This is a genomic window from Thermodesulfovibrio aggregans, from assembly GCF_001514535.1.
GTDB classification, from domain to species: domain Bacteria; phylum Nitrospirota; class Thermodesulfovibrionia; order Thermodesulfovibrionales; family Thermodesulfovibrionaceae; genus Thermodesulfovibrio; species Thermodesulfovibrio aggregans.
The window spans coordinates 938,859-996,529 of sequence record NZ_BCNO01000001.1 but is presented as its reverse complement, the minus strand read 5'-3'; the positions used below and the strand labels follow the sequence as shown (position 1 = coordinate 996,529).

Below are 57,671 nucleotides of genomic sequence, written 5' to 3'. Positions count from 1 at the left end.
TTATATAAACTCTTCAAATATTGAAACAAATCCTTCTTTTATGCTTCCCGTATATCTAAGTATAGACAAAGATGTGATAGATAGGAAGTATTTAAAAACAAGATGGACACAGGGGAAAATATCACCGGAACAACTTTTTAATTTTATTTCAAAGATTAATTCAAATACCAGAATAATTGGAGTAGATATATGCGGAGAACCTGAACTTGATATGGAAGAATTAAGAAAAAGCGAGACTATTAATCTGTCAATTATTAGAATTTTAAAGTCAGTTGGAATAAAAAAATCTGCATAATTAATTTACTAAAACTGATTTAATCATATATAATACTCAAAATGAAGGTTGCTATTGCTTCTGATCACGCAGGGTTTGAACTAAAACAAATTATATCCCAGATGTTAAAAAATAAGGGATATGAAGTTATTGATATGGGGACAGAGTCCTCATGTTCTGTTGATTATCCTGACTATGCAGAGGCAGTCTCAAAAGCTGTATCTGATGGCTCTGTTGAAAGAGGAATTTTGATTTGCGGCACCGGTATAGGAATGTCAATCGTTGCAAATAAATTTAAAAATGTAAGAGCAGCTCTCTGTAATGATCTTTTTACAGCAAAGATGTCAAGACTTCACAATGATGCTAATATTCTATGCATTGGTGGAAGAGTAGTAGGAAAAGATCTTGCTATTGAGATAGTAAATATCTGGTTCAACACATCTTTTGAAGGTGGAAGACATTTAAGAAGACTTGAAAAAATAAATCTAATAGAAAGGAAGGTTAATGATAAATGAAAACAAAAGCATTAAAAGAAGTTGATCCTGAGATTTATTCATTGATACTTCAAGAGAAAAAAAGAGAGAGCAACAAAATCCTTATGATTGCCTCAGAAAACTATGCAAGCAAAGCAGTTATGGAAGCTCAAGGTTCGCTTTTTACAAATAAATATGCTGAAGGATACCCTGGTAGAAGATACTATGGAGGCTGTGAATATGCTGATGAAGTTGAAAGACTTGCTCAAGAAAGGTGTAAGCAACTTTTTAATGTTGACCATGTAAATGTTCAACCTCACTCAGGCTCGCAGGCAAACATGGCAGTCTATTTTGCTGTATTAAATCCTGGCGATACAATAATGGGAATGAGCCTTCCTCATGGAGGGCATCTTTCTCATGGCTCTCCTGTAAACTTTACAGGTAAGTTTTATAAAACAGTATTTTACGGTGTGAACAAAGATACCGGATACATTGACATGGATGAAGTTCGCAGGCTTGCTCATGAATACAAACCAAAAATAATTATCACAGGTGCAAGTGCTTATCCAAGAACCATTGATTTCAAGCTTTTTGCTGAAATAGCAAAAGAAGTCGGTGCTTACTTAATGGCAGACATTGCCCATATCGCTGGATTGATTGCTGCTGGAATTCACCCCTCTCCTGTTCCTTATGCTGATTTTATCACAACAACAACTCATAAAACTCTCAGAGGCCCGAGAGGCGGAGTTATAATGTGTAAAGCAGAATATGCAAAAGCTATTGATAAATCTGTATTTCCAGGAATTCAAGGTGGACCTCTTGTTCATGTAATTGCTGCCAAAGCTGTTGCTTTCAAAGAAGCACTGACAGAGGAATTTAAAGAGTATCAAAAGAAAGTTGTAAAAAATGCAAAAACTCTTGCTGAATCACTAAAAAGAAGAGGTTTTAAATTAGTCTCTGATGGAACAGACAATCATCTCATGCTTGTTGACCTTACCAATTTTAACATTACTGGTAAAGAAGCTGAAGAAGCTCTTGATAAAGCAGGAATAACGGTAAATAAAAATACAATTCCCTTTGATACAAAACCTCCTACAATCACCTCTGGTATAAGAATAGGAACTCCGTGCGTGACAACAAGAGGAATGGGAGAACAGGAAATGGAAGAAATTGCTGAAATTATTGAAAAAGTTATAAAGAATATATCTAATGAATCAGTTATAAAAGATATGCGAAAAAAGGTTCAATCTCTTTGTAAGAGATTCCCTGTTTATTGATTTCTCAACTCTCTAAAAAATCTCTGTAAAATTTCACGGCATTCTTTCTCAAGAATGCCGTGTTTTATCTCAACCTGATGATTAAGTCTTGGATCTTGAAGAATTCTATAAAGACTTAGAGCTCCACCACCTTTTGAATCATTGCAACCATATACAACTCTTTTTATTCTTGCATTAATTATTGCGCCACAACACATCACACAGGGCTCTTTTGTTATATAAAGAGTCGCATCTGTAAGTCTCCATGCACCAAGAGCATTTGCCGCCTGCCTAATTGCAACTATTTCTGCATGTGCAGTAGGATCATTGGTTGTTTCTTTTATATTGTAAGCTCTTGCAATAATTTCTCCATCAACAACTATAACAGCACCAACAGGGACTTCCCCCAATTCATATGCCTTTTGAGCTTCCTCTAATGCTTCTTTCATGAAATATTCGTCAGAAGCCAGCTGGTCCACTCATTAATTCCCTGCCCTGTCTTACAGGATATCTCAAATATTTTGATTTTAGGATTTAAAAATTGAGCGTCCTTTTTAATCTTTTCAATGTTTACATCAAGTAAATCTTTGAGATCAATTTTATTTATAAGCAAAACAGAGGATTCCTGAAACATGAGAGGATACTTAAGTGGTTTGTCATCACCTTCAGTAATGCTCAAAATCATTACTTTCATATCTTCTCCAACCTTAAACTCTGCAGGACATACAAGATTACCAACATTCTCAATAAAAAGAACATCTAAATCTTTAAGTGGTAGTTCTCGGGCTGCTTCAGCTATCATGTTTGCATCAAGATGGCATGCTCCTTCAGTATTAATTTGAACAACAGGAACACCAAGTCTTTCTATTCTCTCTGCATCATTAGTGCCAGTAATATCACCCTCAATAACTCCAACTTTAACTTTATCCTTTATTGCTGAAATAGTTTTCTCAAGTAAAGAAGTTTTTCCTGCGCCTGGAGAACTCATAAGGTTTATTACATAAACTCCTGCATCTTTAAACATTCTTTTGTTTTCTTCTGCAATTCTGTCATTTGCATCTAGAATTTTTGTTGTTAACTTTACTTTCATCAGCTAACCTCCATTTCAGTTATGTTAAGTTCTTTACCTGAAAGCAAATTTACTGAAAAACTTCCACAATTGGGGCATTCAAAAATAATATAATTTTCATTACTTTCAAACTCTTTTCCGCAGTCCTTACAAACTCCTCTAACTGGAAGTTCCTCAATTATCAACTTTGCATTTTTAGCAATGGTGTCTTTTTTTAAAACATTAAAGGCAAAAAGCAGAGCATCAGTCATTACACCTGTTGCTCTGCCTACTACAACTTTTATTGAATCTATACTTTTGTATCCATTTTTGTGACATTCATTTACTGCGATATTGAGCAATTCATAAGCAATTGATGCTTCGTGCATCAGCTTTCTTGCTCCTTCTCTTTAGAGACCTCCTTTTCGTAAGCTTCTTTTCCTGCTTCTACAGCTTTTGTTATGGCAGTCTTTTTCTCTTCAAGAGTTTCTTTAGCTTTATCAAGGGTAGCAGATATCTTTTCTTTTGCCTCTTTTAAATAAGTTTCAGCCTTTTCTTTTACATCCTCTGCTGTTTCTTTAATTTTTGCTCTTGTTTCTCTACCCGACTGAGGAGCTAAAAGTAAAGCCAGTCCAGCTCCTACAATACCACCAAGTAAAAAGGATAAAAATACTGACTTTGCAGAAAAACCTCTTTCCTCATCCATCTTTATTTACCTCCTTTCTTTAAATTTTCTAAAAAAACATTTGTTGCTACACTTAATGCTGTCTTCAAGGCACTGCTTTTTAATGATACAGAGTTTCTTATTCTATAAACTGAGCTTATAATTTCAGAGACAATTAAGGTTAATTTTTCAACTGTTTCAGATAGTTCTTTAACTTTACGTGTTACTTCGTTTACATCATCAACTGATGCTCTAACACCTTGAATAACCCTTTCTGTTTCAAAAATAGTAGGTTCTAATTTTGATTTTGTTGTATTAATGAATTCTTTGAATGCGTTAATGCCTCTTCTTAGTTCAACTGCAACAACAATTAGAAAAATAAGAGCAGCTATAAGACTTACAGTGGCAAGGAAATATCCAATACTGAGCAAAACTATTAAAGTATCAGTCATTTTTTCCTCCTCTTTTTAAAAAGGATACCATTTTAAACAACATTAAGGCAAATATTTAATCTGTTTTCTGGCATGAAGAATTCTCTGAATTACTGTGATCCAACTCAAAGTTGTAAGAACTATTAGTACAGGATAAATTAAGTTTGTTAAACAACCAAAGGCAAGAAAAATAAGCCTTTCAGGTCTTTCTATTATCCCCACATTACAGGATACTCCTATACCTTCAGCCCTTGCTCTCACATAAGAGATTAAATAGGAAGCAATCATACATAAAATAGTAATAAGCAAAGCAACCTCATGATTAAATCTGAAAAAATACCATGCAATTCCCAGAAAAATGAATCCATCGGCAATTCTGTCAAGAGTGGAATCAAGAAGAGCACCAAATCTTGTTACTCTTCCATTAACCCTTGCAACTATTCCATCAATTAGATCAAAGGCTCCTCCTGCAAGAATAAAAATTCCACCAAGAAAGAGATTAAATGGAATTACAAATCCTGATGATGAGGTGATAAGCATTCCTATGAAAGTAATAATGTTTGGATTAATTGGTAAGGCTCTTGCTAAAGGGGCTAATGGTCTATCTAAAAAATGACTAAATTTCTCACTGAGCAAGTTATCTTTCCCTCTTTCCTTCTATAAACTCCTCCACCATAGTTCTTGCTACTTCATCGGGATACTGAATTCTTGGATGCTTCATAAAATAAGCAGATGCTGATATGAGCAATCCTCCAATCTTTCTGTCAAGCGCTAACTTACAGCATCTTATAGCATCAATTACAACACCAGCACTATTTGGAGAATCCTCTACGGAGAGTCTGAGTTCAAGGTTTATCGGCACATTTCCAAAAATCTCACCTTCAATTCTTAAAAAACATATTTTGTTGTCATTTAACCAAGGAATATAATCAGAAGGCCCAATATGAACATGTTCAGATGTAATTTCATGGGAGATTTGACTTGTTACAGCCTCTGTTTTTGAAATCTTTTTTGATGTAAGTCTATCACGATTAAGCATATTAAGAAAGTCAGTATTGCCGCCCACATTAAGCTGATAAGTATTCGTTATTTTTACTCCTCTGTCCATACAAAGTTTTGTAAGAACTCTATGAACAATTGTGGCACCTATCTGACTTTTAATATCATCTCCTATTATTGGCAAATTTTTGCTTTCAAATTTTTTAATCCATTCATCATCAGAGGCGATAAAAACAGGAACACAATTTATGAAAGCCACTCCTGCATCTAAAGCAGCCTGTGCATAAAAGCGTGTCGCCTGTTCTGAACCAACAGGTAAATAACTGATCATTATCTCAGCACCAGATTCTTTAAGAACCTGAACGACATCTTCAGGCTCTGCATTGGCTGGAATAAATCTTTTGTCTGGAGGGTAATTTTTCATGTGTTCAGCCACACCATCAAGCACTGGTCCCATAGACACTTTTACAGGATAGTCTGGTAAATCTGGATAAAATATTTTGGTACAATTTGGCTTGGCAAAAACAGCTTCTTTGAGAGGCTTATTCACTTTCCTTTCATCTATATCAAAGGCTGCTACAATCTCTATGTCTCCTGGAACATAGCCCCCCAGATTGAAATGCATAAGTCCTGGAACCTGTTGTGTAGTATTGTATTTTTTATAATACTCAATTCCCTGAATAAGAGCACTTGCACAGTTTCCGACTCCTACAATAGCAATCTTTATTTTATCCATTCCATGCTCCTCATTTTATTATCTTAAAAATGTCAATAACAAATTTTTATAAACTAACAAATGCCTTTATGTCAAGCTCAACGCTATTGATTTAATTTACCATAGGATTTTACAATATTTTTTAAACATGAACAATCATGAATTATTAATACATAATTTCTTAAATTACTTGAAACTCCAGAGAGGAGATTCTGTACATACCATAAGAGCTTACAAAAAGGATCTGGAAGAGTTTTTTAATTTCGCCTGCGTACATCCTGCAGAGGTTGAACCTACCACGATTAGAGGTTTTATTTCAGAACAGATACTAAAAGGTAAATCAAAAACAACTGTAGCTAGAAAGCTTTCCACGCTGAGATCTTTTTTTTCTTATCTTTACTCAGAGGGAGTTATAAAAGTTAATCCTGCAAGAGTAATCACCTCAGTTAAAACAAAAAGAATTCTTCCAAAATTTCTTACTATTGATGATGCTTTCAAGCTTATTGATACAGTAAAGGAGGACAAGTTCACAGAGCAAAGAGACAAAGCAATTCTTGAACTTTTCTATAGTAGTGGAATAAGAGTAAGTGAGCTCTGTGGTTTAAATATAGATGACATAGATTTAAAAGAAGGACTAATAAAAGTAAGAGGAAAAGGTAAAAAAGAGAGAATTGTTCCGATAGGGCAAAAAGCAAAGGAAGCATTGAAAAAGTATATGGCAGTAAGGCATATTCGCTTCATTAAAAAAAATTTTGTAGCAGAAGAATCTCCACTTTTCATAAATAACCGCGGTAAAAGAATTTCTGACAGACAGGTACGAAGAATTGTTGAAAAATACGCAAAAGCCATCGGAATTATTGAAAAAATTGGACCACATACATTAAGACACAGTTTTGCAACTCATCTTTTGATGGAAGGTGCTGATTTAAGAGTAATTCAGGAACTTCTCGGACACGCATCTCTTTCAACAACTCAGATTTATACTCATGTTGATATAAAACATTTAATGGATGTGTACGATAAAGCTCATCCACTTTCAAAGGAGGAGGAAAAATAGATGGAACTACATGGAACCACCGTATTATGCGTAAAGAGGGGCGATTCTGTGGTTATGGCATCTGACGGACAGGTTACAATGGGGAATACTGTATTAAAACATAATGCCAAAAAAATAAGAAAACTTTACAATGGTAAAGTTCTTACAGGCTTTGCAGGCTCTACTGCAGATGCTTTTACACTTTTTGAGAGATTTGAAGGAAAGCTTGAAAGTTACAAGGGGAATCTTTTAAGAGCTGCTGTTGAACTTGCAAAGGACTGGAGAACAGACAAAATCTTAAGAAGGCTTGAGGCATTACTTATTGTTGCTGACAGAGAGCATATTTTAATTATTTCCGGAAATGGTGATGTGATTGAACCAGAGGATCCTGTTGCAGCAATTGGTTCTGGAGGTCCCTATGCCTTTGCTGCAGCAAAGGCACTCTACGAAAATACTGAGCTAACAGCAATGGAAATTGCCTCAAAAGCAATGGAAATTGCCTCAAAAATCTGTATTTACACAAATAACCAAATCATTCTGGAGGAGTTAAGCTAATGGAAAATCTTACGCCAAAAAAAATAGTTGAAGAGCTTGATAAATTTATCATTGGTCAGGAGCAGGCAAAAAAAGCAGTTGCCATAGCACTAAGAAACAGGTTTCGGAGACAGATGCTTCCAAAGGAGTTAAGAGATGAAATTTTACCGAAGAATATATTGATGATAGGTCCAACAGGTGTTGGAAAAACAGAGATTGCAAGAAGACTTGCACGACTTGTAAATGCTCCATTTGTAAAGGTAGAAGCATCAAAATTTACAGAAGTAGGATATGTTGGAAGAGATGTTGAGTCAATAATAAGAGACCTTACAGAAGTTGCCATGAATATGGTTAAACAGGAACATACTCAAAGAGTTCAGGAAAAGGCGAAACAGATGGCAGAGGAAAGAATTCTTGATATACTTTTACCTCAACCAAGATATTCAAGGGAGATGAATGAAGCAGCAGAAGAGAAAACAAGATACAAAGAAACAAGGGAAAAACTCAGAAATCAGCTAAGACAGGGATTTCTCAATGATCGTTACATTGAGATTGATTTGAAAGAGAAAATCGTGCCTTTTGGAATTATATCAAATGTAGCCATGGAAGAAATTGAGATAAATCTAAAAGAAATGCTTGGTAGTTTTCTGCCAGAGCGTGTAAAGAGAAAAAAAGTAAAAATCTCAGAAGCATTCCAGATATTTATTCAGGAAGAGGCAAATAAACTTATTGACATGGAAAAGGTTACAAAAGAAGCAATTGAGAGAGTTGAACAAACTGGAATTGTTTTTATTGATGAGATTGATAAAATTGCATCTCGTGGAAGCACCTATGGTCCTGATGTATCTCGTGAAGGAGTTCAGAGAGATCTTCTTCCAATTGTAGAGGGATGTACAGTGACAACCAAATATGGACCTGTAAGAACTGATCATATTCTTTTTATAGCTGCTGGTGCTTTTCATGTATCAAAACCCTCTGACCTTATTCCGGAATTACAGGGAAGATTTCCAATAAGAGTTGAACTCAGTTCTCTTGGCAAGGAAGAATTTGTAAGAATTCTTACAGAACCAGACAATGCTCTTATCAAGCAATACATTGCTCTTTTAGGAACAGAAGATGTTCAGCTTGAGTTTACAAAGGACGGAATTGAAGAGATTGCAGAGATAGCTCAACAGGTAAACGAAAAAACTGAAAACATCGGAGCAAGAAGACTACATACTGTAATGGAAAAGCTTCTTGAAGACATATCTTTTAATGCCTCTGAACTAAAAGGGCAGAAAATCGTGATTGATGCAAAATTTGTAAGAGAAAAACTCAGTGAAATAATCAAAAGTGAAGACCTCAGTAGATATATTCTATAGATTGAAGCTTATAGGTTTAAAGTTAAAAATAATAGCGATAGTGGTTATACTGTGTTCATGCGCTCCTAAAAAATCTCCTGAATTAGAGTATATCCCACAGGGAGCACGGAAAGGAGTTGCCTCATGGTATGGAGCAGAGTTTCATGGTAAACCAACAGCTTCAGGAGAGATATACAACATGTATGACTACACATGTGCACATAGAGAGTATCCATTTGGAACAAAATTGAGAGTTGTAAATCTTCAAAACGGGAAAGATGTAGTGTGTACAGTAAACGACAGGGGTCCATTCATACCCGGAAGAGACCTTGATTTATCATATGCATCAGCTAAAAAAATTGATCTTATAGGACCTGGCACAGCAGAAGTTTTAATGGAACCTGTAGGAAGAGATATGAGTTATGTAAGATATGTAAAGTATACACCTATCGGTGGTCCTTTAACCATACAGGTAGGAGCTTTCCGTGAAATAGAAAATGCCTTGCGACTAAAGCAAGCTCTGAGCTTTAAATATCAGAATGTATATATAAACAAAGCAAGTGTAAAAGGACAAATTTTCTACAGAGTAAGAGTAGGAAAGTTTTCAAACTATGATGATGCATTCAATTTAGCAAAACAGATGGGTCAGGAAGGATATAAAGTAATAATTACTGGTTTTGTAGGAGGTAAAGATGAAATTTGAAGATGTAATAAAGTTTCATGGTCATAGCTGTCCTGGACTTGCAATGGGTTATGTAGTAGCTAAAGCTGCATTGGAAGAACTTGGCATCAAAGACCGAAGTCAAGATGAAGAAATAGTATGCATTGTAGAAAATGACTCCTGCGCAGTTGATGCAATTCAGGTCATGGTGGGATGCACATTTGGTAAAGGAAATTTGATATTCAGGGATTATGGAAAACAGGTTTATACATTCTTTAACAGAAAAACTGGCAGGGCAGTAAGAATTTCGGTTGACTTTGAATCCAAGGAAACAGAAGAGGAAAAAAAACTCTGGCAGAGATTTATGGAGGGGGATAGATCACCGGAAGTTTTAGAGTTCGTAAAAAAAAGAAAGGCAGAAAAAATAAACAAGATACTTAATGCTAAAAAAGAGGAAATTCTCAAAATAACCTATCCTCAGATTAAAACTCCAAAAGAAGCTAGAGTTTTCAAAAGCTTAAGATGTGAAATATGTGGAGAAAAGGTTGCTGAAGTAAGAGCAAGAATTCTTGATGGAAAAATCCTTTGCATTCCATGTTTTGAGGAATCTCTATGAATGAGATAGAGATAGAGCTCACAGGTATTGCCCATCTCGGTGAAGCCATTGGCAAACATGATGGTAAGGTAATATTTGTTCCCTACGGAATACCAGGAGAAACAGTAAAAGTCAGGATAATTAAAGATGAAGGAGACTATTTAAGAGGAGAGATAGTTGATATAGTTAAACCCTCGTTTTTCAGGGAAAATCCACCCTGCAAAATCTTTGGAATATGTGGTGGCTGTAGTTTCCAGCATGTTGCATATAGCTATCAGGTTAAGTTAAAAGAAATCGTTGTGATGGAACAGCTTAAAAGAATAGGAGGATTTGAAAATCCTGAAGACTTTACAAATCTTACCATAAAAGCTGAAAATCCCTATAATTACCGTAACAGAGCTGATTTTTCAATAAATAGACAGAGACTTCTTGGGTTTAGAATGCGGGGCAGTCACAGATTTATCCATGTTGAGTACTGCCATATAATGCATCATAAAATAAATGAACTTCTCAATATCTTACAGGGAAAAACACCGAAGAGAAAGACTCACAATGTTACCATACGATATGGAGTAAACACAGGAAAATGGCTAATCCAACCGGAGATGGAAGTTGAAGAGATTGAAACAGGTCAGAAGTTTTATACGGAAAAGATTCTTGAACGCGAATTTTTGATCTCAGCACCCTCATTCTTTCAGGTTAACACCTATCAGGCAGAAAAACTTATTAAAGCAGTTTTAAATTACATAACAGAGGAAGACAGAGTAGTTATAGATGCCTATGCAGGTGTTGGAACATTTACAGTGTACATAGCAGAAAAAGTAAACAGGGTAATTGCCATTGAAGAGTCTCGCTCTTCATACAAAGATGCTCAGATAAACATTAAAGGCTTTGATAACATATCTTACCTCTGTGAGAAGACTGAGGAAGCTCTACATAAACATAGTATTGATGCAGATGCTATAGTACTTGATCCACCAAGGATTGGATGTACAAAAGAAGTCATAGAAGCTATTGCAGAAAAAAGAATAAGTAAGGTTATCTATGTTTCCTGTGAACCTTCAACGCTTGCAAGAGATTTGAAAATTTTTAGAGAAAAGGGATATAAATTAATAGAAGTTCAACCGGTAGATATGTTTCCGCAGACCTATCACATTGAAAATATAGCTTTAATGAAAATTGAATAAGGGAGGAATCAGCTATGGCATTAAAAATCAATTTAAATGAAGTTAAGATGCAACCACATCCCAAATTTAACGGAGTAAATGTAGGATATGTTGTTACAAAAGACAGACATCCTGAGCTAAGTATTATAATACTTGAGCTTGCCAGAGGAGTAGAAATTCCCTTACATACTCATGAAAAAGAAATAGACAGCATCCTTATAATTGAAGGCGAAGGTGAAATGTACTTAAATAATGAATGGCAACCAGTAAGAAAAGGTGATATCATTGTCATTGGAAGCAAAGAATTACACGGACTAAAGGCGAAAACTGATTTAAAATCATATGTAATACATGCTCCAGCTTTGTGGTAAAGATGCTGGTAAAGAAATCATCAGATATCTATGAGAAACTTTCTGTATTAGCTAATGGAGCTAAATTTGACGTATCCTGTGCTTCAAGTGGAGTAAGTAGAAAAAGCGCTAAAAATCAACTGGGCTCGACTTCAAGATTTGGAATCTGCCACAGCTGGAGTTCAGATGGAAGATGTATCTCTCTTCTAAAGATATTGCTTACAAATTTTTGTATAAACGACTGTGCTTACTGCATAAATCGTAAAAAGAATGACATCAATAGAACACTTCTCATGCCGGATGAATTAGCAAAGATAACCTACGAATTTTACAGAAGAAACTATATTGAAGGACTTTTCTTGAGCTCTGGCATTGTTGGTAGTCCTGAAAAGACGATGGAGATGATGATTAAAACAGTATCCATTCTGAGATTAAAATACCATTTTAATGGCTATATTCATCTAAAAATAATCCCCAATACTTCAGAAGCAACAATAACTGAGGCTATAAAATGGGCAGACAGGGTAAGTATTAATCTTGAGTTACCAAACAGGAAATCTTTAGAATACCTTGCTCCAGATAAAAAAATGGATAACATCCTTAATACAATGGATTTTATTACAAAAACCATTGATAGTCTCCAACAGAATAAAACTCTTTATAACTCAAGAGGTGGACAAAGCACACAACTAATAGTTGGAGCAACACCTGATAGCGATTTTGATATTCTGAAACTCACTTCAGAGTTGTATAAAAAGAATAAATTAAAAAGAGTTTACTACTCTGCCTATATTCCTGTTAATGATGACTCAAGATTACCATCTACAAAACCGCCATTACTTAGAGAACATAGATTATATCAAGCTGATTGGTTGATAAGATTCTATGGTTTTTCAGTTAATGAAATTGTCTCAGAAAAAAAACCTTTCCTTGATGAAACTACTGATCCAAAACTCTCCTGGGCATTAGAAAATTTAGAGTTTTTCCCTGTTGAGATTTATAAAGCTTCTCTTGAGTCATTACTTAGAGTTCCTGGAATAGGTCCAATCAGTGCAAGAAAAATTATACAACTAAGAAGATTTATCAATCTTGACCTGAATTCTTTGAAAAAAATAGGAGTTGTTACAAATCGGGCAAAATACTTTATAACAATAAAAGGAAAATTTTTAGCAGGAAAGGCTTTGTACGATAGACCAGAACAGATGAAAAAACTATTTAATCAACAAAAACTTACTCAATATCAATTATCACTATGAAGGAACTTGAATTAATAGAGAACATAAAAACAACTTTTAAACTTAATCAGATGACGATTTTTTCTTATGACACAGAGGACTATGTTGAAAAGATAAAAAGATTAGACAGTGCTACTTTAAAAACTATTTATCTATTTATCATGAGCGAAGATAAGGATTTATTCTCGGATCTTTCATACTTTTTAGATACTTTTAGAGGCAACAGTTTAGAAAACTACTTTGATCCGATAATCCAGAAAATTCATAACAAAGCTAAAAGAGTAAGGAGAGAAATTCATAGAATGAAAGGGCTTTTAAGATTTAGAGAGATTGAAGGTGGTTACCTCTATGCCCAGTTCTGTCCTGAAAATAACATAATTTTACCTGTTGCAAATCACTTCTCAAATCGTCTTAAAAAGGAGAAGGTTCTAATTCATGACCTGAAAAGAAATATTCTGGTTTTTTGTTATAATGGAAGAGTCTATCCAGCAAAAATAGAGAGCAAAATACCCTCAATAACTCAAAATGAAAAAATTTTCTCAAAATTATGGCTTCAATATTTTGATAAAATATCAATAAAAGAAAGAATGAATCTAAAAGTTCAAAAACAAAAGGTACCATTAAAATACAGAAACTCAGTTATTGAGTTTATTGAATCACGCAATAATAATTAACAAACAGAACTTCTGTAACGCTTTTTTAGTCTTCAATTGAGTTCTGGTAATATCTTCGTAAGTTTTTCAACTTTTAAGTTTTTTAGCTATTTCTGTAAGTCTTTTACCAAATGCTCTACATATATTTGCTTCATTCTCATCAATCTCTCTTTTATTCTCCGCCTCTGCTACATGTCCGGGTCCATAAGGAGAACCTCCACCTTTTGTAAGATATAAATCAGGTATTGAATATGGCACTCCTACAATAACAAATCCAAGATGTAATAAAACACTCATAAATGTTAGAATTGTAGTTTCCTGACCACCATGTAATGTTCCTGTTGAAACAAAAACACCAGCAGGTTTGCCTTCAAAAACTCTTTGCATCCATAAGGGACCAAGTTGGTCAATAACATTCTTAAGCTGAGCAGAGACATTACCAAATCTTGTAGGAGTTCCAAAGGCATATCCATCAACATTTTTAAAATCTTCAAGAGTGACTACAGGGACTTCTTTTTGCATTTCTTTGCCAGCCTGCATATCCTGTCTTGAAGCAATAACCTGTTCTGGAATAAGTTCAGGACATTTTCTTATTACTGGCTCTCCACCTGCTTCTTTAACTCCTTCTGCTATCAATTTTGCCATTTTATAGGTATTGCCAAAGGTGCTGTAATAAACAATCAAAATTTTCATGCTTGCCTCCTGAAATTTTTTATGTCATTTAAATTATACCAAATCACGATATTAATAATTATTATTTGCAATTATGTAATCTTTTGGGATAGGATAATTTAATAATTATGGAAAAAAATCTCATAGCAAATGTCGCTGAAAAAATCGAAACAACCGAGGAAAATCTTGTTATTCACGCAAATCCTTCTCAAATAAAAGAAATTGCAAAAATTCTTATAATGCAAGGAGCAAGATTTGTTCATCTTACAGCCATTGACTTTATCAATCAGAGAAATCAGATTGAACTCAACTACTTCTTTTCACTTATAAAAGATGGAATGAATGTGATTGTAAAAACACCCTTAGAGCAGTCAGAACTCTCAATATCTTCAATTTCTGAAGTAATTCCGGCTGTAATATGGGCTGAAAGAGAGTGTAATGATCTATTCGGAATAAAATTTGAAGGACATCCTGATCCAAGAAGACTTGTTCTTCCTGATAACTGGCCCGAAGGAGTTCATCCATTAAGAAAAAGTTTTTCCTACAATACCAAACCGCCTGAAACAAAACAACCTCCACCTCTTAAAAAACCAGAGGAAGGGAAAACAGTTATCCCAATTGGTCCTTTTTATCCATCTCTTGAAGAGCCTGCATATTTCAGGCTGATTGTAGAAGGAGAAGAGATTGTTGATTTTGACTACAGAGGTTTTTATGTTCACAGAGGGATTGAAAAGCTTGCTGAGAGTGCTCTAAATTATCAACAGATTCCATTTCTTGCAGAAAGAATATGTGGCATCTGCGGATTTGTACATTCCTGTGCATACTGTCAGGCAGTTGAAAAAGCTGCAAATATTGAAATTCCTCTAAGAGCTAAATTCATTCGCAGCATGTTTCTTGAACTTGAAAGGCTTCACAGCCATCTTTTATGGGTTGGGCTTGCAGCTCATATAGTTGGTTTTGATACACTTTTCATGCAGGCGTGGAGAATTCGTGAGCCTGTTATGTATATATGCGAGATTATAACAGGAAATAGAAAAACCTATGGAATAAATATTGTCGGAGGAGTAACCATTGATGTTCAACCCGAGCATTTAAAAGACATAGAAAAAATAATAGGTGAAATAGAAAAAGAGGTAATAGAACTCAGAGAAATTATTCTTGATGATGAAGTAATACAGCTTAGATTTAAAAATGTTGGAATTCTTAAACATGATGATGCTAAAAAATACTTTGTATGTGGACCTGTTGCAAGAGCTTCAGGAATAAATATTGATATGAGAGTTAATTTTCCCTATGCTGCCTATTCTATGCTAAATCTGAGAGTCCCATTAAATAAAACAGGTGATGTATGGGCAAGAACTCTTGTTAGGCTGGATGAAATTTTAGTTTCAATTAATATTCTCAGACAGATTATTGAAAATATGCCAGAGGGTCAAACATCAGTAAAAGTCTCAAAAATTGAGCCATGGAAAGAGGCTATATCCTATATTGAAGCACCAAGAGGACAACTCTTTCACTATGTTATGACAGGTCCTGATGGAAGACCTTATAGATGGAGTGTTAGAGCTCCGTCATACCAGAATTATCAGGCTCTTTCTGTTATGCTTAAAGGATCTTCAATAGCCGATGCTCCTTTGATTATAGGAAGCATTGATCCATGTTTTTCATGCACTGAAAGATATGAGGTTATTGATTTAAAGAAAAACTCTGTGAAAGTTTATACACCAGAGGAACTAAAAAATGTTTAAAAGTAAAATAAAAGCACTTTTACTTTCATCAAGACATAAAAAAATAACAAGACCCTATCCTTTTGTTCCTGTAACTCCACCTGAAAATCTGAGGGGAAGACTTGAGGTTGACCCAAACAAATGTATAGGATGTGGAAACTGTGTAAGAACCTGCCCTTCAAGGTTAATATCTATTGAAACTCACGAAGATGAGAAAATAGTGATGTTTTCATCGGGTAGATGTATCTACTGTGGAAGATGTGCTGCTGCCTGTCCGGAAAAAGCAATCCGCATAACTCATGAGTATGAACTTGCCACGGACAACAAAAAGGACCTTGAGATTGTAATTAAAATAAAAATGGTAAGGTGTATTGTTTGTGGGAAGCCTTTTACTTCATGGAATATGTTAAACAAACAAATTGAAAGACTTCAGGACAAAAGTGAAGAGCAGATTAACAAACTTAAAATATGTGCTGAATGTAAAAGAAAAGCAACTTCATGAGGAGCGTCCATGGATTTTCTTCTTTTAACATTAATAACACCTTTTATCGGAGCTTTGCTATCTTATACATTTAAAAATAAAGCTGCAGTTATCGCCTCTTTATTTTCTCTGCTCACTCTTTTATTCAGTCTGCTCAGCATTTTTGAAACCTCTCTCTCAAAAGTTAAAATCTACTACAGTTTTTCACTATTTAAGTGGTTGAATGCTAATTTTGGACTTATTTGCGATCCTTTAACATCAATTCTGCTTATTCTAATCACTGTAATTGGCTTTTTTGTAATTTTATACTCCTGTGGATACATGTCTCCTCAAAATGCTGACCATCCATTTTATAAACCATATGGGAGTTATTATTTCCTTATGCTTCTTTTTATTGGTGCAATGGTTGGAGTTGCTACAGCAGCCAACTTTTTACAGTTATTTTTCTTCTGGGAAATCACAACTCTATGTTCATGGGCACTGATTTCATACACAAAAGAAAAAAAGGCTTTGTTTTCTGGATTAAAGGCATTCATAATGACCCATATCGGTGGATTGGGCTTTTTAATTGCTCTTGGATTAATGTATTATCAGGCAAAATCCTTTGATTTTTCAGTAATTGATTTTGTTTCCTACAAGTTCGTTATTTTTGCACTTCTGTTTTTTGCAGCATCTGCAAAGTCAGCTCAAATACCTCTTTTTACATGGTTGCCTGATGCAATGGTTGCTCCAACACCTGTTAGTGCCTATCTTCATGCAGCCGCAATGGTTAAAGCAGGTGTTTATCTGATGGCAAGGATTTATCTTTCCAATTATTCTTTAACAGAAAATGAAGCTCTTGTTACAGGCATTATCGCTGTCTCAACAATGATGCTTTCTGTAATTTTATACTATTTTCAGGATGATCTAAAAAAACTGCTTGCCTACTCAACAATAGGACATCTTGGATACATTCTCTTTGGTGTATCTTTAGGAATTTATGGTTCAAAAACAGGAGGAATGGGTGGAGTCTTTCACATAATTAACCACGGATTTGCAAAGGGGCTGCTTTTTCTTTCAGTTGGTGCAATTGCCTATGCGACAGGTTCAAAAAGTATAAGAGAACTTCAGGGAGTTTCAAAGAAATTTCCTCTTATTACAGCCTGCTTTCTTACAGGAATGTTTGCAATAATAGGAGTGCCACCTTTTTCAGGGTTCTGGAGTAAATTCATGATTTTTACAGGAGCCTTTGAGATTAAAAATACAACTGCCAATATTTTCGGTATAATTGCAATTTTTGAGAGCATCCTTGCTTTTTGCTGGTATATTTTTGTTGGACACAGAGTCTTTTTTGGCCAAGCATCACATAAAGTATCGAATGCTAACTGTACAATACCTTTGTCAATGAAGTTTAGCTTGATAATACTACTGATTTTGAGTCTGCTTTCTCCTCTCATTGGTTATTACTTTATTGAAGCTTTATCAGGAGGGCAGTAATGCAATATCTCTATGTTTCATTTTTAGCCCTGATTTGTGGTGCCATACTGACATCATTCATCAAAAATAAAACTATTTCAGGATTTTTAGCTACCACTTTAACGCTTATTTCTTCACTCTGTCTCTTCTCTGTTTCAATAGATGTGATATCAGAAAATAAAGTTATTGAATATGAAGTGTTTTCATTTAAGGGAATTCTGAATTCTTCACTTCTTTTAAGCATTGATTCTCTATCTGCTCTTTTTCTTTTAATAATCTCTATTATTTCTTTCTGTGTTTCCATGTTTTCATGGAAGTATCTTAATGCCTATAAAGAAAATTCACCTGTTAGTTTTTATCCATTTTTAATGTTGCTTTTTATGTCTTCTTCAGGAGTTGTCTGTGTAAAAGACATTCTGTTTTTCATAGTTTTCTGGGAGTTTATGACTCTCAGTTCATGGTTTCTTGTTGTTTTTGAAAGAGAAAAAAAATCAGCAATTAAGGGAGGACTTCAGTACTTTATCGCAACCCATGTAACAACAGCATTTTTAATTCTTGCCTCTGTAATTATTTATTCATACAGCAATGATTTCTCTTTTAAAGCAATAAACAAAAGTTTTGAGTTTATCATCAATAATCATCCAGCAATTGCCCATTTTATATTGTTCTCTATTTTTATTGCCTTTGTAACAAAGGCAGGTGTTCTACCTTTTGGTTTCTGGTTACCAAATACATACCCGCAACCTCCTTCATCTGCTTCTTCTTTCTTTGGTGGAGTAATGTCAAAGCTTGCAGTTTATGCACTCCTCAGATTTTTCTGCTCAGTGTTTCCTGTTTCTTTTTATACTCAAGTATGGGGGTTTATAATCGCAGTTTCGGGAGTTTTTTCAATATTTGTTGGAACAATTGCTGCATTAACACAGGATGAAGCTAAAAGACTCATGTCCTTTCATGCAATTGGACAGGTTGGATATATGCTTCTTGGCATTGGTGTGGGACTCTATTTTATAAAAATTAATCCTTTTGTCGCTGCTGTTGCACTGGTTGGAGGATTATTTCATGTTTTCAATAACTCCATTTATAAAAGCCTTTTATTTTTAAATGCCGGCTCTATCTTTTATAAAACAGGAACAACTGATCTTAACAGGGTTTCAGGATTGATGAAAGTAATGCCACTTACAGCAATAACTGCTCTAATTGGCTCTTTATCAATAGCCGGAGTTCCACCTTTTAATGGTTTTATTTCAAAACTTCTCATTTTTGAGTCCTCCATCTGGTCAGCAAAACAGTCAGAAGTATTCTTACTGACCAGGGGAACTTTCATAGTTTTTGGAATAATCTCTGTTTTTATCTCTGCAGTAACTCTGGCATCTTTTCTTAAGTTTGTAAACTCTGCTTTTATGGGAAAGCTTGAAGGCACATTTGATGAAAAAAGAGACTTACCCTGGAGCATGGTTCTGCCACAGCTTATACTTGCAGGATTGTGTATTTTAACAGGATTATTTCCAATGATTTCTTTAAAAATTATTTATGCTGCCACTTTGGCTTCATACAACTTTTTACCGGATTTTTCCTCAGTTTTCACAGTTAATTTTGCAGGAGTTGATATAAACTTTATTAAAAATTATTCTCAGGGGGCATGGTTTCCTGTTTTCGTTATGATTCCTTTGATAATTCTCAGTATTCTTATATTTTCCTTTGAAAAGTATGCTGGAACTCCAAAGAGAGAAGTAGAAACATGGTATGGTGGAAAAGAACATACTCCTGAAGAAGTAGCGTATAGAGGACATAGCTTTTATCAGCCCTTTAAAGACCTTGTAAGTTTCAGAATTGGAAAGATTCAATTTAAAGGATTTTATCCTGTTACAACTCCATCAATAAAAGTTTCAGTGCCAGAAAAATTTTTAAAAATTCTTCATCCCGATGAATGGCTTTATTATCCAGTTGCAAACAGATTGACAAAACTATTTGAATCAGCTGAGAAATTACATAACTCGACGACAAAAAAATATATTGCATGGCTCATAGTTGGTAGTATTTTTATCTTGATTTTACTGTTTTATTTTTCAGGAGGAAGCTTATGAATCCTGAATTTCTCATATATTCAACCATTGTAAACCTGTTTGTTGTTTTGCTTCTTTCTCCTTTTTTTGATGGATTTACAAGAAAGGTAAGAGCATTGATTCAAAGCAGAGTAGGACCTCCACCTCTTCAGTCATACTATGACATTATCAAGTTAATGGGGAAGGAAGACTTAAAATCAACTATAAATCCCCTTTTCAGACTCTCACCATATCTTTCAGTTGTAAGCATTGGTATGGCATCTCTTTTAATACCTATTACTGGATTGATTCCTCCGCTAAATTTCTGGGGAGATATATTTCTCTTCATCTATATAATTACAGTTGTTGGAATTGCAATAATTATTACTGCTTCAGCCTCTGAAAATCCTTTTGCCTTTATTGGTGCATCCCGTAAAATGATGCTTCATCTTTCAGTTGAGCCAATTCTTGCAATTGCACTTATAACAGGTGCTATAAATGCTGGCTCTTTTAAAATTGGTGATATTGTTACATGGTATTATTCAAACGGACCAAATGTCTCCATGCTTCTTGCAACAGTCTGTGTGTTTCTATCACTTCAGGCTTTGATTGGTAAAATTCCATTTGACATATCTGAAGCTGAACAGGAGATTGCAGAAGGTGTACTTATTGAATTAAGCGGTCCTAAATATGCCTGTGTTAAATGGGCAAATATGTCAAGGCAGGTTCTTTTCTGTCTTGTTTTTACACAGATTTTTATTCCATGGACTTTTTCAGAAAACTCTCTGTTAAACATATTGATAGCCTTAATAAAAGTAACGGCAATTATCTTTATAAGCACCCTTATTGAAGCTCTAAATCCAAGACTCAGAATTGATCAGGCTTTGAAATATAATCTAACTCTTGCTCTTTTTTCACTAACATCAATATTTTTAGCTCTTTTAGGAGTTTAGTATGGAGATAATATTTATTGCAATTTTATTCTTTACTTTTCTTGCAGGAGAAGCTAAAAGCTTAAAGTTTTCAACTTTAAGTCTTGTTCCTCATAGTCTTTTAATTGTTGTTGCAGTCTTTACCATAGGTTATATCTACGAAATATCCTCTCTCTATTTGATAGGAGTAGTTGATCTGGTTGTAAGAGCCATTCTAATGCCTTTATTCTTGCTTAAGTGTTTAAAAAATAGAGTTGAAACAGAGGAAAAACCTTCAATTTCTCATCCTCTTTCCATAGCCCTATCAATAGTTGTTCTTTCTGTTGGTTATCACTTTGTTAAGATATTCACAGTCTATCAACTGCCTCAGGTGCTTTCAGGTTTTTCCTGCGGATTAACCCTTGTTATCTATGGATTGTATCTATTCATATCAAAAAAGGACATGATAAAAATGATAATAAGCTTTTTTATTATTGAAAACGGAATTCACTTCCTGATAATAAGCATGATTCCTCATATGCCAAAGCTTATTGAAATTTCATTAACTTTTAATTTTGTTGTGGCAGTGCTATTTTTTGTTTATCTTACTATAAGACTGAATGAAGTATTTTTCAGAGAGGAAATTAAAAAATTCAAAGAAATAAATTCTCAAGGGAGTGAACAATGAGTTTTATTATGCTCACTCTGAGTTTTATCTCTCCAGCATTAGGCTCTTTACTAATTCTTCTTTTTGGTAAAAGAGCTTTAATAAGAGATTTTATTTCCATTGTATCAATAGTTCTGGCAATTGTTGGTACTGTGCTTTCGTGGAATACACTGTTTTCATCTGATGAAAAAACACTATTTTATGGACAAGTGTTTTACATTGATGGATTAAGCCTGCTAATGCAGTTAATGGTTGAGTTTGTTGCTTTAATGGTAATTTTATATTCACCAAAATATATTGGCAAAGTTTATAGCCATAGAAAAGAAAGCTTTCATATCTATTATAGTGTCATACTTATTGCATTAGCATTTATGAATCTTGCCTTTATTTTGAATAATCTTTTCTGGATCTATATAGCACTTGAACTAAGCAGTATTGTCTCAGTTTATCTCATAGTTTTTAACTTAAACAAGACATCATTAAAGGCTGGATTCAAATATCTGATTTTAGTCAATGTGGGAATTCTTTTTAGTTTACTCGGGATTATTCTTCTTTTCTATATGGCTGGAAAAACTGTAATGATAAGCAATATTGGTGAAATAATTAAAACTTTACCAAGAAATATTGCTCTTCTTTCTGCATTTTTATTTATTGTTGGATTTTTCACAAAGGCAGGATTAGTTCCATTCCATCTTTGGTTGCCTGACTCATATGCAGAGTCTCCATCAGCTATAACAGTATTTTTAGCTGGAGCAGTAACAAAACTCGGATTTTATGGAATAGCCAGAACAGTTACACTATTTTCTTTTAACTATGAAGAGATAAAAGTTCTGATTATAATTCTTTCATCATTAAGCATGCTTATAGGTGCTGTTATTGCATTCAATCAAAGGGATATCAAGAAGTTGATTGCCTGTATTAGTATCAGTGAAATGGGATTTATAGCATCAGCCTTGGCTTTAAAAAACTATGAAGGTTTATTTGGAGGCATTTTCCATATTATCAATCATACAATTATGAAAGGAGTCTTATTCTTTGCTACAGGCGCAATAATTTATGCCTGTGGAAGCAGAATAGTTGAGGAAATAAAGGAATCAATAGGGAAAATGCCAACTGTTACAATATTCTTTTTCATTGGTTCGCTGGCAGTAGGAGGAATGCCTCTTACAGCAAGCTTTTTGAGTTCAATTACGATATTTATTGCCCTGACAAATGAAGGCTTCCTGTGGGCATCAGTAGTTTTAATATTATCGGAATTTGTCTGTGCCATTGCTCTTTTAAGGACTGCAATATCAATATTCTGGCAGAAAAATGAAAAAATGGAAGTTTTCAAAAGTTCTGTTCCTTTTTCAATCATATTTTGTACAGGAGTTTTAGTTATCTTATTAATAGTTTTTGGAATATATCCAGAAATTATTTATCCAATGATTGACATGGCAACAAAAGGAATTATTAAAACAGCAGGATAAGGAGGTTGTTCAGATGTCTTTACTTAAAAAACTCGCACAAAAGGCTCTAAAAAAATCAATATGGATATTTCATGTTAATACAGGAGCATGTAATGGCTGTGATATAGAACTTCTTGATGTTCTTACTCCTTACTATGATATTGAAAGATTCGGTATGAAGGCAGTAAGCTCTCCCCGTCATGCAGATGCACTTGTTATCTCAGGACCTGTAACAAGACCTACTGTAGAGTTTGTCAAATCAGTTTATGAAGCAACTCCAGAACCAAAAATTGTTATTGCTCTTGGCTCCTGTGCCACAGCAGGTGGTATATGGTTTGACAGCTACAATGTAGTTGGTGGAGTTGATAAAATAATACCCGTTAACTTATACATACCAGGATGCCCACCTCGTCCAGAAGCAATTCTCTTCGGAATTGCTCAAGCTCTCGGAATATCTAAAAAGAAAATAAAACCCCTTATTGCAGAACAAATTGGAGTTGAATGAATTTTTAAGTAAAATTAAGGGAAGAGTTTTAATAGCAGGAATAGGAAATTCCTTGAGAGCAGACGATGCTGTCGGTTCATACATTGTAAAAAAATTAAGCAATGAAAAAATAGATGCAATTTTAGTTGACTGCGAAGATCAACCTGAAAGATTTATTGAAAAAATAGTTCATCATAAACCAGATACTGTTATTTTTATTGATGCTTTACATATGAATCATGAGCCAGGGTCTGTAGTTTTTTTAGAAAAGAAAGATTTGTATCATACAGGAATATCAACCCACCAGACAAATCTTAAAATGTGCATTGATTATATAAAATCAAGAATTAAAACTGAAATCTTAATAATTGGTATTCAGCCTGAAAACACAGATTTTGGAAATAGGATGAGTGAAAAAATTTTAGATGTTGCAGAAACTTTAAAAAATATTCTGATTAAAGCTTTACTGCTTTCTCGTTTTTAAAATTTCCTCATACAAATCAAAAAGCACTTTTTCATAATCAAGAACACCTTCTTCAATTTTATCCATAAATAATTCAAGTTGTTCTGTAAACTCTTCTGAAAGAAAGTTTTTTATCTCTTCTCTGTTACTTAAATAGAAATATACAGCTTTACCAAGTTCTGTTGGAATTAAAAAACCTTTTGATTCAATGATATATTTTCTCTCAAGAAGTTTTTCAACAATGCTGGCATAGGTTGAAGGTCTTCCAATTCCCTTTTCCTTCATTTTTGCAACAAGCTCACTATGAGTATAAAGATAAACCTTTGGTTGCTGCCTGAACTGTTTTGTTTTTGATACATCAAAAATGCCCTGCAGTTCTGGATAAGTTTCAATATTTAATATCTTGTTCCAACCTTCTTCAAATATCTCTGTCCGCAAATTTATCTTCTGTTCTCTATTTAATGCTTTAATAACTATCTCAACATTTTTAGTTTTAACTGGTTTCATCTGACTTGCGATAAATCTTCTAAAAATCATTTCATAAAGAAGGAGATGCTCTTTACTTAATCCTTCAATCTGGCCAGTTATAAGCATAGAGTTTAATTCTTCTGGTTCAATTGCTTTTGTAGGTCTTATGCACTCATGGGCACCTCCTTCAGACCAAATTCGTGGGGAAAAGTATTCCAGACCAAACTCCTCTTTTATAAAATCTCTTGCCACATTAATTCCAGCATCGGAAACTCTTTGGGAATCAGTTCTATGATAAGTTATGAATCCGAGTTCAAAAAGAGTTTGAGCAAGCTCCATTGTTTTTGGTAAAGAAAATCTGTAAAAATCTCCAGCATCTTTAAGCATTGTATCAGTCCTATAAGGAGGTGGAGGCATTTCTATCTTTTCTGAGGTTGAAATAACTTCAAGCTGAACTTCTTTTAAATCAGTAAAAAATTTCATAGCTTCCTGTTTGTCTTCGAATTCAAAATTTAATCGCAATTTTTTGTTATTCTCTTCTATGAAAAATGAAACTTTGTAAATTTTTTGCGTGTGTTCTTTTTGTCTTTCAATTATCCAGCCTAAAACAGGAGTCTGAACTCTTCCAGCTGAAAGAGTCTGTTTGCCAAAATTTTTTTGAAGTAACTGAGAAAACTCAAAACCAACCCATCTGTCAGCAATTCTTCTTACAATCTGTGCTCTAATAAGATTAAAATCAAAATCTCTTGGCTCTTTTAATGCTTTAATTACTGCTTTTTTAGTAACTTCGTGAAATTCCATCCTTTTTATATCTTTAACATAAGGTTTTAAAATCTCATTAATATCCCAGCCGATTTTCTCTCCTTCTGTATCTGGATCTGTAGCAATAAGAACCTGTTCTGCCTCTAAAGAAACCTTTCTTAAGCTTTCGATTATTGATTCTTTACCTTCAATGCTTTTATATATAGGTATAATGCTTTCATTAACTACTACTCCATAAAAAGCTTCATTCTTTACTAAATCAAGGATGTGTCCATAAGAGGATGTTATTATTATGTATCTATCTTCAATTGAGGTTTCAAAAAGATCGTGGTCAAAAATTTTCCTTCTTACAGGCTTTCCAAAAAAGTTTGCAATAGTTTTTGCTTTATTCGGAGACTCTACAATAACTAACACCGGTTTCAGGGGATCTTTACTATCCTGAGGCTTTCTTGTCATTAAAAATTCTTTAATTTTTGCTCTATCTTCATCTATTTCTTTTAAAACACTGCTCAGATCAATCTCTTCTACAGGCAAAAACTTTATTTCATCGCTGAACCATTTTACCTTTCGTAGAAGATGCTTAAATGTAGCTGTATCATCCACTAAAACTAAAGAAAGCCCCTTTGTTATTCCACCAGCGTACATCCTTGAAACTCTTCCACTTGCCTGAAGATACCCTGTAGCATCCGATACCACCATCATATAGCCTTCTTCTGTAAATCTTAAAGTTATTTCATCAGAAGAATTCAATAAATCCAGAACTTCTTTTGATGAGAAAAAATCACCTATTTGTTCTCTTAAATTGTCTATTGTCTGCTTGAGAGAGGGTTTTAAATTTATAAAATCTTCTGCTAAATACTGAAATTTTCTTAATTGATTAATCCAACTATTTATTTTTTGTGTGTACTTTGGCATTTTTTTAACGATAAAAGAACGAATTGAAGAAACTGCCCAAAGAAGATGACTCAAGTTTGACTCAAATTTTAAAGAAATAACAATTTTTGGAACTCCATAAAAGATTGCATATCTTACAACTTGAGGCATGTCAAATCCACGAGCTAAAGGATTTTTATAGGAGGCTATCCCTACTAAAACATCTATCCTACCTTTTTCAAAATTAGATATTGCTCTATCATTTAAATTTTCATATGATACTGCTTCTATTCCGTTTTTCTTGAGTTCTTTTATGATTTCATCTATTTTTTCTTTTCCTTTATCTGACGAGATAAAAATTAAACCTCCTTTACCAAGTCTTTTAATCCACCCCACTAATGAACCTTTTTCAGTAAAAGTATCAATCACATTTCTTAAATAAAATGTTGGAGTTCCTACTTCAAATCCTAACAATTCACGAAAAATTTTTATTCTGTTTGAACGGGGTTGACTTGTAGCAGAAGATACTACAAGCACGCCTTTTTTGGTATTTCTTAAACTATATAGTTCCTTTTGAATTTCATTTATTTTTTCCCAATCAGCATCAGTTTTCTTTACCTTTGCCTTAAGAGCAATAACTTCAAGAGCTTTTTTAATTTCAGATGAAGAAAATCCAAGTAAATACAAAACTTTGTCAACATTTTTTGCTGTTTTTAAAAAGGAATCCACATCATCAACAAAAATAAAACTAAAGTCTGGTGGAATTATTTCCTGATTTTTGTAAAGAAACATTGAGGTTGTAACAAGAACTTGAAAATCTCCTTTTTTCAATCTTTCCTTAAGCTTTTCATTAGTTTCGACAAAACCAAGAATTTCATCTTTAAGTCCAAAATTTTTTAAACGCTCTGAAACCTGTTCAACTAAAAGTTTTGTAGGCACAATAATGTATGATTTTTTATTCAATTTTGCAAGATATGATGCCATAGAGATTCCAAACGAGGTCTTACCAACTCCTGTGGGAGCTAACAAAGCAAAGGAAACGCCAGAAAAAACTCTTTTTGCCCAAGTTTTTTGAAGACTCCATGGTTTTGATTTTACGTATTTTTCAAAATTTTTTTCCCATTTTTGGACATATTCTTTAACAAGGCAAACTTCTTTATAATTTCCAGATTTTATAAAACTACAGGGGTCATCTTCTTCATTTGGAAGGCACTTTTCACAGGGAAGTCCTTTATCCAGTCTTTGAGAAGCTATCTCTCCACCACAGTTAGGGCATAAGCCTTTAAATAGACTTAAAATCATATAGTTCTTATTATCGCCTCTTGTTATAGTGTATTTCAAGAGCTACTAATTTTTTAAGGGCTTTTAAACGAGACTACTATTTTCACTGGATGAATTTATTCTGCTATAATAAAAATTTGTTAAATCTATTAGCAGGAGGAAAAATGTTTAGAGATAAATATTGTGCAGAAGTTAAAGAAGAAGAAATTGGTAAAGAGTTAAGACTCTGCGGATGGGTTTTTCGTAGAAGAGACCATGGAGGTCTAATTTTTGTTGATCTAAGAGACAGAACAGGAATTATTCAAATAGTTTTTACTCCTGAAATGTCAACAGAAATCCATAAAAAAGCTCACAGTTTAAGAACAGAATATGTAATCTCTGTAAAAGGGATTCTTAAAAGAAGACCTGAAGGTACTGAAAATCCAGCACTTATTACAGGTAATGTAGAACTCTGGGTATCAGAACTTGAAATTTTATCTACTTCAAAGTCTTTACCATTTCAACTTGATGAGGCTGATGAGACTGCTGAGTTATTAAGATTAAAATATCGTTATCTTGACCTTCGAAGAGCAGAAATGCAGCGAAACTTCTTTATAAGACATAGAGTAACTATGTCAGTAAGAAATTTTCTTGATTCAAAAGGATTTCTTGAAATAGAAACTCCTATGCTTACAAAATCTACACCAGAGGGTGCGAGGGATTTTCTTGTTCCAAGCAGACTCAATCCAGGAACATTTTATGCTCTTCCTCAGTCTCCTCAGCTATTCAAACAGATTCTTATGATGTCAGGATTTGATAGATACTTTCAGATTGTCCGTTGCTTTAGAGATGAAGACTTAAGAGCAGATCGTCAGCCAGAGTTTACTCAGATTGACCTTGAGATGTCCTTTGTTACAATAGAAGATATTTTAACCCTTGTTGAAGAAATGCTTTTTAAGTGTTTCAATGAGGTTCTTTCCATTGATATTGAGATACCATTCAAGAGACTTACTTATGAAGAAGCAATGAATAAATATGGCTCAGATAAACCTGATTTAAGATTTGGACTCGAGATTCATGATGTTACTGAAATTGTTAAAAACAGTCAATTCAAAGTCTTTCTTGACACAATTGAAAAGGGTGGCGTTGTAAAAACTATATGTGGTAAAGGTTTTGCATCACTTACACGGAGCGAGATAGACAAACTCGTAGCTTTAGCTCAATCTTTTGGTGCAAAGGGACTTGCATGGATAAAAGTTAAAAATGGATTTGAATCTCCAATTGTAAAATTTTTCCCGGAACAAGTTATTAAAGAGATTGCTAAGATAACAGAAGCTGAAGATGGAGACATGCTTCTTTTTGTCGCCGATAAAAAATCTGTAGCCAATGAAGTTCTTGGAAGACTGAGACTTGAAATTGCTGAAAAGGCAGGAATAAAAAGAGAAGGTTTTAGTTTTGTATGGATTACTGATTTTCCTTTATTTGAATGGGATGAAGAAGAAAAAAGATTTGTAAGCATGCATCATCCTTTTACATCTCCTAAGGATGAGGATATAGAGAAACTACTGGGAATGCCCGAAGAGGCTTTCAGAGATCCTCAAAGCCCTGTGCAGAATATAAAAGCAAAGGCTTATGATATTGTTCTTAATGGTTATGAGCTTGGTGGAGGAAGTATTAGAATTCACAGGTCAGAGCTTCAGGAACAAATATTTAAAATACTTGGTATTTCAGAAGAAGAAGTCAAAAAAAGATTCGGATTTTTTGTGGAAGCTCTCTGTTATGGAGCTCCTCCTCATGGAGGAATAGCTTTAGGTCTTGATAGACTTGTTATGCTAATGACAGGAGCGAATTCTCTAAGAGATGTTATAGCATTTCCAAAAACGCAAAAAGCATTCTGTCCATTGAGTGAAGCTCCTTCAGAGGTTGATTTAAAGCAGTTGAAGGAATTACACATAAAACTTGATATTTAAGGTATAATTTAAACAAGATGATAAAAATTCCAGTTGATAAGGCAAAACCAGGGATGAAAATTTTGAAAGATATAGTTAATGAATCAGGTATGGTTGTTGTTCCAGCAGGCAAGGAACTAACAGATTCTCTAATAGATAAACTTTTGATGATGAACATAGATTTTTTATATGTAGAAGGACAGAAAGAGATGCGACCAAAGGAAGAGATCTTGGAGGAAATTGAAAAAAGGTTTAAAAAAATTACTGACTCACATACCCTGCTAATAAAAACGATTTTGAAAAGTCACATTGAGGAACTTTATAAATGAATGCTCAGGAAGTACTTGGAAGAATTGAAAAAATAGAAAGTCTTCCGACAATTCCTCCAATCTTGAAAAAAATTTTATCAGTTATAGAAGACCCCAGAGTATCTTTACAAAAAATAACTGATTTTGTATCCTCTGATCCTACGCTTACTGCAAGAATACTTAAAATGGTTAACTCTCCTGTTTACGGATTCCCTGGAAGAATCTCCTCTGTAAGCCATGCAATGGTAATTCTTGGATTGAATGCTGTTAAAGGACTTCTTCTTGGTGTTTCAGTTTTTGAAATAATGCAAAAAAGTATGATAGGACTGTGGGAACATTCTCTTTCAACAGCCATATTTGCAAGAATTATGGCGATTAAAAAAGAGTTACCGTCTCCTGAGGAAATATCCATTGCAGGACTTTTGCATGATATTGGAAAAGTAATTTTAATAATGGCATTCAAAGATGATTATCTCAAATTAATAAACTCAGTTGAAGAAAAAGAAAGCTTTCTTTATGAAATTGAGAGACAACATTTTGGAATAACTCATGCAGAAGTTGGAGGAATTATTGCAAAAAAATGGAATTTTCCTTTAAAACTTGTTGAACCAATAATGTATCATCATAGACCTCAACTGGCTGAAAAGTATCAGAAAGAAACTGCAGTTGTCCACTTATCAAATATACTTACACTGGCAAGAGGAGTTGGATATTCAGGCGAAATTTTTGTTCCTTCAGTTCATTCTTCTGCCTGGGAAATTTTAAATCTTAAAGGAGACGAAATCTCAGAAATATTCAAAGAAGCAGAAGAACCTATAACTACCTCAGGAGAAATTTTCTTTTCTGATGACTAAAAAAATTATCGTTATTGTTAAAAGTCCCGAAATAAAAAAGGTCATAAAGAAAATTCTTCTTGACTCTTCTTATGAAATTTACTATTTTGAAGAGATTAGAGAAGCTCTTGATATCATATATGATGAAGTTCCCGATTTAGTTCTTATAGAGGCAGTAAATAATCCTTTTGTTGAAGTTTCAATTATTAATGATTTAAAAAGTGATCCACTTTTCGTGTCAATGAATGTGTTAGCAATAGTTTCTCCTGATTTTTACACTGAAGACTGGCAGAATTTTATTGTTGATGACTATGTGAGAGTTAATGAGCTACAGATAGACTTACCAATGAGAATAAATCTATGTTTTGAGAGACTGGAAAGAGTAATAGCAACAAGTCCCCTGACAAAGCTTCCAGGCAATCTTGTTATACAGAGAGAAATTCAGAAAAGACTTCAAAGAGGAGATGTTTTTGCTCTGGCATACGCAGATTTAGACAACTTTAAGCCATTCAATGATAAATACGGATTTTCAAGAGGTGATCAAGTCATAAAGATGCTTGGAAGACTTATTCTCAATATTATTAGAAGTGAACAGCCAAATGGAAGTTTTGTAGGACACATAGGTGGTGATGACTTTGTCTATATAATGAGTCCTGAAAAGATTGAAGAAACAACGCAAAAAATAATAAATATATTTGATAATCTTGTGATAAACTTCTATGACGAAGAAGACATAAGAAAAGGTTACATAGAATCAGTAGACAGAGAAGGTAAAACTCATCTTTATCCCATAATGACAGTATCTGTTGGAATAACCTCCAATCAATTTAGAACTTTTAAGCATTTCAGTGAAATGGCTGAGGTTGCTTCTATGATGAAATCTGTTGCCAAGAAACAAAAAGAAAAAAGATACGCAATTGACAGAAGAAGAAAATAAATCTACTCAAGAAGTAAAAGCAGTTCATTTGTCTTTTCTTCAAGTTTTTTTAACTGCTGTTTTGTTTCTTCAAACTCTTTTTTTGTCTCATAAAGTTCATCGGCAATATATAGACAGGTAAGGATGGCTGCCCTCAGAGGAGGCATTGCAGAGTTTTGTTCATATACTTTTCTTAACTTCTCATCAACATAGGCAGCCAACCTTTGTATATATTCTGGTGATTTTTCTCCCTTTATGGTATATTTTTGTCCTAAAATATAGACTTCTGTTTTATACATTTGTTTCTAAATCAAGTTCTCTGAGAAGCTCTTCTATCTGTCTTTTTATTGCTTCTCTTTCAGACACTAAATTTTCAATCTCTTGATTTTTTGCTTTTAAAACTTCTTCAAGGGTATTAACTTTTCTTTGTAATTCTTCCTTTTCCTGTTTAAGAATCTTAATCTTTTCAAGTGCTGATGCAATTTTTTCTTCAATCATTGATTCCCTCCCTTGACTTTTATTATTTTTGAGATTGCTTCCTGAGTTAGAGCCCTATTAATACGTAAATACTCAAAATAAGAAACGAGCACTCTCTGCACATAAGCTTTTGTCTCAGCATATGGAATATCTTCCATAAATTCATCAATATCTCTATAAAAGTTCTCTCTAAGCCAAGATTGAACAGCCTTTTCGCCTGCATTATAAGCTGCAATAGCAGGCACTATACTGCCAAATTCTTCAATTAAATTTTTTAAGTAATAGCTTCCAATCAGGATATTTTTTTCTGCTTCAAAAATTTCTGAGTCTTTTTTAAATCTGATACCTATTTTTTTACCTTCTCTTTTTGCAGTCTCAGGCATAAGTTGCATTAAACCCAGAGCTCCAGCAGGTGAGTAAGCAAAACGATCAAACCTTGATTCTTCTCTTATAATAGCGAAAACAAGGTATGGATTGATATTGATTTTCCTAGAGGCATTTAAAACAACATCTTTATAAGCTTGAGGATATAGAAGTTCGGAAAAGCTGAATTTATTGGGAATTTTTGATATAAGCCTTACTGTTGTAGAGTAATCTCCAAGTTCATTAAGAATTTTACAAAAGGCAGGAATATTCTCAGGGTTTCTGTTGTCTTTTAACAAAGCTTTTATCTCTTTTATTGCTTCATCTCTAAAAGAAGCTCTGATAAGTATTTCAACTCTCTTTGGAAGAGTCATCTGATAATTAACTATGGCTGGCTCTGGAACATTAGATATTTTCCCTTTCATATAAAATAAATATGAATAAATATCTCCCTGCTGAAAGGCAATAGAGTATTGTTTTACAGGAACAACTCCTTTTGTTTCATTTATCTTTTCAAGCCAGTAGAGATATTTAATCTTACCGTAAGATAAGTAAAGCTGCTGAAGGATTTTTTCTGCTTTATCATAATCTTCCATTAGATAGTAATTCCATGCTAAATACCACATTGCATTTTCTTTTTGAGCTGGATATTTATCAACAACCATCTTAAGAATTTTTATTGCATAATCATATTCACCTGCTCTTCTCTTAATATTTGCATAGTTTATTAGAACTTCTGAAATTCTCTGATCAGCTGATTTGATGTATTCTGGAAGTTCCTTCTTAAAAATCTCGTATTCTTTTGCTCTTAGCAGAGATCTCGCTCTCCAGTAATGCTCACCTGTGTTTTTAAAAATATCTGCTGCTTCAGAGTATCTTTTTTGCATAAAGAGAGAATACCCGAGCAAAGAAAGAATCTCTGTTTTTTGAGAATCTTTCATGTTGAGGGCTTCTTTAAGATATTTTTCTGCCTTTTTAAACTGATATGAACTATTCAACGCCTTAGCTTTTTTAATCAAATCATTTGTGGTTATATCTTCTGAAGAAAGCTCCTTTTCTGCCTGATCAGCATAGGGTGAAGCAGTTACAAAGATTTCTTTAAATATTTTCCTTGCTTTTTCAATTTTTTCCTGTTTTTTGAGATAAAGGGCATATTCATATTTTATTCTTATTTCTTCTGGATATTCATTGATAAAGGATTTATAAAACTCTTCAAGTTCAGGTAAATTAAGCAATTTTGCAATTTCGATCTCTTCCTTTCTTGCATCTTTGAGAATTGGTGATTTTGGATAATTTTGTTTTAGTTCCCTTATATCTTTTAATGCTTCTTCATATTTATTCATCTCTTTATAAGCCTTTGCTCGCCACAGTAAAATATAATCACCAATTTCTTTGAACTCATTTAAAGCCTTTGTAAGATATTCTTCTGCTCGTTGAAAATTCCCCGACTGTAAAGATTTTTTGCCTTCAATTAAGTAATCTATAGAAGAAAACTGCGATAATGTAGAAGATGGAAGAAAAAAGAATAAGATCAAAGCTATTAATAGACCTAACTGTTTCATAATTTATCTTCCATTATCTGTTTTTGATAGGAGTAAAAATTACTCTCAACTTCTTTTAAGCTGTCTCCACCAAATTTTTCTAAGAAAGCCTCTGCTATATGCCACGCCAGCACTGCTTCTCCAATAACAGACGCAGCAGGCACAGCACATACATCACTTCTTTCATAGGATGCTGCAGTAGCCTCTTTAGTAAAGACATCTACTGATTTTAAAGGCTTTCTTAGTGTGGGTATGGGCTTCATAGTAGCTTTGACAACTATTGGCATTCCATTTGAAACTCCACCTTCTATCCCACCCATATGATTTGTTTTCCGATAGAAAAACTTATCGTAAAAAATTTCATCCATAACCTCAGAGCCGAATTTTCCACCAAGTGTAACTCCATCACCAATTTCAACTGCTTTTATTGCTTGAATGCTCATAATACCACTTGCTATTTTCGAGTCAAGTTTTCTATCCCAGTGAACATAACTTCCAAGGCCTACCGGAACCCCTGTAGCAAAAACTACAAAGCAACCACCTACGCTGTCTCCATTTTTTATTGCCTGTTTAATAACTTCTATAAATTCTGCCTCTGTTTCCTTCCATGGACATCTGACAGATGAAGACTCTGCCATTTGAGCAAGCTCCAATAACTCCTTTTCATTTAAATTTGCTGCTTCAATCTTTTTTTCTGCAGAGCCAATTCTTGTTACAAAACTTCCTATTTTTATGTCAAAAATCTTTAAAAACTGCTTTGCTACTGCACCAACTGTTACTCTTGCAGCAGTTTCTCTTGCAGAGGAACGTTCAAGAACATTCCGTATATCAGTATGTTGATATTTAAGGAATCCTGCCAGATCAGCATGCCCTGGTCTTGGTCTTGTTACAGTAGGACATGACTCAAAGGCTTTGTCAGGACTCATTGCCTCTTTCCAGTTTTCCCAATCACGATTCTTTATGAAAAATGAAATCGGAGAGCCGAGAGTTTTTCCCCATCTTACACCGGAAAGTATCTCAACCTCATCAGACTCAATCTTCATTCTTCCACCCCTGCCATAACCCTGCTGTCTTCGTTTAAGTTCCCTATCAATTTCTTCTTTTAAAATAGGGACTCCGGCAGGCATTCCTTCTATGATAGCTATAAGCCCTTTACCGTGGGATTCTCCTGCTGTAAGAAATCTAAGCATAGGCATATTTTAAAAAATCTTAGCTTATTTTTTCATCTTCAAAATAAACAACTTTTCTTCCTCCAAGATGCATTGGAATAGTATGAGGAATCCAGACCGATTTTTTGAAATATTTTTCATCAGCCCTTGCTGTCAGAACATCTGCTAAAAAAGCATAGCATTCACCAGCATCAACTGTTTCACTGACCTTACATTCAATAAAACCTGCACATCCTTCTATAAGAGGTGCTGAAATTTTAGATGCTTTAATCTTTTTTAAGTTTGCTTCCTTAAATTTATCAACATTTCTACCAGATTTACTTCCACATATCCATATAGCTTTTACCATATCCTTTGTGGGAATATTAATTGCAAACTCTCCTGTTTGAAGAATCAGTTCTGCAGTATAATGCTCTTTTGAAACACATACAATAACTTTTGGAGGTTCTTCACTTGCAGGAGTTGACCATGCACAGGACATAACATTGTCCCGTCCATCTTTGCCTACAGAAGTAAGCAAAAAAACTATCTTCGGATGTAAAAGCCTGTAAAAATTCTCTTTCAATGCTAACATTTTCTCCTCCTTTTTATGTTGTTATTGCTATAATTTTACCATTAAATTTTTACTTTTATACTTATTTTAAGTTAAAATTAATTTATGAATGGACAGGCAAAAGGTTCATTAAAAACATTTCTGATCTGGTTAATCATAGGAATTTCTATAATTGCTCTCTTTAACTTTTTTAGTATGCCACAAAAAAATGAAAAAGAGATAATATTTTCCGAATTTCTCATAAAAGTGCAAAATTCAGAGGTAGATGAAGTTTTAATCAAAGAGAACGCCATAACAGGAAAGTTGAAAGATGGCTCACTCTTTAAAACTTACTATATAAATTATCCGGATCTAATAAAAGAACTCTCTTCTCACGGAGTAAAAATCTCAGTCAAGCCTCCAGAGCAGACACCATGGTATATTAATTTTCTTATATCATGGGGTCCTGTGATTTTTCTTATATTCTTATGGATTATGTTTATGAAGCAGATGCAGGCTGGAAGCAGTCGTGCCATGTCCTTTGGTAAGGCAAGAGCAAAGATGATCTCAAACAAATCAGTTAAGGTAACTTTTTCAGATGTGGCAGGAATTGAAGAAGTTAAAGAAGAAGTAAAAGAAATTGTGGATTTTCTTACAAATCCTCAAAAGTATATAAAACTTGGAGCAAAAATTCCAAAAGGAATCCTTCTTGTAGGATCTCCTGGAACAGGAAAAACTCTTTTAGCAAAAGCAATTGCAGGAGAGGCAGGTGTACCATTCTTCTCAATCTCGGGGTCAGATTTTGTTGAAATGTTTGTTGGAGTCGGTGCAAGCAGAGTTCGTGATTTATTTGATCAGGCAAAGAAAAACTCACCATGCATTGTTTTCATTGATGAGATAGATGCTGTTGGAAGACAGCGTGGAGCAGGACTTGGTGGTGGACATGATGAGAGAGAGCAGACATTGAACCAGCTTCTTGTTGAGATGGACGGATTTGAAAGCAATGAAGGAATAATTGTACTCGCAGCCACAAACAGACCTGATGTTTTAGATCCAGCTCTATTAAGACCTGGAAGATTTGATCGTCAGATTGTTGTTCCTCTGCCAGATGTAAAGGGAAGGCTTGAAATACTTAAAGTTCATACAAGAAAGATTCCCCTTCACAGTGATGTGGATCTGGAAAAGATTGCAAGAGGAACTCCTGGATTTTCAGGAGCAGATCTGGCAAATTTAGTTAATGAAGCTGCCTTAATTGCTGCGAGAAAAAATAGTGATACTGTGACTATGAGTGATTTTGAAGCTGCAAAAGATAAAGTCTTAATGGGTGTTGAGAGAAAAAGTATGGTTCTTTCAGAAGAAGAAAGGACAATCACAGCCTACCATGAGGCAGGACATGCACTTGTGGCAAAACTTACTCCTCAAACTGACCCAATTCATAAAGTTAGCATAATTCCAAGAGGAAGGGCTCTTGGTGTAACTCAGCAACTTCCTCTTGATGACCGTTACACCTATTCAAAAGAGTATTTATATGGAACACTTAAAGTTCTTCTTGGAGGTAGAGTTGCAGAGGAAATAGCTCTTGGAACAATGACAACAGGAGCTGGAAATGACCTTGAAAGAGCGACAGAACTTGCCCGTAAGATGGTTACTGAGTGGGGAATGAGTGATAGAATGGGACCTCTTACATTTGGCAAAAGAGAAGAGCATGTATTTCTTGGAAGAGAAATTGCAAAACATAGAGATTATTCTGACAAAACTGCAGAGGAGATAGATGAGGAAACTAAAAGAATTGTGACAGAGGCTTATAGTGAAACAAGACAACTACTTGAAAAAAACAGAAATCTTCTAGATGCAATTGCTAAAGCTTTACTTGAAAGGGAAACTCTCGAAGCTCCACAAATAGATGAAATAATTTCAAAAGCTGCATGAAACTTAAGTTCCATAACTTTGAGTTTAACTTTCTCAAAAAAACCTATATAATGGGAATTTTAAATGTCACTCCCGATTCTTTTTTTGATGGTGGTAGGTATTTCAATTTGCAGAAGGCAGTAGATCATGCTTTTCGATTAATTGATGAAGGGGCAGACATACTTGATATTGGTGGAGAGTCAACCCGTCCAGGAGCTGAACCAGTAAGCATTGATGAGGAACTGAGAAGGGTTATACCAGTAATAGAGGCTCTTACAAAAAGAATTTCTATCCCTATTTCTATTGATACATACAAAGCCCGTGTTGCAGAGGAGGCAATTCAGGCAGGAGCAACCATTGTAAACGATATAAGTGGATTAAGATTTGATCCTGAAATGCCATCAGTTGTTAGTAAATACCGTGTTCCTGTAGTTATAATGCATATAAAAGGAACACCCAAAGACATGCAAAAGAATCCTCACTATGAAGCTCTTATTCCTGAAATTATAGAATACTTGAGAAAATCCATTGTTATAGCAAAACAAGCAGGGGTTGATGAAAATATGATAATCATTGACCCTGGTATCGGATTTGGTAAATTACCGGAACACAATCTTCAAATAATAAAAAATCTTAGAGAGTTCTCAAATTTAGGCAAACCAATACTTATTGGAGTATCAAGAAAAAGTTTTATTGGAAAGATCCTCAATGATGCTCCTCCTGATGAGCGTCTTGAGGGTACCGCTGCAGCAGTGGCTGCTTCTGTATTAAATGGAGCTAATATTGTAAGGGTTCATGATGTTGGATTTATGGCTAAGGTTGTAAAAGTAGCTGATGCTGTTAAATTTAGCTAGTTCTACATCTTTTCAGGAGCTTTTACTCCAAGCATTCTGAGTCCATGTTTTAAAACAACCATTACAGCCTTACAAAGAGTTAATCTTGTTGCTGTCAATTTTTCATCTTCAGAAATAACTCTGTACTTATGATAATAACTGTGAAACAATCCAGCCAGTTCCTGTAAGTAAAATGTTATTCTGTGGGGTTCTCTCATTTTCGCACTCATTTCAAAAATCATTGGATAAATAAGCAACTTTTTTATAAGCTTTAGCTCCTCTTCATTAAAAAGGTCTGGATAAAAATTCTCAGGTTGTATCTGAGCTTTCTCAAAAATACTGTTAATCCTTGCATGGGCATACTGGACATAGTAAACAGGATTTTCCTGAGATTGTTTTTTCGCTACTTCAATATCAAACTCCAGGTGACTGTCAGATTTACGGGTAAGAAATATAAATTTTGTAGTGTCAGAACCTATTTCATCCATAACCTCTCTTAAAGTAATAAATGTGCCCGCTCTTTTTGACATCTGAACAGGCTTTCCCTGCCTCAGTAAGTTTACCATCTGAACAAGAATTATCTTAATTTGAGAGGCTTTCATTCCCAGTGCCTGCACAGCAGCTTTTACTCTTGGGATATATCCATGATGATCAGCTCCCCAGATATTTATAAGTTCACTGAATCCTCTTTCAATCTTATTCTTATGATATGCGATATCAGAGGCAAAGTATGTATAAGTTCCATCACTTTTAACAACAACTCTGTCTTTGTCATCCCCAAAAGCAGTTGAGCGAAACCACAGAGCTCCATCTTTTTCATAGATAAATCCGAGCTCTTTTAGTTTAAGAATTGCTCTCTGAACTTCTCCTGTGTGATAAAGTTTTCTTTCACTAACCCAGCTGTCAAAAACAACTCCAAAGTCCTCAAGGTCTTTCTTAATTTCATTGAGTATTTTTTTGTAAGAAAAATCAATTAAAAGAGCACCGACTTCATCAAAGCTTTTATCTTTCAGTTCTTCTCCATATGACTCATAAATCTCCTTTGCGATTTCATAAATATATTCACCTTTGTAGCATTCTTCAGGCATGGCTATATTTTTTCCAAAAAAGCTTTGTAAAGCGATGTAAACACTCAAACCGAGAAGTTCTATCTGTTTCCCTGCGTCATTGATGTAGTATTCAGTTGACACATCATATCCAGCTTCTCTGAGAATATTTGACAGCGCTGCTCCCAGAGCTGCACCTCTTCCATGACCGAGATGAAGTGGACCTGTTGGATTTGCACTTACAAACTCTATCTGAACTTTCTCACCATTTCCTATATTATGAATTAAAAATTTCTCACCTTCTCTCAAAAGATTTTCAAACTGAGAGAAAATAAAATCTTTTTTAAATTTGAAATTTATAAATCCCGCTCCTGCTATTTCAACATTTTCAAATAAAGTTTTATCCATACAAGAGACTATTTCTTCAGCTATTTGTCTTGGAGATTTTTTCAACTGTTTTGCAAGCTCCATTGCCACCGGACTGCTTAGATCACCAAAGTTTTCGTTTTTAGGAATTTCTACCTCAGGATCAATATCTGTTAAACCAAGTTTATTTATTGCTTCACTGATTTTGATTTTAAGAATTCTATGCATTCCCATCACACCACACCTTTGCATTTTGAAAGATTTTTAACCATGGAGAAGCTTTTAATTTTTTCCAATCCTTAGGCATCCAGGGCCATTGCCAGAGCAGAAAAGCTCTTTCAGGATGAGGCATCATTGCAAGATGCCTTCCATCCTCTGAGCACAGTGCAGTTATTCCAAAAGGTGAACCATTTGGATTAAAAGGATAGGCTTCTGTAATATTTCCTTCATCATCAACATATCGGATTGGTGCAAGATTTTTTTCAAATACTTTATCTAAAATCTTTTTATCAGGGAAGTAAGCTCTCCCTTCTCCATGAGCTATCCATACTCCTAAGATAGAACCTTCCATTCCTTTTAGCATAATTGATGGAGAGGGCAAAATCTTTACTGTTGCCCATCGGGATTCAAATCTTCCTGATTTATTCCATATAAAGCGGGGTTGTTTGGTTTGTTCAATTCCATACCATGGAATCCATCCAAGAAGTGCCATAAGCTGACATCCATTGCAAACTCCTAAACTGAAAGTATCAGAACGCATGTAGAACTCTTCAAACTCTGCTCTAAGATGAGAGAATCTTATACAACCTGCCCATCCTTTAGCAGAATCTAAAACATCGGCAAAGCTGAATCCTCCAACAAAGGCAATACCTTTAAACTGTTTGAGAGATATTTTTTTATCTAAAAGATCCTGCATGCATATATCCCACGGCTCAAATCCCGCCATCCAGAAAGCTGCTGCCATCTCTCTGTCTCCATTACTTCCTTCTTCACGAATTATGGCAATGCGAGGTTTTGCTTTCTTTTTAAGTATCACAACAGGAGTCTTTTCTGGTTTAAAAGTGAGCGTATACTTTGGTGAAGTTCTATTGTAAATTAATCTCTTTTCCTCTTTTACGCACTCAGGATTTGCCTGAAGCATATCAATTCTATAACTTGTCTCCTCCCATAGATCTCTCAGTTTTGTCATAGGCTCATCAAAGACAACTTTCTTGCCCTGTTTAATAGTAACTCTGTCTTCTTTTAAAGTTTTTGCAATCTCTATATAGGGAAGGCTGTAATCTGTAAGTATATTCTTCACTTTATTTAATTTTCCAATATCAACCTCTATTGCAAGCCCTGGTTCTTCATTGAAAAACTCTGAAATGAGCCAATCCTGTGCAGATTCATTATACTCTATTGATAACCCTGCACTGCCTGAAAAAGCCATTTCAAGTAAAGTTACAATCAAACCTCCATCTGAGCGGTCATGTCCTGAAAGTATCAAATTTTTATCAATTAACTCTTGCACAGCATTAAAAGCTCTCTTTAAAAGTTCGGGATCTTCCATATCAGGAGTTTCATCTCCAAGCTGACCAAAACATTGAGCAAGAGCAGTTCCGCCAAGTCTTTTTTTACCATTGCCTAGATCAATAAAGAGAATTACGCTTTTTCCAGGATTTTTTATATCCGGTGTAATTACTTTATTGATATCTGGACATGGGGCATAGGCTGAAATAACAAGAGTTCCTGGGGACTTTACAACTTCAACTCCTTCTTTTGTCTTTACCTTTGCAGCCATTGAGAGAGAGTCTTTACCTCCATCAATGGCAATACCAAGCTTAATCATAAAATCCGCCATTGCCTGAGCAGCTCTATAGAGTCTCACACCTTCTCCAGGAAGTTTTGCTGCCCACATCCAGTTAGCAGAACATTTTATATCTTCAAGACACGTGATCTTTGCCCAAACAATGTTCGTAAGTGCTTCTGTTACTGAAAGTCTTGCCATTGCTTCAGGATTTATAATTCCTTTTATAGGTTGTTCTCCAATTGCATGGGCTATTCCTGTTCTGTCAAAATAACTTTGTGCAACAACGCACACATCTGAAACAGTAAGCTGAACCGGACCGGCACACTGCTGTCTTACAATAAGTCCTGTAACTGAGCGGTCAACCTTGTTTGTAAGAAATCTCTTTGAACCAACTGAAAGAAGTTTTAACACTCTTCCCAGTGCTTCATGAATTGTTAAATTATCAGGCAGTCGGAGTGGCTCTAACTTCCTTTCAACTTTGATAAGTTTAAACTCTTTCTTCGGAATCTCTCCCAACACATCTTTTAAATCAAAGTTTACTGCAATCTGACCATCTTTACTGTCATAAACAATTAGTTTCCCATCTCCTGTTACTTCTCCAATAATTGACCATGGAAGTCTTTCTCTTTCACAGAGCCTTTTAAAAAGTGAGACACTTTCTTTTCTTATCAAAATCGCATCGTTTTCCTGATACTCAGCTCCCCATATCTCAAGAACTGAGAGGGTTTCATCTCCGAGTATTACTTTTCTTATATCAATCTTTGCTCCCTCAGGATATACAAGCTCTTTAACAACATTGCAGTTTCCACCCGCACCCTGATCATGAATGCTTACAATGGGATTTTTGTCTCCAAGCTCAACACAGGCACGAACAACTCTATTAAGTTTGTTTTCCATCTCAGCGTCTCCACGCTGAACAGCATTGAAGTCAAGAGCTTCACTTAGCTCTCCGGATACAACGCTTGATGCTGCACCGCCACCCATTCCAATTCTGTAAGCAGGACCACCAATTTTTACAACAAACATACCTTTTTGAGGCGGTTCTTTCTCCTTATGAATATCCATTATCTGTCCAATTCCACCTGTAAACATTATTGGCTTTACCCATTCAATTCTTTCTCCGTCGTTAAGTCTCATTCCAAAGGAGCGTGTAAATCCTGCAATAACAGGTTCACCAAATTTGTTTCCGTAGTCAGAGGCACCATTGCTTGCCTCAATCTCTATTTGAAGCGGTTTTGCAAGATTCTCTGGATACCTGAAGGATTTATCTTCCCATGGAAGTTCATATTCTGGAATTAGAAGATTTCCAACACAGTAAGCAGCAGTACCTGCTATTGGCAGAGCTCCTTTACCTGTGGCATGAACATCACGGATTCTGCCACCTGTTCCTGTTTCAGCACCAGGAAATGGAGCTACACCTGTTGGAAAATTATGTGTTTCTGCAGTAAAAATTAAGTGGTATAAATTTTTCTCTATTTTGAATTTTGATGGTTTTCCATGTTTTTCAGGTTTAAGATAATTTATCTTTGCTCCAAAGATAGCACTTGAGTTGTCTTTGAAGGCTATTACAGAGTTTTTCGGGTTTTTCTTTAAAGGCTCTTTAACTATGTCAAAAAGTGTACGCTCTAAAGGTTTTCCATCAACTATAAGATTTCCTCTAAAAAACCAGTGTCTGCTGTGCTCACTATTTGACTGGGCAAGATCAAAGCATTCCACATCAGTTGGATTTCTCTTTAGCTTATTCCTGAAAAGTTTTAGATAAAACTCAATGTCCCACTCATCCCAGCCAAGACCAAGTTCTTCATTTATTTTTTCAAGAGCTGTTCTACCTTCTTCCAAAACAGGCACAACTCTTACAGGTTTTGGAGTTATTCCATGAGAAAAATCCTTTAAAGGCTCTGGATATGGACACTCAACCATTCTATCATGAATCATCTCTAAAAATTTATCTTTCGGAAAGTTGTCAATTTCAGGGCTCAGCTTATATCTTCGGGAACGTTCTATCCTTTGAATTTTTTTTAAACCAATGCTGTGACACACGGAGACAGCACAGGTTGACCAGGCAGTTGAAAAATTAAGGCGAGGACCTACTTCAAATATCATTCCCTTAGATGCACTCAAAAAGCTTTTGTTTGAAAAATTCTCTGGGTCAAAGGTCTCAGAAAGGAGCCAACTGAGAATATTCAGTTCGTTCTTTGAAAGTGTTTCAGTTAATAAAATGTTGTAGCAAAACTCTGTTTCAAGATTTTTAATCTCCTCTGAAATCTCTGACTGAATGCGAAGAAGAAGCTGTCTTGTTTTATAATCCGATAAAGCAGGTTTTCTGTAAAATCTTATGATCACTTTGTTTTTTCCTTTATTATTAACTTTCCTTCTGCCTCTGCTACAACTTTGTTTTCTTTGTCTTTTATCCAGGCTTTTGCCTCAATTAGCTTTGATTTTATATGATTTGCCTCTGCTTCAACAACTATTTTTTCTTTTGGTGCTACAGGATTTTTAAATCTTATTTTTAACTCTGCTGTGACTGTATTGAATCCCAAGGAATTTGCGGCATAAACACAGGCTTCATCAAGAAGTGCTGCAATTATTCCACCATGAACTATTCCACTATATCCCTGATACTCAGGCTCAAGAGTAATCTCTGCACAAGACTTTCCACTGCCATGATTAAAAACAGCTCTTAAACCTTTAGGATTTTGTTTTCCACAGACAAAACAGTAATCCTCTGTTTTCATCATTTGTTCATCATCTCTAAAAACTCTTTATTAGATTTTGTACCTTTAAGTTTACTGAGTAAAAACTCCATTGCCTCAATAGGGCTCAAAGTACTTAAGACTTTTCTTAAAATCCAGACTTTATTTAAAACCTCAGGTGGTACAAGTAGTTCTTCCTTTCTGGTTCCGGAAGCTGCAATATCAATACTTGGGAAAATTCTCTTGTCAGCAAGTTTTCTATCAAGATGAACTTCCATGTTACCGGTTCCTTTAAACTCTTCAAAAATAACATCATCCATTCTGCTTCCCGTTTCAATGAGCGCGGTTGCAATTACTGTTAAAGAACCCCCTTCCTCAATATTTCTTGCTGTTCCAAAAAATCTTTTCGGTTTCTGTAACGCCGTAGCTTCCAGTCCACCGGAGAGCACTTTACCCGAGGATGGTGTAATAGCATTGTATGCCCTTGCAAGTCTTGTCAAACTGTCAAGTAATATTACCACATCTTTTCCTTCTTCTACCAGTCTTTTTGCTCTTTCAATAACCATCTCTGAAACCTGACAGTGTCTCTGAGCAGGCTCATCAAAAGTAGAGCTAATTATTTCTGCACCACTGACCTGCCTTTTCCAGTCAGTAACCTCTTCTGGTCTTTCATCAATTAGAAGAATAATTAAATAAATCTCTGGATGATTCTTCTTTATTGCCTTTGCAATTGACTGAAGAAGCATTGTTTTACCTGTTCTTGGAGCAGCAACAATTAAACCACGCTGCCCCTTTCCAACAGGAGTGAGCAAATCCATTACTCTTGTAGAGTAGTCTGCAGGGTCATATTCAAGATTGATTTTTTCAGTAGGATAATAAGGAGTTAAGTTATCAAAAAGAGGTCTCGAGATGCTTTCTTCAACTTGTTTACCATTAATTGTTTCAACTTTTAAAAGGGCAAAATATCTTTCATTTTCCTTTGGAGGTCTTATCTGACCTGTAATAAGGTCTCCAGTTCTTAAGCCAAACTTTCTAATCTGCGATGGAGAAACATAAATGTCATCAGGACTTGGTAGATAGCTGTAATCAGGGCTTCTTAAAAATCCAAATCCTTCTGGAAGAATTTCAAGAACACCTGAACCATATACAGTGCCTATCTTTTCAATCTGGTTTTGAAGTATTGCGAAGATCAGGTCCTGTTTTTTCATTGATGTGGCATTTTCAATGTTTAAAGCATTTGCCATATCCATGAGTTCTGAAACTTTTTTCTGTTTAAGTTCAGAAATAGAAATTGGAATAGTATTGTTTTCCATTATGTTACCTCAATATGGATTTTTCAGGATTTTTACATTTTATAAAAATTTAACCCTTCTTGGAGGGTAACCATTGATAAATTAAGCATACAAAATCTAAAAAAATTTGTCAATATCTATTTATTCAACCTTTTAATTTTTTAGCTCCTTTTCTTTCTCTGCCACGAGAAGCCTTGTTTTAAGAACTGTGTCAGGAATAAGACTTATAGAGTCTATTCCACATTCAACTAAAAATTCGGCAAACTCTGGAAAATCACTTGGTGCCTGTCCGCATATTCCAATTTTTCTTCCGAATTTTTTAGCAGTTTCAATTACCTGTCTCACAAGTCTTTTTACAGCTTCATTTCTTTCATCATAAATGTGAGATACCAGTGCACTGTCTCTGTCAAGTCCGAGTGTAAGCTGCGTTAAATCATTTGAACCAATTGAGAAACCATCAAAAATTTTTGCGAATTCTTCAGCTAAAATTACATTGCTTGGGATCTCACACATAACATATACTTCCAGTCCGTCTTCACCTTGCTTAAGTCCGTATTTTTTCATTACTTCAATTACTTTAATTCCTTCTTCAATTGTTCTACAGAAAGGAATCATAACTTTAATATTTTTAAGACCCATTTCATCCCTGACTTTTTTAATTGCAAGACATTCAAGAGCAAAGGCTGGCTCAAACTTTGGATCATAGTATCTACTTGCTCCACGCCATCCAATCATAGGATTTGACTCAACTGGTTCATAGAGCCATCCACCAATTAGACCTGCATATTCATTTGTTTTAAAATCTGAAAATCTTACAATAACATCCTTTGGATAAAAAGCTGCACCAATCATTGCTACTCCCTGAGCGAGTTTGTCAACATAAAAATCTGGCTTGTATTCATACATTGGTGTTCTTTTTTCTATTTCTTTAACTATTCTTGCTATTTTTGAATTATTTTGAGCCTGCTGTTTTAGTTTTGGATATTCAATCAATGCCAGAGGATGAACTCCAATGTGAGAACTGATTATGAATTCAATTCTTGCAAGTCCTACACCATCAGAAGGAATCTGACCCTGAATAAAAGCCTGTTCAGGAATTCCTACATTCATCATGATCTTTGTTTTAGTGTTTGGCAAGCTTGTGAGGTCAATTCTTTTTACTTCATAGGGAATAATTCCCTTAAGAACTCTTCCCTCCTCACCTTTAGAGCAGTCGACAGTGATTGGTTCATCATTTTTTATAACTTCTGTAGCATTTCCTGCACCTACAACACACGGGATACCAAGTTCACGGGATACTATTGCAGCATGACATGTTCTTCCTCCACGATTTGTAACAATTGCTCCAGCAATTTTCATTATTGGTTCCCAGTCAGGATCTGTCATATCTGTAACAAGTACCTGTCCTGGTTTAAAAAGATGAATTTCAGAAGGTTCTTTTATTATACAGGAATTTCCCTGCCCGATCTTGCTTCCTATTGCAAGACCAGTGCAGATAACCTCACCCTTTCCTTTAAGTTTATATACCTCATAAAAGTTTTCTCTCTTTAAAGAGTGAACTGTCTCAGGTCTTGCTTGAACAATAAAAAGCTTACCTGTTCCTGTTGTAGTTCCATCACCATCTTTTGCCCATTCAATATCCATTGGTTTTCCATAATGATCCTCTATTTCAATTGCCCATCTGGCGAGGGTTAAAATTTCCTCATCATTCAAAACAAAGTTCTGTCTTTCCTGTAAGGTTGTCTTAACTCCTATTGTAGGAGTTTTAGAGTTTCCATATATTAGTTTTTGCTGTTTTGCTCCAAGCTTTTTTGAAATTATTGCTCTATAACCCTGCTTTAATGTTGGTTTAAAAACATAAAACTCATCGGGATTTACTGTGCCTTGCACAACATACTCACCCAATCCCCATGAACCTGTAATGTAAACCACATCTCTAAATCCTGATTCTGTATCAAGAGTAAACATTACTCCAGAGGAGGCTTTATCAGAGCGAACCATTTTCTGAACAGCTGCAGAAAGGTATACTGAGAAGTGATCAAAGCCTTTGTCAATTCTATAAGAAATTGCCCTATCTGTAAAGAGTGAGGCAAAACACTTCTGTACTGCTTCTACAACTCTCTGAGCTCCTGTAATATTTAGATAAGTTTCCTGTTGTCCAGCAAAAGATGCATCGGGAAGGTCTTCAGCTGTTGCACTTGAACGAACTGCAACATCTACATCTTTGCCATATTTTTCCTCCATTTCCTGATAGGCTTTAATGATTGCCTGCTTTAAATCTTCGGGCATTTTAGCCTGAAGCATAAGCTTTCTTATTTTTTTACCCTTATTTTTGAGGTCTTCAACATTTGATTTATCAATGGTGGAAAGTATTTTCCTCAGAGGTTCATCAAGATTGTTTGATTTTATAAAATATTTATAAGCCTCTGCTGTAACTGCAAATCCATCGGGAATATTAATGCCTTTTGGTGTAAGATTTCTCAACATCTCACCTAAGGATGCATTTTTACCACCTACGATTGGAATATCCTTTATGCCTATTTGGTTAAACCATAAAATTAAAGACATGTTTTTACCCCCTTTTGTTGAAATTTTTTATAAGTATATCAAAAAATTTTATTTATGACAATAGAGTTTGACATTTTCTTTCAGAACTTTGTAGTATTTACAATATGATTAAAATTGCCGTGATTGATGGACAGGGTGGAGGAATTGGAAGTTTTATAATTAAATCTTTAAGAGAATCATTTGGAGACAAAATAGAAATAATAGCACTTGGCACAAATGCAGCAGCTACGGCTAATATGATGAAAAGTAAAGCCAACAAAGGAGCTTCTGGAGAAAATGCTATCGTATGGAATGCTAGCAAAGTTGATCTCATAATAGGTCCTTTAAGCATTCTTGTGGCAAATGCTATGATGGGAGAGTTAACTTCAAAAATGGCAGAGGCAGTAGGGAACAGTCCGGCAAAAAAATTTTTATTACCAATAAATCAGGAAGGAATTGAAATTATAAGTGTTGTAAAAGAACCTCTTCCACATCTTGTGGAAAAATTAATCCTTCATATAAAGGAGGAGTTCAATGTGTGAAGCAAATGCATATGTTATTAAAGATGGGAAGGAGGAAATTTATTTAGAGTCTGTTGATATACTAAAACCTGAAGGCAATCAGATATATCTTCGTAATATCTTCGGTGAGCAAAAAGTTTTTAAAGGCAAGATTAAAGAGATGTCCTTGCTGAATCATAAGATTATTCTTGAGGAAGAAAAATAAACTATAGATTCTAATGCTTATTCGCTTCATTGAATTTGAGGAACATGATCCATATTTCAACATGGCAGTTGATGAAGCAATTAGTTTGCTTGTTCGTAAAGGGAAGATTTTGCCAACTTTCAGGTTGTATGGATGGAATAAAGTAGCTGTAACGATAGGTGAATTTCAAAAAATTGAAGAAATTAATCAAAAATTCTGTATCGTCAATCAAATACCAATCGTAAAAAGACCTACTGGAGGCAAAGGAATTTTGCATTACGATGACATTACTTACAGTTTCTCCTGTAGAAAAGATGGAAAATTTAAAGGGAATCTATTTCAAACTTATGAAATTTTGAGTCAAATATTTGTTAGAGCTTTTAACTTAACAGGAATTAATGCGGAAATAAAAAGAGAGAAAAGATTTATTAATAGAAGTTCTCTTTGTTTTGCCCGCTCATGTTTTGGAGAAATTTGTTTTAAAAATGTAAAAATTCTGGGTTCTGCTCAGAAAAGATGGATTGATGGATTTCTGCAACAGGGAACAATTCCTGTTACAGTAGACAGAGAACTTCTAAAGAAAGTCTTTATATGCAACTCAGAAGAAGTTGACCTAATTTTGGGAATTAAAGAATTAGTTAATGATTTTGACAGAAATATTTTTCAAGAAAATATCAAGAGAGCTCTGAAGGAGGAAGGTTTTGATGTTGTTGTTGAACCTCTTCAGAAGGAGGAGCTTGCTCTTGCTCAGAATCTTTATGAGAAACAAGCCGTATATAGTAAGACAGAAATGCAGCAAATACTATCATGCTGATATAGATGTTAGCAAATTGAGTAATAAATTGATATACCGCTACCAGTATAGGACCCAGATGAGGAATTATTGCAAGTAATGAACTAAGTGATAGAATAACTCCTCCTGCTAAAATATATGTTAAAAATAAAAGTGCTGCTCTTCCAATTGATTGAGGATAGAGTACTATTAATTTTTTTGTCTCTTTTATCGTATCTTTTACTGTGAAATTTTTAACGAAAATCCCAAAAAATCCAAAAAGCGTAAATGTTATCCATATTAAAAACGCTAAAATACCAACAAGCAATGCACTTAAATAAATAAAAATGTTAAAAAATACTGATACAGAGTGACTGAAAGAGCTTAAAAAGTTTACAATTTTGGAGTTGATTTCACTCACAAATCCAAAAATTAACGTAAGACAGATAAAAATTAAAAACGAAAAAGTTGCAAAAAAGGCAACTTTCCAGAAGTATTTTTTTCCATATTGATGGAAATCTTTAAAATTAAATGTTACATTTTCCTTTAAAAACTGATACATTATGCCTATTGTACCTCCAAAAATATAAATCCAGAGACTGACAATTAATAGGACATAGACCAATAGAGTGACTATAAAAATAATTACAAAAATTAGAAATTTTTTCATGAGATGCACAGAAGACAAAAATATTTCAATGAAACTGCCTTTCAATATATCTGTAAGGTCAATTCCGAAAATTACGAAAAGAATTCCAAGGGGAATGCTGAGAATAAAAAATAGTCCGAAAAAGCTAATAAATAAATAGGCAAAATGTATCAAAGGTAACTGAAAGTTTTTATGAACTGTTTTTAAAGCATCATTTATACAGGTAAAAAAGTTCAAGGCTTTATACCCACCACTGTTATATTAAATTCATTTGCTTTTTTTATCATTTTATCCTTTTCTACTATAAAAGTTTTCCCAGCTTCAATGGCTAAAACCCTTGCCTTAGCTTTTTCCATCGTTATTATTGTATCCATTCCTACAGTAGGTGGGTCAAGTTTCAAAGCCTGCTGAGGCTTACTGACTTTTACTACAACAGAGTCTTTGACAAATTCTCCTGCTCTTAGGATTGTTTCATCGGTTCCCTCAATGGCTTCTACAGTAATTACAGATCTTTCTTTTACAACAACTGTTTGCCCTATATCAAGTTCACCAATTTTTTTTGCAACTATAAATCCATATTCAATGTCTTTCCACTCTTCTTTTGTAGGTTTTCTCTTTGTAAGAATTCCTTGTGGTGTAAGCAACTCTGGAAGTATTTCAGACAAATCAATAATTTCTATACCTTCCTTAGAAAACTCTTTTTCAATTATACTAAGAATTTCATTGTCTCCTCTTAGTTTAGCTGAAAAAAGCATTTTTAATGCTCGAAGGTCAGGCTTTATTTTCTCTCTTTCAAAAATAATTTTTTTCGGGACTTTACCTGTTAAGATTAGATTTTTAACTTTATTTTTTTTAAGGAAATCTATAATCTCTCCAGCTTTACCTATATTAATCCATTTGATTTGATCGCTATAAATACTCAACTCATTATCAGCAAAGCCCTGTAAGGCGACTGTTATAACTGTATAACCTTTTTTTTTAAGTTCCTTTGTCACTAAAAGAGGAAGGAAACCATGAGCAGCAATTATTCCTATCTGCATATTCCTCTTTTATTTGCTTCTATGAATTCTATTAAGTGCTTAATTTCAGCTATCTGTGGAAGTTCGTTTTTGACTTTTTCAATTGCTTCTTTTAGTTGAAGTTTATCTCTGAATAAAATTTTATAAGCTTTTTTTAATATATTGATTGTTTCATCGTTGAATCCTCTTCTTTTAAGTCCTACAGTATTTAATCCATAAAGTTTAGCTCTCGGACCAGAAGCCATTGTAAAGGGAGGAACATCCTGTCCCACTCCACTGAATCCTCCTATCATTGCATGAGCACCTATTCGTGTAAACTGATGTACTGCTACCAAACCTCCAATAAATACAAAATCCTCAACCTCTACATGACCTGCCAGCGTTGCAAGATTTGCCAAAATTACTGAATTTCCAATTTTGCAATCATGGGCAATATGCACATAAGCCATTATAAAATTATTGTCTCCGATTACCGTCCAGCCATCTCCAGAAACACTTGCCCTGTGAATTGTTACATATTCTCGTATAATATTGTTATTACCAATTTTTACACCTGTTTTTTCTCCTCTGTATTTTAAATCTTGAGGAGGAAATCCAATTGTTGTAAATGGAAATATTGTACAGTTTTCACCTATCTCGGTTATTCCTTCAATTTGAACATGACTCATAAGTCTTGTGCCTTTGCCTATTTTAACATCATCTCCAATTATACAGTAAGGACCAATTACTGCACCTTCATCAATTTCTGCTTTTGAACTAACAATTGCTGTTTTATGTATCTGGCTCATATTGACTCCCTCACTTTGTAACCATTGCTGTAAATTCAGCTTCTGTTGCTACTTTTCCATCAACTTTCGCGACACCTGCAAATTTCCATACTCCTCCACGCCTGTGAATAACATTAACTTCAAAGATAATCTGGTCTCCTGGAACAATGGGCTTACGGAACTTTGCTTTTTCTATACTCAAAAATAAAACTCCTGTGCCATCAATACCTGATTTAAAGGCAAGAACACCTGCTACCTGAGCCATTGCCTCAACTATAAGTACTCCTGGCATTACAGGATTTCCGGGAAAATGCCCCTGAAAAAATGGCTCATTAATTGTAACATTCTTTATTCCGACAGCCTTTTCATTAGGAACAATCTCTAATACTCTGTCAACTAAAAGAAATGGATATCTGTGGGGAAGAATATTCATGATTTCTTTAATATCAATCATTCTGAGCCTCCTTATGTCAATGTTGTTCAAGTTGTTTAATTTTTTCTTCCAGTTCTTTTATTTTTTTGTAAAGTTCAGGAAGTTTTTGAAAAATTGCATTTGCCTTTAACCATTCTCTGTGAGGCATGATAGGTGAACCAGAAAACACACCTTTCTGAACCTTTCCCGGCATAACTCCTGCCTGTGCTGTTATTATTGTTCCAGACTCTATCTCTACATGATCTGAAATGCCAACCTGTCCTGCAAGTATGCATCCATCACCAATTTTAGAACTCCCTGCAATTCCTACCTGTGCTACGACTATACAATTTTTACCGATTTTTACATTATGAGCAATCTGAACTAAATTATCAATTTTGGTTCCCTGCCCAATTACAGTATTTCCTGTTGTAGCCCGGTCTATTGTAACACAAGCACCAATCTCTACATCATCTTCAATAATTACTCCACCAACCTGAGGAATTTTATGATGTTTTCCCTCATGGAAGATATAGCCAAATCCATCAGAACCAATGACGCTTCCAGAATGAATTACTACTCTTGAGCCAATTTTAACTTTTTCTCGGATTGTAACATTAGAATAAATCACACAATCAGAGCCAATTAATGTATCTTTTCCAATAAAAGTAAAAGGATAAATTACAGTATTTTCTCCAATGATAACATTTTCATCAATCCAGACAAAGGGATAGATTGTAACATTTCTGCCCAGTTTTGCTGACTCGGATATAGATGCTAACTGGCTAATTCCTTCAAAGGGATGGGGTTTTACATAAAAAAGTTCAAGAAGCTTGGCAAAAACAAATTGAGGATTTTCAACAATAAGTTGAGGTTTATCCAATCCTTCAATTTTTTCTTTTAAGATAATTGCAGAAGCTTTACTTTTTTTGGCAAATTCAGCATATTTTGAACTTGCTATGTATGTAATATCACCTTCTTCGCAGTCTTCAACTCCTTTTACTCCTGATATTTCGACATCTCCATCACCTTCAATTTTTCCATTAAAAATTTTTGCTATCTCAGAAAGCTTCATTTTTTCCCTTTTTGCTGAGACATTTTTTGATTATAAATTGATATTATCTTATCAGTAATATCCACTTCAGGAGTTGTAAAAAGAATTATCTGATCAGCTTTTTCAAGTATAAGACTATAACCTTCCTTTTGAGCATACTCATTAATTAGCTGTCTTATTTCCTTAAACATGCTTTGTGTAAACTCATTCTGTTTTTTTTGCAGTTCTACCTGATAATCTGCTGCTGTTCTTTGAAGTTCTCTGCTAAGGCGTTCAATTTCTTCTTCTTTTGCCTTTCTTGCATCTTCACTTAAAACAGAGCGTTTTTTTTCAAACTCTTCCTTAAGCTCCTGCAGTTTTTTCTGTTTCTCTTCAAGAGTTTTCTGCCTTTCTTCAAGCATACTCTGAAGTTGGGCTACAGCTTTTTTACCTTCTTCTGATTCATTCAAAACCCTTATGATATCAACTACGCCAATCTTTAATTCCGCACAGGCAACTGAAGCAATCGACAATGTTAAAACAAAGGCAAACACAACAAATAAAAACTTCTTCATTTCACTTCCTCCTGAAATATTTATTATATCACTGCAAAATTAAAACTTTCTCATTAGAAGAATGAACCAAATCCAAATTCAATTTTTGACTTTGACTCTCCTTCTTTTCTATTAAGATTTATTCCATAGTCTATTTTTACCGGACCAAGTGGTGAAAACCATCTAAAACCAAATCCTGATGTATACTTTAATTCAGAGCCGAATTTTTCACCTTCATTGTATCCTCTACCAATATCGACAAATATAAGTCCTTTCAGTTTCATTTCAGCTACTATCGGGAAAAGATACTCAATATTGAATATCAATGCTTTCTTTGCTCCAATTGGTTCATTTTTGCTGTCCTTTGGACCTGCTTCACCATAACCCAAACCTCTTATTGTATCAAGTCCACCTACATAAAATCTTTCATAAAGCGGAAATTTTTTACCAAAGAGAGCATCAGACATGCCAAGTCTTCCCCTTAAATGTAATGTTGATTCTTCAAATATGGGGAAGTACCATCCAAGATCAAGCAAGCTTTTCCAGAAACCTGTGTCTCCTCCAAGACCTGCTAAAGTCACGCTTAAAGAGTGTCTTCTTCCTGTACTGGGATCAATGTAGCTGTCACGAGTATCATTTATAATTTGAAATGTAACAGCACTTGTAAGAAGTCTTCCTTCCATATCCTTAATTACAGTATCAGCATCTTCTGCCACATCCGTAACTCGGGATCTTTCAATATCATAAGTTATTGAAGCAGACCAGTCTTCTCCGTATCTTTTGCCAAAAGTAAGAGACAATCCCGTTGCGTCTCGTGTATAGTTAACATATTCTCTTTTCTGTCTGTAAACATTGAATCCAAAAAGCAAAGGTTTATCCAGAAACCAGGGATCTCTAAAAGCTATGGTATAGTAAGAACTTCTTCCTCCAAGCTCACCTCTCAAAGTCAAAGAATAACCTCTACCAAAAAGATTGTTCTGGGTAACATCAACCATACCAATAAGATTGTCAATTGAACTGTATCCACCACCTATTGTTAAAAATCCAGTAGGTTTTTCTTTCACATTCACATCAAGATCAACTGTTTTTTTATCAGGATCAGGTTTCTGATTTATATCAACAGTTTCAAAATACTGAAGGTCTTCAAGTCTTTTCTTGCTTTTCTGAATCTTTGATGCCGAATACTCATCACCTTCATCTACCCTGACCTCTCTTCTTATTACTTTGTCAACTGTTTTAACATTGCCAGAGATATTTATTCTTCCAATTGTAAACTTGTCCCCTGGTTTTATATTGTAAGTCACATCAACTGTTAATTTTTCTTCATTTGGAAGAACATCAGGTGAGACACTCGCAAGTGCATATCCACGGTCAGAATAGAAGTGTGTTATTGCTTCAACATCCTTACGCATTTTAGCTTTGCTGAAGATTTCACCTGCTTTAAGCTTTATAAGTTCTTTAAGTTCTGACTCTTCCTTTTTGTCGTTGTAACCTGACAGTTTTACAGAAGCTACTTTAAATTGAGGTCCTTCAGAAATAGGAATTGTTATAGTCATCCATTTTTTGTCCTGAGAAAATTCTATCTTTGGCTCTCCAACAGACACTTTAAGATAACCATTGTCGTAGTAAAGGTCTTTTATTTTTTCTAAATCCTGCATCATTTCGTATTTTTTATAAAATCCGCTTCCAGTAATGAAAGAATAAAATTTCCTCTCAGATGTTGCCATAACTTTTTTAATCTTTCTTGATGATATTGCCTTATTACCTTCAAATTTTATTTCTTTTATTTTTACTCTGTTGCCTTCCTCTATAACATAGGTAAGTTCAACTTCTTGTTCTGTTTTTTTCTTAATAACAGGAACAATTTTAGCAAAATAATAACCTTCTGACTCATAAAATGCCTTGAGTCTCAAAGCATTATCGTTTATAAGAGTTACATCTGAAATAGCTCCTGCTGTAATTGTAACAACTTCTTTAAGTTTATCCTCATCATACTCTTTATTTCCTTCAAAGCTTACCTTTACAATCGTTGGTTTTTCTTTAACAGTATAGATTACCTTTACTCCACCTTCAAAAGGTTCAATGTCAACCTTTACATCTTCAAAATAACCCATTTTATAGATTGATTTTATATCCTCAGAGATTTTCTCTTGAGAAATAACCTCTCCAAGTTTAAGAGAGATTTTATTTTTTACTGCAGCTTCTTCAATTCTTTTGAGTCCTTTTATTTCAATGGCTGTTACTACTGGAAGTTCCTGGGCATAAGAGTTTAAGCTAAAAAGAAAGGCAAAAAAAATAACAACTATCATAATTCGTTTCATAGCAACCTCGCTACAAAAGTTTTTAAGTATATCATAATATCTTGAAAAATTGAAACACCTCAAAAAGTTTCTGATGAACAATTGTTTTAATATTCTCAAGGTCATCTTCTGTTTCAGCTTCAAATCTTAAAACCAATGCTGGTTGAGTATTTGAAGCCCTTATTAAAGCCCATCCTTTAGGAAAGTTTACTCTTACTCCATCAGTAAAATTACATTCGAACTTGGCAAAACTATCTTTTATTTTCTCAACAACCATAAACTTTTTTTCATCAGGACAATCAACTCTTATTTCCGGTGTGTTTTGCATTGTTTTAACTCCTTTCAAAAGTTTTCTTACTCCGTAAGGTTCACCTGATTTTTTTATTATTTCTATTAATCTAAGTGATGCATATATGGCATCATCGTATCCAAAGTATTTATCACTGAAAAATATATGACCACTCATCTCACCTGCAAGAACTGCTCCTTCGTCTCTCATCTTTTTCTTGATAAGAGAGTGACCTGTTTTCCACATAATTGGATTTCCACCTGCCTTTTCAATCTCTTCATACATCACATTAGAACACTTAACCTCGCCAATTATCTTTGCACCTGGTAATTTTTGTAATATATCCCTTGCAAATATAATCATTAATCTATCTCCCCAGACAATATCACCATTCTCATCAACCACTCCTATACGGTCACCATCCCCATCAAAACCTATTCCAAGATGTGCCTTTTCAACTACAACAGTTGTTATCAAATCCTGAATATTTTCAATAACCACAGGATCGGGATGATGATTGGGAAATCTGCAATCGGGCTCACTGTAAAGTTCTATAACCTGAGCACCAAGCTTTTTTAAAATAACCGGTGCAACTAATCCTGCTGTGCCATTTCCTGAGTCAACAACTACTTTTATCCCTTCAAAGGAAGGAAACTGAGCTGTCATATAGTTAACATAGTCATCAATAATATTGTAATATTCAACTTTTCCTTCTGTACCAATATTGACAAAATCCTTTTTATCAATAATTCTTTTCAGTTCTTCAATTTTTTCTCCATAGATCGTTTCCTTACCTATACTCAGTTTCATTCCATTAAACTCAGGAGGGTTGTGACTGCCTGTTATCATAATTCCACCATCAAGGGGAAGTCTATAAAGTGAAAAATACTGTAGTGGAGTTGGACATAATCCTATATCAATAATATCTATGCCACATTCTGTAATCCCTCTGATTAATGATTTTTTAAGAGGCTCTGATGACTCTCTCGCATCCATTCCAATAGAAAACTTCTCAGGCATTCTCCCAAGCACTTTAGATGTTAAAGAAACAAAAGCTTTCCCAATTAAATAAACTACATCCGGTAATGTCAATAACTTTGTGTAAATTCATAAATAGGTGTATTCCTCCATTTTTCGTTTAAATGGCTTATCACTGCAAAAACTATTCTTTCAATACTTTCAACATTATTAAAACAACTCATAGTTCTCGTTCTTCGCCTTACTTCCCTAAATGCCCTCTCTATTATGTTTGTTGTCCTTAACTTCTTCCATAATGCCTTAGGTGTCTTGTAAAAAGCTGTCAATTGCTCCCAGTTCTTCCTTATACACTCTGCTGCTTTAGGATAAAGTCTGCCCCACTTGCTCTCCCATAACTGAAAATTTCTCTTTGCCTCTTTTAAATTCTCTGCACTATATATCTTCTTAGCTTCAAAAAGACATTCCTTTTCATCTTTCTTTCTAAGATA

The 57,671-nt window shown here is 34.5% G+C and carries 58 protein-coding genes (1 of these 58 only partly in view); 30 read left to right on the top strand and 28 right to left on the bottom strand.

All coding sequences use genetic code 11. The features are described 5' to 3' along the window. The 3 genes in view from TAGGR_RS05035 to glyA are tightly spaced (at most 41 nt apart) and all read left to right on the top strand, a layout consistent with a single transcriptional unit that may run on beyond the window. Positions 1 to 295, top strand: the final stretch of a protein-coding gene (locus TAGGR_RS05035) for a hypothetical protein (RefSeq protein ID WP_059176250.1). It extends 356 nt beyond the left edge of the window; 295 of the gene's 651 nt are visible here — the last part of the coding sequence; its start codon lies beyond the left edge, outside the window; its stop codon occupies positions 293 to 295. 41 nt (positions 296 to 336) lie between these two features. After that, entirely contained in the window at positions 337 to 789 is a 453-nt protein-coding gene (gene rpiB / locus TAGGR_RS05030; RefSeq protein ID WP_059176249.1) for a ribose 5-phosphate isomerase B, read from the top strand. Then, positions 786 to 2,024, top strand: coding sequence for a serine hydroxymethyltransferase (gene glyA / locus TAGGR_RS05025; protein ID WP_059176248.1), 1,239 nt, complete (start codon positions 786 to 788; stop codon positions 2,022 to 2,024). The genes rpiB and glyA overlap by 4 nt, the downstream gene beginning before the upstream one ends. Here the strand turns inward: glyA and tadA are convergent. From tadA to TAGGR_RS04990, 7 genes are read right to left on the bottom strand one after another with little or no spacing between them, the layout of a single operon-like run. Next, the gene (tadA, locus tag TAGGR_RS05020) at positions 2,018 to 2,473 is read right to left on the bottom strand and encodes a tRNA adenosine(34) deaminase TadA (protein WP_173636698.1); all 456 of its coding nucleotides are present in this window, start codon (positions 2,471 to 2,473) and stop codon (positions 2,018 to 2,020) included. The two genes, glyA and tadA, sit on opposite strands and share 7 nt — an antisense overlap. Next, entirely contained in the window at positions 2,449 to 3,093 is a 645-nt protein-coding gene (hypB, locus tag TAGGR_RS05015; RefSeq protein WP_059176246.1) for a hydrogenase nickel incorporation protein HypB, read from the bottom strand. The genes tadA and hypB overlap by 25 nt, the downstream gene beginning before the upstream one ends. Continuing rightward, positions 3,093 to 3,440, bottom strand: a complete 348-nt coding sequence (hypA, locus tag TAGGR_RS05010; protein WP_059176245.1) for a hydrogenase maturation nickel metallochaperone HypA — start codon at positions 3,438 to 3,440, stop codon at positions 3,093 to 3,095. The genes hypB and hypA overlap by 1 nt, the downstream gene beginning before the upstream one ends. Continuing rightward, entirely contained in the window at positions 3,440 to 3,757 is a 318-nt protein-coding gene (locus TAGGR_RS05005) for a YtxH domain-containing protein (RefSeq protein ID WP_059176244.1), read from the bottom strand. The genes hypA and TAGGR_RS05005 overlap by 1 nt, the downstream gene beginning before the upstream one ends. Positions 3,758 to 3,759: 2 nt before the next feature. Then, positions 3,760 to 4,167 carry a DUF948 domain-containing protein gene (locus tag TAGGR_RS05000; RefSeq protein ID WP_059176243.1) on the bottom strand — a complete coding sequence of 136 codons (408 nt, stop codon included), beginning with the start codon at positions 4,165 to 4,167 and terminating at the stop codon, positions 3,760 to 3,762. 42 nt (positions 4,168 to 4,209) lie between these two features. Next, the gene (locus tag TAGGR_RS04995) at positions 4,210 to 4,782 is read right to left on the bottom strand and encodes a CDP-alcohol phosphatidyltransferase family protein (RefSeq protein ID WP_059176242.1); all 573 of its coding nucleotides are present in this window, start codon (positions 4,780 to 4,782) and stop codon (positions 4,210 to 4,212) included. 1 nt (position 4,783) lies between these two features. Next, positions 4,784 to 5,881, bottom strand: coding sequence for an inositol-3-phosphate synthase (locus TAGGR_RS04990; protein WP_059176241.1), 1,098 nt, complete (start codon positions 5,879 to 5,881; stop codon positions 4,784 to 4,786). Between the two features lie 127 nt (positions 5,882 to 6,008). Between TAGGR_RS04990 and xerC the strand changes: the two genes are divergently transcribed. From xerC to TAGGR_RS04945, 9 genes are read left to right on the top strand one after another with little or no spacing between them, the layout of a single operon-like run. Continuing rightward, on the top strand, positions 6,009 to 6,917 hold the full coding sequence (gene xerC / locus TAGGR_RS04985) for a tyrosine recombinase XerC (protein WP_059176240.1): 909 nt from the start codon (positions 6,009 to 6,011) through the stop codon (positions 6,915 to 6,917). Next, on the top strand, positions 6,918 to 7,451 hold the full coding sequence (gene hslV, locus TAGGR_RS04980; RefSeq protein ID WP_059176239.1) for an ATP-dependent protease subunit HslV: 534 nt from the start codon (positions 6,918 to 6,920) through the stop codon (positions 7,449 to 7,451). Beyond that, positions 7,451 to 8,791, top strand: a complete 1,341-nt coding sequence (gene hslU, locus TAGGR_RS04975) for an ATP-dependent protease ATPase subunit HslU (protein ID WP_059176238.1) — start codon at positions 7,451 to 7,453, stop codon at positions 8,789 to 8,791. Before hslV ends, hslU begins: the two co-directional genes overlap by 1 nt. Position 8,792: 1 nt before the next feature. Beyond that, entirely contained in the window at positions 8,793 to 9,473 is a 681-nt protein-coding gene (locus TAGGR_RS04970) for a septal ring lytic transglycosylase RlpA family protein (protein ID WP_161936179.1), read from the top strand. Further along, positions 9,463 to 10,047: an FmdE family protein gene (locus TAGGR_RS04965; protein ID WP_059176236.1), complete on the top strand. Its 585-nt coding sequence runs from the start codon at positions 9,463 to 9,465 to the stop codon at positions 10,045 to 10,047. The genes TAGGR_RS04970 and TAGGR_RS04965 overlap by 11 nt, the downstream gene beginning before the upstream one ends. After that, positions 10,044 to 11,213 carry a class I SAM-dependent RNA methyltransferase gene (locus TAGGR_RS04960; RefSeq protein WP_059176235.1) on the top strand — a complete coding sequence of 390 codons (1,170 nt, stop codon included), beginning with the start codon at positions 10,044 to 10,046 and terminating at the stop codon, positions 11,211 to 11,213. The genes TAGGR_RS04965 and TAGGR_RS04960 overlap by 4 nt, the downstream gene beginning before the upstream one ends. Before the next feature lie 14 nt (positions 11,214 to 11,227). Next, on the top strand, positions 11,228 to 11,563 hold the full coding sequence (locus TAGGR_RS04955) for a cupin domain-containing protein (protein ID WP_059176234.1): 336 nt from the start codon (positions 11,228 to 11,230) through the stop codon (positions 11,561 to 11,563). Positions 11,564 to 11,565: 2 nt separating this feature from the next. After that, positions 11,566 to 12,798: a putative DNA modification/repair radical SAM protein gene (locus TAGGR_RS04950; RefSeq protein WP_059176233.1), complete on the top strand. Its 1,233-nt coding sequence runs from the start codon at positions 11,566 to 11,568 to the stop codon at positions 12,796 to 12,798. After that, complete coding sequence (locus TAGGR_RS04945) at positions 12,795 to 13,451, top strand: TIGR03915 family putative DNA repair protein (RefSeq protein WP_059176232.1); 657 nt, start codon at positions 12,795 to 12,797, stop codon at positions 13,449 to 13,451. Before TAGGR_RS04950 ends, TAGGR_RS04945 begins: the two co-directional genes overlap by 4 nt. Before the next feature lie 66 nt (positions 13,452 to 13,517). On the opposite strand, the gene wrbA is transcribed toward TAGGR_RS04945, so the two are convergent. Then, complete coding sequence (wrbA, locus tag TAGGR_RS04940) at positions 13,518 to 14,123, bottom strand: NAD(P)H:quinone oxidoreductase (RefSeq protein ID WP_059176231.1); 606 nt, start codon at positions 14,121 to 14,123, stop codon at positions 13,518 to 13,520. Positions 14,124 to 14,230: 107 nt separating this feature from the next. On the opposite strand from wrbA, the gene TAGGR_RS04935 reads away from it, so the two are divergent. Genes TAGGR_RS04935 through TAGGR_RS04925 form a run of 3 tightly spaced genes read left to right on the top strand, consistent with a single transcriptional unit; the run spans position 14,231 to position 17,786 of the window. After that, positions 14,231 to 15,850, top strand: a complete 1,620-nt coding sequence (locus tag TAGGR_RS04935; protein WP_059176230.1) for an NADH-quinone oxidoreductase subunit D-related protein — start codon at positions 14,231 to 14,233, stop codon at positions 15,848 to 15,850. Next, complete coding sequence (locus tag TAGGR_RS04930) at positions 15,843 to 16,331, top strand: 4Fe-4S dicluster domain-containing protein (RefSeq protein WP_059176229.1); 489 nt, start codon at positions 15,843 to 15,845, stop codon at positions 16,329 to 16,331. Before TAGGR_RS04935 ends, TAGGR_RS04930 begins: the two co-directional genes overlap by 8 nt. A gap of 9 nt (positions 16,332 to 16,340) precedes the next feature. After that, positions 16,341 to 17,786 (top strand): hydrogenase 4 subunit D, encoded by a 1,446-nt coding sequence (locus tag TAGGR_RS04925; RefSeq protein WP_059176228.1) that lies wholly within the window; start codon positions 16,341 to 16,343, stop codon positions 17,784 to 17,786. 10 nt (positions 17,787 to 17,796) lie between these two features. Here TAGGR_RS04925 and TAGGR_RS10910 read toward each other — a convergent pair whose 3' ends face one another. Beyond that, complete coding sequence (locus TAGGR_RS10910; RefSeq protein WP_059176227.1) at positions 17,797 to 18,069, bottom strand: hypothetical protein; 273 nt, start codon at positions 18,067 to 18,069, stop codon at positions 17,797 to 17,799. Between TAGGR_RS10910 and TAGGR_RS04915 the strand changes: the two genes are divergently transcribed. The 6 genes from TAGGR_RS04915 to TAGGR_RS04890 are packed head-to-tail and all read left to right on the top strand — an operon-like array spanning position 17,963 to position 23,801. Beyond that, the gene (locus TAGGR_RS04915) at positions 17,963 to 19,849 is read left to right on the top strand and encodes a complex I subunit 5 family protein (RefSeq protein WP_369688460.1); all 1,887 of its coding nucleotides are present in this window, start codon (positions 17,963 to 17,965) and stop codon (positions 19,847 to 19,849) included. The genes TAGGR_RS10910 and TAGGR_RS04915 overlap by 107 nt on opposite strands. Continuing rightward, complete coding sequence (locus TAGGR_RS04910) at positions 19,846 to 20,760, top strand: respiratory chain complex I subunit 1 family protein (RefSeq protein WP_059176225.1); 915 nt, start codon at positions 19,846 to 19,848, stop codon at positions 20,758 to 20,760. The genes TAGGR_RS04915 and TAGGR_RS04910 overlap by 4 nt, the downstream gene beginning before the upstream one ends. A 1-nt stretch (position 20,761) precedes the next feature. Next, positions 20,762 to 21,406: a hypothetical protein gene (locus TAGGR_RS04905; protein WP_059176224.1), complete on the top strand. Its 645-nt coding sequence runs from the start codon at positions 20,762 to 20,764 to the stop codon at positions 21,404 to 21,406. Next, entirely contained in the window at positions 21,403 to 22,854 is a 1,452-nt protein-coding gene (locus TAGGR_RS04900; RefSeq protein ID WP_059176223.1) for a complex I subunit 5 family protein, read from the top strand. Before TAGGR_RS04905 ends, TAGGR_RS04900 begins: the two co-directional genes overlap by 4 nt. 13 nt (positions 22,855 to 22,867) lie before the next feature. Further along, positions 22,868 to 23,338, top strand: coding sequence for an NADH-quinone oxidoreductase subunit B family protein (locus tag TAGGR_RS04895; protein ID WP_059176222.1), 471 nt, complete (start codon positions 22,868 to 22,870; stop codon positions 23,336 to 23,338). Continuing rightward, a complete protein-coding gene (locus TAGGR_RS04890) occupies positions 23,325 to 23,801 on the top strand; it encodes a hydrogenase 3 maturation endopeptidase HyCI (protein ID WP_059176221.1) in 477 nt (158 codons plus the stop codon). The genes TAGGR_RS04895 and TAGGR_RS04890 overlap by 14 nt, the downstream gene beginning before the upstream one ends. Here TAGGR_RS04890 and rgy read toward each other — a convergent pair. Continuing rightward, positions 23,781 to 27,185, bottom strand: a complete 3,405-nt coding sequence (gene rgy, locus TAGGR_RS04885; protein WP_059176220.1) for a reverse gyrase — start codon at positions 27,183 to 27,185, stop codon at positions 23,781 to 23,783. The genes TAGGR_RS04890 and rgy overlap by 21 nt on opposite strands. Positions 27,186 to 27,328: 143 nt before the next feature. On the opposite strand from rgy, the gene aspS reads away from it, so the two are divergent. Genes aspS through TAGGR_RS11080 form a run of 4 tightly spaced genes read left to right on the top strand, consistent with a single transcriptional unit; the run spans position 27,329 to position 31,170 of the window. Further along, the gene (gene aspS / locus TAGGR_RS04880) at positions 27,329 to 29,113 is read left to right on the top strand and encodes an aspartate--tRNA ligase (RefSeq protein WP_059176219.1); all 1,785 of its coding nucleotides are present in this window, start codon (positions 27,329 to 27,331) and stop codon (positions 29,111 to 29,113) included. Positions 29,114 to 29,130: 17 nt separating this feature from the next. Beyond that, on the top strand, positions 29,131 to 29,421 hold the full coding sequence (locus TAGGR_RS04875) for a hypothetical protein (RefSeq protein WP_059176218.1): 291 nt from the start codon (positions 29,131 to 29,133) through the stop codon (positions 29,419 to 29,421). After that, on the top strand, positions 29,418 to 30,254 hold the full coding sequence (locus TAGGR_RS04870) for an HDOD domain-containing protein (RefSeq protein WP_059176217.1): 837 nt from the start codon (positions 29,418 to 29,420) through the stop codon (positions 30,252 to 30,254). Before TAGGR_RS04875 ends, TAGGR_RS04870 begins: the two co-directional genes overlap by 4 nt. Beyond that, positions 30,247 to 31,170: a diguanylate cyclase gene (locus TAGGR_RS11080; protein WP_059176216.1), complete on the top strand. Its 924-nt coding sequence runs from the start codon at positions 30,247 to 30,249 to the stop codon at positions 31,168 to 31,170. The genes TAGGR_RS04870 and TAGGR_RS11080 overlap by 8 nt, the downstream gene beginning before the upstream one ends. Before the next feature lie 2 nt (positions 31,171 to 31,172). Here TAGGR_RS11080 and TAGGR_RS04860 read toward each other — a convergent pair whose 3' ends face one another. The 5 genes from TAGGR_RS04860 to TAGGR_RS04840 are packed head-to-tail and all read right to left on the bottom strand — an operon-like array spanning position 31,173 to position 35,273. Further along, positions 31,173 to 31,448 (bottom strand): cell division protein ZapA, encoded by a 276-nt coding sequence (locus TAGGR_RS04860; protein WP_059176215.1) that lies wholly within the window; start codon positions 31,446 to 31,448, stop codon positions 31,173 to 31,175. Beyond that, a complete protein-coding gene (zapB, locus tag TAGGR_RS04855; RefSeq protein WP_059176214.1) occupies positions 31,441 to 31,647 on the bottom strand; it encodes a cell division protein ZapB in 207 nt (68 codons plus the stop codon). Before zapB ends, TAGGR_RS04860 begins: the two co-directional genes overlap by 8 nt. Beyond that, the gene (locus TAGGR_RS04850) at positions 31,644 to 33,551 is read right to left on the bottom strand and encodes a transglycosylase SLT domain-containing protein (RefSeq protein ID WP_059176213.1); all 1,908 of its coding nucleotides are present in this window, start codon (positions 33,549 to 33,551) and stop codon (positions 31,644 to 31,646) included. Before TAGGR_RS04850 ends, zapB begins: the two co-directional genes overlap by 4 nt. Further along, positions 33,548 to 34,720 carry a chorismate synthase gene (gene aroC / locus TAGGR_RS04845; RefSeq protein WP_082673594.1) on the bottom strand — a complete coding sequence of 391 codons (1,173 nt, stop codon included), beginning with the start codon at positions 34,718 to 34,720 and terminating at the stop codon, positions 33,548 to 33,550. Before aroC ends, TAGGR_RS04850 begins: the two co-directional genes overlap by 4 nt. Before the next feature lie 19 nt (positions 34,721 to 34,739). Next, positions 34,740 to 35,273, bottom strand: a complete 534-nt coding sequence (locus TAGGR_RS04840) for a flavin reductase family protein (RefSeq protein ID WP_059176211.1) — start codon at positions 35,271 to 35,273, stop codon at positions 34,740 to 34,742. An 84-nt stretch (positions 35,274 to 35,357) separates the two neighbouring features. On the opposite strand from TAGGR_RS04840, the gene ftsH reads away from it, so the two are divergent. Both ftsH and folP read left to right on the top strand, forming a co-directional pair. Beyond that, complete coding sequence (gene ftsH / locus TAGGR_RS04835) at positions 35,358 to 37,160, top strand: ATP-dependent zinc metalloprotease FtsH (RefSeq protein ID WP_059176210.1); 1,803 nt, start codon at positions 35,358 to 35,360, stop codon at positions 37,158 to 37,160. Beyond that, complete coding sequence (gene folP / locus TAGGR_RS04830; RefSeq protein WP_059176209.1) at positions 37,157 to 37,993, top strand: dihydropteroate synthase; 837 nt, start codon at positions 37,157 to 37,159, stop codon at positions 37,991 to 37,993. Before ftsH ends, folP begins: the two co-directional genes overlap by 4 nt. Positions 37,994 to 37,995: 2 nt before the next feature. On the opposite strand, the gene argS is transcribed toward folP, so the two are convergent. From argS to ppsA, 5 genes are all read right to left on the bottom strand, one after another. After that, positions 37,996 to 39,618 (bottom strand): arginine--tRNA ligase, encoded by a 1,623-nt coding sequence (argS, locus tag TAGGR_RS04825; RefSeq protein WP_236698902.1) that lies wholly within the window; start codon positions 39,616 to 39,618, stop codon positions 37,996 to 37,998. Continuing rightward, on the bottom strand, positions 39,605 to 43,516 hold the full coding sequence (purL, locus tag TAGGR_RS04820) for a phosphoribosylformylglycinamidine synthase (protein WP_082673554.1): 3,912 nt from the start codon (positions 43,514 to 43,516) through the stop codon (positions 39,605 to 39,607). The genes argS and purL overlap by 14 nt, the downstream gene beginning before the upstream one ends. Then, positions 43,513 to 43,911 (bottom strand): PaaI family thioesterase, encoded by a 399-nt coding sequence (locus tag TAGGR_RS04815; RefSeq protein ID WP_059176208.1) that lies wholly within the window; start codon positions 43,909 to 43,911, stop codon positions 43,513 to 43,515. The genes purL and TAGGR_RS04815 overlap by 4 nt, the downstream gene beginning before the upstream one ends. Then, positions 43,908 to 45,158: a transcription termination factor Rho gene (gene rho, locus TAGGR_RS04810; RefSeq protein WP_059176556.1), complete on the bottom strand. Its 1,251-nt coding sequence runs from the start codon at positions 45,156 to 45,158 to the stop codon at positions 43,908 to 43,910. Before rho ends, TAGGR_RS04815 begins: the two co-directional genes overlap by 4 nt. Before the next feature lie 153 nt (positions 45,159 to 45,311). Continuing rightward, positions 45,312 to 47,726, bottom strand: a complete 2,415-nt coding sequence (gene ppsA / locus TAGGR_RS04805; RefSeq protein WP_059176207.1) for a phosphoenolpyruvate synthase — start codon at positions 47,724 to 47,726, stop codon at positions 45,312 to 45,314. A 104-nt stretch (positions 47,727 to 47,830) separates the two neighbouring features. Between ppsA and TAGGR_RS04800 the strand changes: the two genes are divergently transcribed. From TAGGR_RS04800 to TAGGR_RS04790, 3 genes are read left to right on the top strand one after another with little or no spacing between them, the layout of a single operon-like run. Then, positions 47,831 to 48,247 (top strand): DUF3842 family protein, encoded by a 417-nt coding sequence (locus TAGGR_RS04800; RefSeq protein ID WP_059176206.1) that lies wholly within the window; start codon positions 47,831 to 47,833, stop codon positions 48,245 to 48,247. Further along, the gene (locus TAGGR_RS04795; protein ID WP_059176205.1) at positions 48,240 to 48,431 is read left to right on the top strand and encodes a CooT family nickel-binding protein; all 192 of its coding nucleotides are present in this window, start codon (positions 48,240 to 48,242) and stop codon (positions 48,429 to 48,431) included. Before TAGGR_RS04800 ends, TAGGR_RS04795 begins: the two co-directional genes overlap by 8 nt. A gap of 13 nt (positions 48,432 to 48,444) precedes the next feature. Continuing rightward, complete coding sequence (locus tag TAGGR_RS04790) at positions 48,445 to 49,224, top strand: lipoate--protein ligase family protein (protein WP_059176204.1); 780 nt, start codon at positions 48,445 to 48,447, stop codon at positions 49,222 to 49,224. Between the two features lie 840 nt (positions 49,225 to 50,064). Here TAGGR_RS04790 and TAGGR_RS04785 read toward each other — a convergent pair. The 8 genes from TAGGR_RS04785 to TAGGR_RS04750 form a co-directional block, all read right to left on the bottom strand. Next, positions 50,065 to 50,871: an LpxI family protein gene (locus TAGGR_RS04785; protein ID WP_059176203.1), complete on the bottom strand. Its 807-nt coding sequence runs from the start codon at positions 50,869 to 50,871 to the stop codon at positions 50,065 to 50,067. Then, positions 50,862 to 51,638, bottom strand: a complete 777-nt coding sequence (lpxA, locus tag TAGGR_RS04780) for an acyl-ACP--UDP-N-acetylglucosamine O-acyltransferase (protein WP_059176202.1) — start codon at positions 51,636 to 51,638, stop codon at positions 50,862 to 50,864. The genes TAGGR_RS04785 and lpxA overlap by 10 nt, the downstream gene beginning before the upstream one ends. Before the next feature lie 10 nt (positions 51,639 to 51,648). Next, entirely contained in the window at positions 51,649 to 52,071 is a 423-nt protein-coding gene (gene fabZ, locus TAGGR_RS04775; protein ID WP_059176201.1) for a 3-hydroxyacyl-ACP dehydratase FabZ, read from the bottom strand. 16 nt (positions 52,072 to 52,087) lie between these two features. Further along, entirely contained in the window at positions 52,088 to 53,104 is a 1,017-nt protein-coding gene (lpxD, locus tag TAGGR_RS04770) for a UDP-3-O-(3-hydroxymyristoyl)glucosamine N-acyltransferase (RefSeq protein WP_059176200.1), read from the bottom strand. Further along, positions 53,101 to 53,637 carry an OmpH/Skp family outer membrane protein gene (locus TAGGR_RS04765; protein WP_059176199.1) on the bottom strand — a complete coding sequence of 179 codons (537 nt, stop codon included), beginning with the start codon at positions 53,635 to 53,637 and terminating at the stop codon, positions 53,101 to 53,103. Before TAGGR_RS04765 ends, lpxD begins: the two co-directional genes overlap by 4 nt. Before the next feature lie 53 nt (positions 53,638 to 53,690). After that, positions 53,691 to 55,937 (bottom strand): outer membrane protein assembly factor BamA, encoded by a 2,247-nt coding sequence (gene bamA / locus TAGGR_RS04760; protein ID WP_153000447.1) that lies wholly within the window; start codon positions 55,935 to 55,937, stop codon positions 53,691 to 53,693. A 31-nt stretch (positions 55,938 to 55,968) separates the two neighbouring features. Beyond that, positions 55,969 to 57,297 (bottom strand): phosphomannomutase/phosphoglucomutase, encoded by a 1,329-nt coding sequence (locus TAGGR_RS04755; RefSeq protein ID WP_236698901.1) that lies wholly within the window; start codon positions 57,295 to 57,297, stop codon positions 55,969 to 55,971. Next, the coding region (locus TAGGR_RS04750; RefSeq protein ID WP_173636693.1) for a transposase at positions 57,294 to 57,671 on the bottom strand (378 nt) is incomplete at its 5' end. The genes TAGGR_RS04755 and TAGGR_RS04750, both read right to left, overlap by 4 nt.

Bases quoted from the DNA above. Each gene is read 5' to 3' on its own strand.
- TAGGR_RS11080 (WP_059176216.1), top strand. From the start codon at position 30,247: ATGACTAAAAAAATTATCGTTATTGTTAAAAGTCCCGAAATAAAAAAG.
- TAGGR_RS04905 (WP_059176224.1), top strand. From the start codon at position 20,762: ATGGAGATAATATTTATTGCAATTTTATTCTTTACTTTTCTTGCAGGA.
- bamA (WP_153000447.1), bottom strand. From the start codon at position 55,937: ATGAAACGAATTATGATAGTTGTTATTTTTTTTGCCTTTCTTTTTAGC.
- TAGGR_RS04800 (WP_059176206.1), top strand. From the start codon at position 47,831: ATGATTAAAATTGCCGTGATTGATGGACAGGGTGGAGGAATTGGAAGT.
- folP (WP_059176209.1), top strand. From the start codon at position 37,157: ATGAAACTTAAGTTCCATAACTTTGAGTTTAACTTTCTCAAAAAAACC.
- wrbA (WP_059176231.1), bottom strand. From the start codon at position 14,123: ATGAAAATTTTGATTGTTTATTACAGCACCTTTGGCAATACCTATAAA.
- fabZ (WP_059176201.1), bottom strand. From the start codon at position 52,071: ATGATTGATATTAAAGAAATCATGAATATTCTTCCCCACAGATATCCA.
- TAGGR_RS04925 (WP_059176228.1), top strand. From the start codon at position 16,341: ATGGATTTTCTTCTTTTAACATTAATAACACCTTTTATCGGAGCTTTG.
- hslU (WP_059176238.1), top strand. From the start codon at position 7,451: ATGGAAAATCTTACGCCAAAAAAAATAGTTGAAGAGCTTGATAAATTT.
- rpiB (WP_059176249.1), top strand. From the start codon at position 337: ATGAAGGTTGCTATTGCTTCTGATCACGCAGGGTTTGAACTAAAACAA.
- TAGGR_RS04785 (WP_059176203.1), bottom strand. From the start codon at position 50,871: ATGCAGATAGGAATAATTGCTGCTCATGGTTTCCTTCCTCTTTTAGTG.
- lpxA (WP_059176202.1), bottom strand. From the start codon at position 51,638: ATGAGCCAGATACATAAAACAGCAATTGTTAGTTCAAAAGCAGAAATT.
- TAGGR_RS04850 (WP_059176213.1), bottom strand. From the start codon at position 33,551: ATGAAACAGTTAGGTCTATTAATAGCTTTGATCTTATTCTTTTTTCTT.
- TAGGR_RS04930 (WP_059176229.1), top strand. From the start codon at position 15,843: ATGTTTAAAAGTAAAATAAAAGCACTTTTACTTTCATCAAGACATAAA.
- hslV (WP_059176239.1), top strand. From the start codon at position 6,918: ATGGAACTACATGGAACCACCGTATTATGCGTAAAGAGGGGCGATTCT.
- TAGGR_RS05000 (WP_059176243.1), bottom strand. From the start codon at position 4,167: ATGACTGATACTTTAATAGTTTTGCTCAGTATTGGATATTTCCTTGCC.
- hypB (WP_059176246.1), bottom strand. From the start codon at position 3,093: ATGAAAGTAAAGTTAACAACAAAAATTCTAGATGCAAATGACAGAATT.
- glyA (WP_059176248.1), top strand. From the start codon at position 786: ATGAAAACAAAAGCATTAAAAGAAGTTGATCCTGAGATTTATTCATTG.
- TAGGR_RS04895 (WP_059176222.1), top strand. From the start codon at position 22,868: ATGTCTTTACTTAAAAAACTCGCACAAAAGGCTCTAAAAAAATCAATA.
- lpxD (WP_059176200.1), bottom strand. From the start codon at position 53,104: ATGAAGCTTTCTGAGATAGCAAAAATTTTTAATGGAAAAATTGAAGGT.
- TAGGR_RS04945 (WP_059176232.1), top strand. From the start codon at position 12,795: ATGAAGGAACTTGAATTAATAGAGAACATAAAAACAACTTTTAAACTT.
- xerC (WP_059176240.1), top strand. From the start codon at position 6,009: ATGAACAATCATGAATTATTAATACATAATTTCTTAAATTACTTGAAA.
- TAGGR_RS04900 (WP_059176223.1), top strand. From the start codon at position 21,403: ATGAGTTTTATTATGCTCACTCTGAGTTTTATCTCTCCAGCATTAGGC.
- TAGGR_RS04840 (WP_059176211.1), bottom strand. From the start codon at position 35,273: ATGTTAGCATTGAAAGAGAATTTTTACAGGCTTTTACATCCGAAGATA.
- aspS (WP_059176219.1), top strand. From the start codon at position 27,329: ATGTTTAGAGATAAATATTGTGCAGAAGTTAAAGAAGAAGAAATTGGT.
- TAGGR_RS04910 (WP_059176225.1), top strand. From the start codon at position 19,846: ATGAATCCTGAATTTCTCATATATTCAACCATTGTAAACCTGTTTGTT.
- aroC (WP_082673594.1), bottom strand. From the start codon at position 34,720: ATGCTTAGATTTCTTACAGCAGGAGAATCCCACGGTAAAGGGCTTATA.
- TAGGR_RS04795 (WP_059176205.1), top strand. From the start codon at position 48,240: ATGTGTGAAGCAAATGCATATGTTATTAAAGATGGGAAGGAGGAAATT.
- TAGGR_RS04935 (WP_059176230.1), top strand. From the start codon at position 14,231: ATGGAAAAAAATCTCATAGCAAATGTCGCTGAAAAAATCGAAACAACC.
- TAGGR_RS04965 (WP_059176236.1), top strand. From the start codon at position 9,463: ATGAAATTTGAAGATGTAATAAAGTTTCATGGTCATAGCTGTCCTGGA.
- TAGGR_RS04815 (WP_059176208.1), bottom strand. From the start codon at position 43,911: ATGATGAAAACAGAGGATTACTGTTTTGTCTGTGGAAAACAAAATCCT.
- TAGGR_RS04950 (WP_059176233.1), top strand. From the start codon at position 11,566: ATGCTGGTAAAGAAATCATCAGATATCTATGAGAAACTTTCTGTATTA.
- rgy (WP_059176220.1), bottom strand. From the start codon at position 27,185: ATGATTTTAAGTCTATTTAAAGGCTTATGCCCTAACTGTGGTGGAGAG.
- TAGGR_RS04955 (WP_059176234.1), top strand. From the start codon at position 11,228: ATGGCATTAAAAATCAATTTAAATGAAGTTAAGATGCAACCACATCCC.
- TAGGR_RS04790 (WP_059176204.1), top strand. From the start codon at position 48,445: ATGCTTATTCGCTTCATTGAATTTGAGGAACATGATCCATATTTCAAC.
- argS (WP_236698902.1), bottom strand. From the start codon at position 39,618: ATGGGAATGCATAGAATTCTTAAAATCAAAATCAGTGAAGCAATAAAT.
- TAGGR_RS04990 (WP_059176241.1), bottom strand. From the start codon at position 5,881: ATGGATAAAATAAAGATTGCTATTGTAGGAGTCGGAAACTGTGCAAGT.
- hypA (WP_059176245.1), bottom strand. From the start codon at position 3,440: ATGCACGAAGCATCAATTGCTTATGAATTGCTCAATATCGCAGTAAAT.
- TAGGR_RS04765 (WP_059176199.1), bottom strand. From the start codon at position 53,637: ATGAAGAAGTTTTTATTTGTTGTGTTTGCCTTTGTTTTAACATTGTCG.
- TAGGR_RS04875 (WP_059176218.1), top strand. From the start codon at position 29,131: ATGATAAAAATTCCAGTTGATAAGGCAAAACCAGGGATGAAAATTTTG.
- zapB (WP_059176214.1), bottom strand. From the start codon at position 31,647: ATGATTGAAGAAAAAATTGCATCAGCACTTGAAAAGATTAAGATTCTT.
- TAGGR_RS04860 (WP_059176215.1), bottom strand. From the start codon at position 31,448: ATGTATAAAACAGAAGTCTATATTTTAGGACAAAAATATACCATAAAG.
- TAGGR_RS10910 (WP_059176227.1), bottom strand. From the start codon at position 18,069: ATGGAAACACAGAAAGAAATAATAGAGATTATTAAAAGAAAAAGAGCA.
- TAGGR_RS05005 (WP_059176244.1), bottom strand. From the start codon at position 3,757: ATGGATGAGGAAAGAGGTTTTTCTGCAAAGTCAGTATTTTTATCCTTT.
- ppsA (WP_059176207.1), bottom strand. From the start codon at position 47,726: ATGTCTTTAATTTTATGGTTTAACCAAATAGGCATAAAGGATATTCCA.
- TAGGR_RS04960 (WP_059176235.1), top strand. From the start codon at position 10,044: ATGAATGAGATAGAGATAGAGCTCACAGGTATTGCCCATCTCGGTGAA.
- ftsH (WP_059176210.1), top strand. From the start codon at position 35,358: ATGAATGGACAGGCAAAAGGTTCATTAAAAACATTTCTGATCTGGTTA.
- TAGGR_RS04870 (WP_059176217.1), top strand. From the start codon at position 29,418: ATGAATGCTCAGGAAGTACTTGGAAGAATTGAAAAAATAGAAAGTCTT.